The 52,397-nt window shown below is 64.6% G+C and carries 56 protein-coding genes; 24 read left to right on the top strand and 32 right to left on the bottom strand.

Going from position 1 to position 52,397, the window contains the following annotated elements:
- Nucleotides 1-261 precede the first annotated feature (261 nt).
- From rpsI to DKT70_RS14400, 12 genes are all read right to left on the bottom strand, one after another.
- Nucleotides 262-750, bottom strand: a complete 489-nt coding sequence (gene rpsI / locus DKT70_RS14455; RefSeq protein WP_072298517.1) for a 30S ribosomal protein S9 — start codon at nucleotides 748-750, stop codon at nucleotides 262-264.
- Nucleotides 751-752: 2 nt separating this feature from the next.
- Complete coding sequence (gene rplM, locus DKT70_RS14450; RefSeq protein ID WP_072298516.1) at nucleotides 753-1,217, bottom strand: 50S ribosomal protein L13; 465 nt, start codon at nucleotides 1,215-1,217, stop codon at nucleotides 753-755.
- Between the two features lie 147 nt (nucleotides 1,218-1,364).
- A complete protein-coding gene (locus tag DKT70_RS14445; RefSeq protein WP_111559800.1) occupies nucleotides 1,365-1,790 on the bottom strand; it encodes a PaaI family thioesterase in 426 nt (141 codons plus the stop codon).
- Between the two features lie 144 nt (nucleotides 1,791-1,934).
- Nucleotides 1,935-3,338, bottom strand: a complete 1,404-nt coding sequence (murD, locus tag DKT70_RS14440; RefSeq protein WP_111559799.1) for a UDP-N-acetylmuramoyl-L-alanine--D-glutamate ligase — start codon at nucleotides 3,336-3,338, stop codon at nucleotides 1,935-1,937.
- Between the two features lie 32 nt (nucleotides 3,339-3,370).
- A complete protein-coding gene (gene mraY, locus DKT70_RS14435) occupies nucleotides 3,371-4,453 on the bottom strand; it encodes a phospho-N-acetylmuramoyl-pentapeptide-transferase (RefSeq protein ID WP_111559798.1) in 1,083 nt (360 codons plus the stop codon).
- Between the two features lie 4 nt (nucleotides 4,454-4,457).
- Nucleotides 4,458-5,828: a UDP-N-acetylmuramoyl-tripeptide--D-alanyl-D-alanine ligase gene (locus DKT70_RS14430; RefSeq protein ID WP_111559797.1), complete on the bottom strand. Its 1,371-nt coding sequence runs from the start codon at nucleotides 5,826-5,828 to the stop codon at nucleotides 4,458-4,460.
- Nucleotides 5,825-7,324 carry a UDP-N-acetylmuramoyl-L-alanyl-D-glutamate--2,6-diaminopimelate ligase gene (locus DKT70_RS14425; protein WP_199559613.1) on the bottom strand — a complete coding sequence of 500 codons (1,500 nt, stop codon included), beginning with the start codon at nucleotides 7,322-7,324 and terminating at the stop codon, nucleotides 5,825-5,827. Before DKT70_RS14425 ends, DKT70_RS14430 begins: the two co-directional genes overlap by 4 nt.
- Nucleotides 7,321-9,153 (bottom strand): peptidoglycan D,D-transpeptidase FtsI family protein, encoded by a 1,833-nt coding sequence (locus DKT70_RS14420; RefSeq protein ID WP_111559795.1) that lies wholly within the window; start codon nucleotides 9,151-9,153, stop codon nucleotides 7,321-7,323. Before DKT70_RS14420 ends, DKT70_RS14425 begins: the two co-directional genes overlap by 4 nt.
- Entirely contained in the window at nucleotides 9,150-9,500 is a 351-nt protein-coding gene (gene ftsL, locus DKT70_RS14415; protein ID WP_111559794.1) for a cell division protein FtsL, read from the bottom strand. Before ftsL ends, DKT70_RS14420 begins: the two co-directional genes overlap by 4 nt.
- Nucleotides 9,500-10,468, bottom strand: coding sequence for a 16S rRNA (cytosine(1402)-N(4))-methyltransferase RsmH (rsmH, locus tag DKT70_RS14410; protein WP_111559793.1), 969 nt, complete (start codon nucleotides 10,466-10,468; stop codon nucleotides 9,500-9,502). The genes ftsL and rsmH overlap by 1 nt, the downstream gene beginning before the upstream one ends.
- Before the next feature lie 4 nt (nucleotides 10,469-10,472).
- Nucleotides 10,473-10,985, bottom strand: a complete 513-nt coding sequence (locus tag DKT70_RS14405) for a division/cell wall cluster transcriptional repressor MraZ (RefSeq protein ID WP_158530064.1) — start codon at nucleotides 10,983-10,985, stop codon at nucleotides 10,473-10,475.
- Nucleotides 10,986-11,600: 615 nt separating this feature from the next.
- A complete protein-coding gene (locus DKT70_RS14400; RefSeq protein ID WP_111559791.1) occupies nucleotides 11,601-12,686 on the bottom strand; it encodes an Mrp/NBP35 family ATP-binding protein in 1,086 nt (361 codons plus the stop codon).
- A 337-nt stretch (nucleotides 12,687-13,023) separates the two neighbouring features.
- Here DKT70_RS14400 and DKT70_RS14395 point away from each other — a divergent pair, with 337 nt between their 5' ends.
- The 8 genes from DKT70_RS14395 (at nucleotide 13,024) to DKT70_RS14360 (ending at nucleotide 19,518) form a co-directional block, all read left to right on the top strand.
- The gene (locus DKT70_RS14395) at nucleotides 13,024-13,251 is read left to right on the top strand and encodes a DUF1127 domain-containing protein (protein ID WP_199559612.1); all 228 of its coding nucleotides are present in this window, start codon (nucleotides 13,024-13,026) and stop codon (nucleotides 13,249-13,251) included.
- 607 nt (nucleotides 13,252-13,858) lie between these two features.
- Nucleotides 13,859-14,074, top strand: a complete 216-nt coding sequence (locus tag DKT70_RS14390) for a hypervirulence associated TUDOR domain-containing protein (protein WP_111559790.1) — start codon at nucleotides 13,859-13,861, stop codon at nucleotides 14,072-14,074.
- A gap of 39 nt (nucleotides 14,075-14,113) precedes the next feature.
- Entirely contained in the window at nucleotides 14,114-14,893 is a 780-nt protein-coding gene (locus DKT70_RS14385) for a 23S rRNA (adenine(2030)-N(6))-methyltransferase RlmJ (RefSeq protein WP_111559789.1), read from the top strand.
- Nucleotides 14,894-14,965: 72 nt separating this feature from the next.
- Nucleotides 14,966-15,259, top strand: a complete 294-nt coding sequence (locus DKT70_RS14380) for an FtsB family cell division protein (protein ID WP_072298504.1) — start codon at nucleotides 14,966-14,968, stop codon at nucleotides 15,257-15,259.
- 106 nt (nucleotides 15,260-15,365) lie between these two features.
- The gene (gene pdhA, locus DKT70_RS14375) at nucleotides 15,366-16,400 is read left to right on the top strand and encodes a pyruvate dehydrogenase (acetyl-transferring) E1 component subunit alpha (protein WP_072298503.1); all 1,035 of its coding nucleotides are present in this window, start codon (nucleotides 15,366-15,368) and stop codon (nucleotides 16,398-16,400) included.
- 14 nt (nucleotides 16,401-16,414) lie between these two features.
- Nucleotides 16,415-17,782 carry a pyruvate dehydrogenase complex E1 component subunit beta gene (locus tag DKT70_RS14370; protein ID WP_111559788.1) on the top strand — a complete coding sequence of 456 codons (1,368 nt, stop codon included), beginning with the start codon at nucleotides 16,415-16,417 and terminating at the stop codon, nucleotides 17,780-17,782.
- 13 nt (nucleotides 17,783-17,795) lie between these two features.
- Nucleotides 17,796-19,133 (top strand): pyruvate dehydrogenase complex dihydrolipoamide acetyltransferase, encoded by a 1,338-nt coding sequence (locus DKT70_RS14365; RefSeq protein ID WP_111559787.1) that lies wholly within the window; start codon nucleotides 17,796-17,798, stop codon nucleotides 19,131-19,133.
- Between the two features lie 154 nt (nucleotides 19,134-19,287).
- Nucleotides 19,288-19,518, top strand: a complete 231-nt coding sequence (locus DKT70_RS14360) for a hypothetical protein (RefSeq protein WP_233490595.1) — start codon at nucleotides 19,288-19,290, stop codon at nucleotides 19,516-19,518.
- An 82-nt stretch (nucleotides 19,519-19,600) separates the two neighbouring features.
- Here the strand turns inward: DKT70_RS14360 and DKT70_RS14355 are convergent, their stop codons facing one another.
- From DKT70_RS14355 to DKT70_RS14335, 5 genes are all read right to left on the bottom strand, one after another.
- Complete coding sequence (locus DKT70_RS14355) at nucleotides 19,601-20,119, bottom strand: type 1 glutamine amidotransferase domain-containing protein (protein ID WP_111559786.1); 519 nt, start codon at nucleotides 20,117-20,119, stop codon at nucleotides 19,601-19,603.
- A gap of 62 nt (nucleotides 20,120-20,181) precedes the next feature.
- Nucleotides 20,182-20,952 (bottom strand): division plane positioning ATPase MipZ, encoded by a 771-nt coding sequence (locus DKT70_RS14350; protein WP_111559785.1) that lies wholly within the window; start codon nucleotides 20,950-20,952, stop codon nucleotides 20,182-20,184.
- Between the two features lie 109 nt (nucleotides 20,953-21,061).
- The gene (locus DKT70_RS14345; protein ID WP_233490594.1) at nucleotides 21,062-21,994 is read right to left on the bottom strand and encodes a DMT family transporter; all 933 of its coding nucleotides are present in this window, start codon (nucleotides 21,992-21,994) and stop codon (nucleotides 21,062-21,064) included.
- Complete coding sequence (locus tag DKT70_RS14340; RefSeq protein WP_111559784.1) at nucleotides 21,991-22,563, bottom strand: peroxidase-related enzyme; 573 nt, start codon at nucleotides 22,561-22,563, stop codon at nucleotides 21,991-21,993. The genes DKT70_RS14345 and DKT70_RS14340 overlap by 4 nt, the downstream gene beginning before the upstream one ends.
- 54 nt (nucleotides 22,564-22,617) lie before the next feature.
- Nucleotides 22,618-23,466, bottom strand: coding sequence for a LysR family transcriptional regulator (locus DKT70_RS14335; protein ID WP_111559783.1), 849 nt, complete (start codon nucleotides 23,464-23,466; stop codon nucleotides 22,618-22,620).
- A gap of 100 nt (nucleotides 23,467-23,566) precedes the next feature.
- Between DKT70_RS14335 and DKT70_RS14330 the strand changes: the two genes are divergently transcribed.
- The 8 genes from DKT70_RS14330 to rpmE all read left to right on the top strand — a co-directional run bounded on the left by DKT70_RS14330 (nucleotide 23,567) and on the right by rpmE (nucleotide 28,565).
- Nucleotides 23,567-24,154, top strand: a complete 588-nt coding sequence (locus DKT70_RS14330) for an FMN-dependent NADH-azoreductase (RefSeq protein WP_111559782.1) — start codon at nucleotides 23,567-23,569, stop codon at nucleotides 24,152-24,154.
- Nucleotides 24,155-24,331: 177 nt separating this feature from the next.
- Complete coding sequence (ffh, locus tag DKT70_RS14325; protein WP_072298496.1) at nucleotides 24,332-25,828, top strand: signal recognition particle protein; 1,497 nt, start codon at nucleotides 24,332-24,334, stop codon at nucleotides 25,826-25,828.
- Nucleotides 25,829-25,830: 2 nt separating this feature from the next.
- The gene (locus DKT70_RS14320) at nucleotides 25,831-26,136 is read left to right on the top strand and encodes a chorismate mutase (protein ID WP_072298495.1); all 306 of its coding nucleotides are present in this window, start codon (nucleotides 25,831-25,833) and stop codon (nucleotides 26,134-26,136) included.
- 34 nt (nucleotides 26,137-26,170) lie between these two features.
- Entirely contained in the window at nucleotides 26,171-26,527 is a 357-nt protein-coding gene (rpsP, locus tag DKT70_RS14315; RefSeq protein WP_072298494.1) for a 30S ribosomal protein S16, read from the top strand.
- A 49-nt stretch (nucleotides 26,528-26,576) separates the two neighbouring features.
- Nucleotides 26,577-27,077, top strand: coding sequence for a ribosome maturation factor RimM (gene rimM, locus DKT70_RS14310; protein ID WP_111559781.1), 501 nt, complete (start codon nucleotides 26,577-26,579; stop codon nucleotides 27,075-27,077).
- Complete coding sequence (trmD, locus tag DKT70_RS14305; protein WP_111559780.1) at nucleotides 27,074-27,949, top strand: tRNA (guanosine(37)-N1)-methyltransferase TrmD; 876 nt, start codon at nucleotides 27,074-27,076, stop codon at nucleotides 27,947-27,949. Before rimM ends, trmD begins: the two co-directional genes overlap by 4 nt.
- Nucleotides 27,946-28,329 carry a 50S ribosomal protein L19 gene (gene rplS, locus DKT70_RS14300; protein ID WP_108503348.1) on the top strand — a complete coding sequence of 128 codons (384 nt, stop codon included), beginning with the start codon at nucleotides 27,946-27,948 and terminating at the stop codon, nucleotides 28,327-28,329. Before trmD ends, rplS begins: the two co-directional genes overlap by 4 nt.
- Nucleotides 28,330-28,343: 14 nt before the next feature.
- Nucleotides 28,344-28,565 (top strand): 50S ribosomal protein L31, encoded by a 222-nt coding sequence (gene rpmE, locus DKT70_RS14295; RefSeq protein WP_072298490.1) that lies wholly within the window; start codon nucleotides 28,344-28,346, stop codon nucleotides 28,563-28,565.
- Between the two features lie 106 nt (nucleotides 28,566-28,671).
- Here rpmE and DKT70_RS14290 read toward each other — a convergent pair whose 3' ends face one another.
- Nucleotides 28,672-30,630 carry a protein meaA gene (locus DKT70_RS14290; protein ID WP_111559779.1) on the bottom strand — a complete coding sequence of 653 codons (1,959 nt, stop codon included), beginning with the start codon at nucleotides 30,628-30,630 and terminating at the stop codon, nucleotides 28,672-28,674.
- A 209-nt stretch (nucleotides 30,631-30,839) separates the two neighbouring features.
- Here DKT70_RS14290 and ccrA point away from each other — a divergent pair, with 209 nt between their 5' ends.
- Complete coding sequence (ccrA, locus tag DKT70_RS14285) at nucleotides 30,840-32,129, top strand: crotonyl-CoA carboxylase/reductase (protein ID WP_111559778.1); 1,290 nt, start codon at nucleotides 30,840-30,842, stop codon at nucleotides 32,127-32,129.
- Between the two features lie 39 nt (nucleotides 32,130-32,168).
- Here ccrA and DKT70_RS14280 read toward each other — a convergent pair whose 3' ends face one another.
- Together DKT70_RS14280 and DKT70_RS14275 are read right to left on the bottom strand one after the other, a co-directional pair.
- On the bottom strand, nucleotides 32,169-32,375 hold the full coding sequence (locus DKT70_RS14280) for a hypothetical protein (protein WP_111559777.1): 207 nt from the start codon (nucleotides 32,373-32,375) through the stop codon (nucleotides 32,169-32,171).
- Nucleotides 32,376-32,533: 158 nt separating this feature from the next.
- Complete coding sequence (locus DKT70_RS14275) at nucleotides 32,534-32,740, bottom strand: hypothetical protein (protein ID WP_111559776.1); 207 nt, start codon at nucleotides 32,738-32,740, stop codon at nucleotides 32,534-32,536.
- A 96-nt stretch (nucleotides 32,741-32,836) separates the two neighbouring features.
- Between DKT70_RS14275 and DKT70_RS14270 the strand changes: the two genes are divergently transcribed.
- Nucleotides 32,837-34,369, top strand: a complete 1,533-nt coding sequence (locus tag DKT70_RS14270; RefSeq protein ID WP_111559775.1) for an ATP-dependent DNA helicase — start codon at nucleotides 32,837-32,839, stop codon at nucleotides 34,367-34,369.
- Here DKT70_RS14270 and DKT70_RS14265 read toward each other — a convergent pair whose 3' ends face one another.
- Together DKT70_RS14265 and DKT70_RS14260 are read right to left on the bottom strand one after the other, a co-directional pair.
- Nucleotides 34,370-35,146 carry an EcsC family protein gene (locus DKT70_RS14265; protein ID WP_111559774.1) on the bottom strand — a complete coding sequence of 259 codons (777 nt, stop codon included), beginning with the start codon at nucleotides 35,144-35,146 and terminating at the stop codon, nucleotides 34,370-34,372.
- Nucleotides 35,106-35,702, bottom strand: coding sequence for a GNAT family N-acetyltransferase (locus DKT70_RS14260; RefSeq protein WP_111559773.1), 597 nt, complete (start codon nucleotides 35,700-35,702; stop codon nucleotides 35,106-35,108). Before DKT70_RS14260 ends, DKT70_RS14265 begins: the two co-directional genes overlap by 41 nt.
- Before the next feature lie 111 nt (nucleotides 35,703-35,813).
- On the opposite strand from DKT70_RS14260, the gene DKT70_RS14255 reads away from it, so the two are divergent.
- Together DKT70_RS14255 and DKT70_RS14250 are read left to right on the top strand one after the other, a co-directional pair.
- Nucleotides 35,814-36,416: a flavin reductase family protein gene (locus DKT70_RS14255; RefSeq protein ID WP_111559772.1), complete on the top strand. Its 603-nt coding sequence runs from the start codon at nucleotides 35,814-35,816 to the stop codon at nucleotides 36,414-36,416.
- Nucleotides 36,413-36,946: an adenine phosphoribosyltransferase gene (locus tag DKT70_RS14250; RefSeq protein WP_072298482.1), complete on the top strand. Its 534-nt coding sequence runs from the start codon at nucleotides 36,413-36,415 to the stop codon at nucleotides 36,944-36,946. The genes DKT70_RS14255 and DKT70_RS14250 overlap by 4 nt, the downstream gene beginning before the upstream one ends.
- On the opposite strand, the gene DKT70_RS14245 is transcribed toward DKT70_RS14250, so the two are convergent.
- The 10 genes from DKT70_RS14245 to coxB all read right to left on the bottom strand — a co-directional run bounded on the left by DKT70_RS14245 (nucleotide 36,943) and on the right by coxB (nucleotide 45,863).
- Nucleotides 36,943-38,340, bottom strand: coding sequence for an FAD-binding oxidoreductase (locus DKT70_RS14245; protein WP_111559771.1), 1,398 nt, complete (start codon nucleotides 38,338-38,340; stop codon nucleotides 36,943-36,945). The genes DKT70_RS14250 and DKT70_RS14245 overlap by 4 nt on opposite strands.
- A gap of 12 nt (nucleotides 38,341-38,352) precedes the next feature.
- Nucleotides 38,353-38,934: a GNAT family N-acetyltransferase gene (locus DKT70_RS14240; protein WP_111559804.1), complete on the bottom strand. Its 582-nt coding sequence runs from the start codon at nucleotides 38,932-38,934 to the stop codon at nucleotides 38,353-38,355.
- Complete coding sequence (locus tag DKT70_RS14235) at nucleotides 38,934-40,142, bottom strand: M16 family metallopeptidase (protein WP_111559803.1); 1,209 nt, start codon at nucleotides 40,140-40,142, stop codon at nucleotides 38,934-38,936. The genes DKT70_RS14240 and DKT70_RS14235 overlap by 1 nt, the downstream gene beginning before the upstream one ends.
- A gap of 62 nt (nucleotides 40,143-40,204) precedes the next feature.
- Nucleotides 40,205-41,581, bottom strand: a complete 1,377-nt coding sequence (gene thrC, locus DKT70_RS14230; protein ID WP_111559770.1) for a threonine synthase — start codon at nucleotides 41,579-41,581, stop codon at nucleotides 40,205-40,207.
- A gap of 10 nt (nucleotides 41,582-41,591) precedes the next feature.
- Nucleotides 41,592-42,263 (bottom strand): SURF1 family protein, encoded by a 672-nt coding sequence (locus DKT70_RS14225; RefSeq protein ID WP_111559769.1) that lies wholly within the window; start codon nucleotides 42,261-42,263, stop codon nucleotides 41,592-41,594.
- A gap of 76 nt (nucleotides 42,264-42,339) precedes the next feature.
- Nucleotides 42,340-43,167 (bottom strand): cytochrome c oxidase subunit 3, encoded by an 828-nt coding sequence (locus DKT70_RS14220; RefSeq protein ID WP_111559768.1) that lies wholly within the window; start codon nucleotides 43,165-43,167, stop codon nucleotides 42,340-42,342.
- 30 nt (nucleotides 43,168-43,197) lie between these two features.
- On the bottom strand, nucleotides 43,198-43,770 hold the full coding sequence (locus DKT70_RS14215) for a cytochrome c oxidase assembly protein (RefSeq protein ID WP_111559767.1): 573 nt from the start codon (nucleotides 43,768-43,770) through the stop codon (nucleotides 43,198-43,200).
- Nucleotides 43,767-43,973 (bottom strand): hypothetical protein, encoded by a 207-nt coding sequence (locus DKT70_RS14210; RefSeq protein ID WP_111559766.1) that lies wholly within the window; start codon nucleotides 43,971-43,973, stop codon nucleotides 43,767-43,769. The genes DKT70_RS14215 and DKT70_RS14210 overlap by 4 nt, the downstream gene beginning before the upstream one ends.
- A complete protein-coding gene (gene cyoE, locus DKT70_RS14205) occupies nucleotides 43,973-44,890 on the bottom strand; it encodes a heme o synthase (protein WP_111559802.1) in 918 nt (305 codons plus the stop codon). Before cyoE ends, DKT70_RS14210 begins: the two co-directional genes overlap by 1 nt.
- 70 nt (nucleotides 44,891-44,960) lie before the next feature.
- The gene (gene coxB, locus DKT70_RS14200; RefSeq protein WP_111559765.1) at nucleotides 44,961-45,863 is read right to left on the bottom strand and encodes a cytochrome c oxidase subunit II; all 903 of its coding nucleotides are present in this window, start codon (nucleotides 45,861-45,863) and stop codon (nucleotides 44,961-44,963) included.
- Nucleotides 45,864-46,065: 202 nt separating this feature from the next.
- Here coxB and tldD point away from each other — a divergent pair, with 202 nt between their 5' ends.
- The 4 genes from tldD (at nucleotide 46,066) to DKT70_RS14180 (ending at nucleotide 52,327) form a co-directional block, all read left to right on the top strand.
- Nucleotides 46,066-47,490: a metalloprotease TldD gene (tldD, locus tag DKT70_RS14195; RefSeq protein ID WP_111559764.1), complete on the top strand. Its 1,425-nt coding sequence runs from the start codon at nucleotides 46,066-46,068 to the stop codon at nucleotides 47,488-47,490.
- Between the two features lie 63 nt (nucleotides 47,491-47,553).
- Complete coding sequence (gene dprA, locus DKT70_RS14190; RefSeq protein ID WP_111559763.1) at nucleotides 47,554-48,681, top strand: DNA-processing protein DprA; 1,128 nt, start codon at nucleotides 47,554-47,556, stop codon at nucleotides 48,679-48,681.
- An 82-nt stretch (nucleotides 48,682-48,763) separates the two neighbouring features.
- Nucleotides 48,764-51,487 (top strand): type I DNA topoisomerase, encoded by a 2,724-nt coding sequence (topA, locus tag DKT70_RS14185; protein ID WP_111559801.1) that lies wholly within the window; start codon nucleotides 48,764-48,766, stop codon nucleotides 51,485-51,487.
- 135 nt (nucleotides 51,488-51,622) lie between these two features.
- Nucleotides 51,623-52,327 (top strand): CoA transferase subunit A, encoded by a 705-nt coding sequence (locus DKT70_RS14180; protein ID WP_111559762.1) that lies wholly within the window; start codon nucleotides 51,623-51,625, stop codon nucleotides 52,325-52,327.
- Nucleotides 52,328-52,397: the final 70 nt, after the last annotated feature.

Below are 52,397 nucleotides of genomic sequence, written 5' to 3'. Positions count from 1 at the left end.
CGGCCCCTCCAACGTTCCCGCCTTCGGTGAAGCGGTGTTTAGGCAAACCAACAAACAGACGCAAGCACAAAATTCACCGTTGTTACATCTTTTCTGAGAAAAACGCCAAAACGCCAGCAAACAACGTTATTTCAGGCATTCGAAAAACTCGGCCTTCCTCCCTACAGACGTGATCAAATGGGAATCCGATCAACCGAAACGCAAAAAGCGCGACCCGAACAGGCCGCGCTTTCGCAAAACACATCAAAGATCGTTGAAGAATCAGCGCTTCGAGAACTGGAAGCTGCGGCGTGCCTTGGCACGGCCATACTTCTTACGCTCGACCACGCGGCTGTCGCGGGTCAGGAAGCCTGCTGCCTTCAGCGCTGCGCGCAGGGCGGGCTGGTGCAGCTGCAGTGCCTGGCTGATGCCGTGCTTGACGGCACCGGCTTGGCCCGACAGACCGCCGCCCTTGACGGTTGCGGTCACGTCGTACTGCCCGGCAACGCCTGCGACGTCGAAGGGCTGACGCAGGATCATCTGCAGAACGGGACGCGCGAAATAAGCGTTGATGTCCTTGCCGTTCACGGTGACCTTGCCGGAGCCCGGCTTGACCCAGACCCGAGCAACTGCGTCTTTACGCTTGCCGGTCGCATAGGAACGACCAAGGTCGTCGATCTGCGCTTCGTGGACAACGGCGGTGGCTGCATCAGCCGAGGTGCCGGTGACGGCCGACTTCAGGTCGTCCAAGGTTTTGATGTCTTCGGCCATGCTCATGCGCTCCGGGTGTTTTTGGGGTTCAGGACCTTGACGTCCAGAACTTCGGGCTGCTGTGCTTCGTGACCATGCTCGGCGCCGGCATAGACACGCAGATGGGTCATCTGCTGCTTGCCCAGCTTGTTGCGGCTGATCATACGCTCGACGGCCTTGATCACCACGCGCTCGGGGTGGGCGCCTTCCAGGATCTGGCGTGCGGTGCGGTGCTTGATGCCGCCCGGGTGGCCGGTGTGCCAGAAGTATTTCTTGTCGTCACGCTTCTTGCCGGTCATCTGCACCTTGTCGGCGTTGATGATGATGACATTGTCGCCCATATCCATGTGCGGCGTGTAGCTGGGCTTGTGCTTGCCCCGCAGGCGGTTGGCGACGATCGTAGCAAGACGGCCCAGAACGACGCCTTCGGCGTCGATCAGGATCCACTTCTTCTCGATATCCGCCGGTTTTGCGGTAAAGGTTTTCATCTGTCGTCCCTTCAGGGTCGTAATCATTCGAGATGGGGGTGTATCGAAGATTGCGCCCCTTCCGTCAAGCCCGACATGCGCCAATATTTCCATCAAAAACAGTGACTTGAAATATAGGTAACAAAATACCCCACTTCGCATGCCCGGTCATCGCTGTTTCGGCGGAATCGAATAGGTCATCGAACAACGCGCCGCAGGCTCGGTCATGCCTTCCGATCGGATCAGGACATCGGCCACCGCCAGAACGCGCCCCAGTTTCAGGATGCGGCATTCCGCCAGCATATCGACCCCGGCCACGGGCTTGCGCATGAAATCGATCGAGGCATTCGTCGTCACCGCCAACCCCACCGGCCCGATCCGCGACAGAATCGCGCAATAGACCGCCAGATCCGCCAGCGCGAACATCGACGGACCGCTGACCGTTCCGCCCGGACGCAGATGGCCCTGCCCTACGCGCAGCCGCGCCACCAGACCATCCTCGCTCAGCGCATCGACAATATAATCCCCCGCCACTTGGGGAAATTCTGTTTCCAGAAAAGCGTTCAGTGCCGCCGCATCCATGACAATCGTCATGCTTCCCCCTCACATCCTTGCACCCACGCTGTCGTCAATCAGTAAGGGAATGCAAGACGGTCTGGTCGCCAAGGCAGTCCATGACCGTTCCCCTGCCCATACGGGATCCCAGGCATGAACTGATCCCCTTGGCCTGTTCGGGTCTCAGGAGTCCTGCAGGGCCAGGACCAGCTGGACGAAATCCTCGCCGCGTTTCTCGAAATTGGGGTACTGGTCAAAGCTGGCAGCCGCAGGGGCCAGCAGGACGGTGTCCCCAGCCTCTGCCTCGGCGGAGGCACGGGCCACGGCCTGTGCCATCGTCTCGCAGATCTCATGCGGGGTCTTGCCGATCTCCAGCGCGAAATCGCGGGCCGAATGACCGATCAGATAGGCCTTGGCGACATTGCCAAGATGGGGCGCCAACGCGCTGATGCCCCCTTCCTTGCCCAGACCCCCGGCGATCCAGCGGATCTGGCTGAAGGCCTGCAACGCCTTTGCCGCCGCATCGACATTTGTGGCCTTGCTGTCATTGACGTAACGCACGCCGTTGATCTCGGCGACGGTCTGGCTGCGATGGGGCAGCCCGGTAAAGCTGTGCAGCGCCGCCTCGATCTGGCGCGGCGCCAGCCCCACGGCACGACAGGCGGCATAGGCGGCACAGGCATTCTGATGGTTATGAGCGCCGGGCAACCCCTGGATCTGGCGCAGGTCAATCGAGGCCGCCTGCCGTCCCTTGCGGTATTCCGACAGGAACCCCTTGCGCGCAAAGACCGTCCAAGCCCCCTGCTCCAGCTTCTGCCCCGAAGAAATGCGGATCACCCGGTCATCGGTCGGCCCGACGGCCAGCTGCCCCGCCAGGTAAAGCCCCTCGGGCTCATCGACGCCGATCACGGCCCGATCCGGCCCGCCTTCGGCGAACAGCCGGCGCTTGGCCGCGAAATAGCCGCCATGACCGCTGTGCCGATCCAGGTGATCCGGCGACAGGTTGGTGAAGACCGCCACATCCGGCGTCAGCGCCCGCGCCAGGTCGGTCTGATAGCTGGACAGTTCCAGCACCACGACCTCTCCATCCGTTGCAGGCTCCAACGACAGGACGCCCGTCCCGATATTGCCGCCCATCTGGGTGGGCCGCCCGCATTCCTGCAGGATATGATGGATCAGCGCGGTGGTTGTCGACTTGCCGTTCGATCCGGTCACCGCGATCACGCGTGGCGCGCGATCGAAACTGTCCCAATCGGCGGTGGCATAGCTGCGAAAGAACAGCCCGATATCATTGTCCACCGGGATGCCAAGGCGATAGGCCTTTTCGATCACCGGATGCGGCGCGGGGTAAAGATGCGGGATCCCGGGACTGACGATCAGTGCGGTCACGCCGTGCCAGCTGTCGTCGCGCGTCAGATCCAGGATCCGCAAACCCGCATCCTGCGCGGCCTGGCGGGTATCGACCCCGTCATCCCATGCGACGACCTGCGCACCGCCGGCCGCAAGGGCCGCAGCCGTCGCCTTGCCGGAGCGGCCCAGGCCCAACACCGCGATGGTCTGGCCTTCAACGTCTTCAACGGGAATCATGCTGTCTTACCTGTACCGCAAATTGTCGCAACCTAGCGCAGCTTAAGCGTCGCCAGACCGATCAGCGCAAGGATCAAAGAGATGATCCAGAAACGGATGACGATCTGCGCCTCGCCCCACCCCTTCTTTTCGAAGTGGTGGTGGATGGGGGCCATCAGGAAGACGCGCTTGCCGGTCTTCTTGAAATAGAGGACCTGAATGATGACGCTCAGCGCCTCGACGACGAACAGGCCGCCGACGATGGCCAGGACGATCTCGTGCTTGGTGACGACAGCGATGGCACCAAGGGCGCCGCCCAAGGCAAGACTACCCGTGTCGCCCATGAAGACCGCCGCCGGGGGGGCGTTGTACCACAGAAAGCCTAGTCCTCCGCCGATGAGGGCAGCGACGAAGATCAGGATCTCGCCCGATCCGGGGACGTGGTGGACGCCAAGATATTCGGTGAAGTCGACACGCCCGACCGTATAGGCGATGACACCAAGCGTTCCGGCAGCAATCATCACTGGCATGATGGCCAGACCGTCCAGCCCGTCCGTCAGATTGACCGCATTGGCCGATCCCACGATCACGATCATCGCGAAGGGGATGAACAGGAAAGACATGTTGATCAGAACGTCCTTGAAGATCGGCAGGGCCAGCTGGTTGGACAGCTCGGCCGGGTGCAGCCAGCTGGCTGCGGCGGCGGCGAGCGCGGCGATCAGCAGGCCCAGCCCCATGCGGACCCGCGAACTGACGCCCTTGGTGTTGTGCTTCGAGACCTTGGCATAGTCGTCGGCAAAGCCGATCCCGGCAAAGCCCGCCGTCACCAGCAGCACGATCCAGACATAGCCGTTGTCCAGCCGTGCCCAAAGCAGCGTGGTGAACATCAGCGCCGACAGGATCAGCAGCCCGCCCATCGTGGGGGTGCCGGCCTTCGACAGATGGCTTTCGGGACCGTCGTCGCGGATCGGCTGGCCCTTCTTCTGGACACGTCGCAGATAGCTGATCAGGGGCTTGCCGAAGATGAAACCGAAGATCAGCGCGGTAAAGAACGCGGCCCCGGCCCGGAAGGTGATATAGCGGAAGAGGTTGAAGAAATCCCCCCCCTCGGACAGGTTGCTGAGCCAATACAGCATGGCGTTATTCCTTTTCTTGGGCGGCACGCGCGCGCAGCGCGTCGACCACCGTCGAGATCCGCGAGGATTTCGATCCCTTGACCAGCACCACATCCCCGGCTTGCACCAGCTGCGGCAGCATTTCGGCCAATTCAGTTGCGTTTTGCGCCCAGAGGCCGCGCTTGGCCACGGGCAATTCGTCGTGCAGATGCCGCATCAGCGGCCCTGCGCAATGCACCAGGTCAACCTGCGCCATGGCCGGATCGCCGGCCACGTCGCGATGCATGGCAATCTCGTCCGCACCCAGCTCCAGCATGTCGCCCAGGATGGCGACGCGTCGCTGGCCCGTCAGTCCCGCCAGCGTGGCCAGACCCGCTGCCAGTGATGCCGGATTGGCGTTGAAGGCATCGTCGATCAGCCGGATACCATCCAGATCCTCGACCGCGCCACGTCCCTTGGGGGGCTGCCAATCGGCCATCGCCTTGGCAGCCGCCTTGACGTCGGCCCCCGCAGCCGCCAGCGCAGCCAGAACCCCTACCGCATTCATGGCGAAATGCCTGCCGGTCGTAGGCAGCGCAAAGATCACGGTTTCGCCCTGGATACGGGCATGACAGTTCAGCTTGCCATCCACGATCTGCGCCCGCATCAGCTTGGCAGCACCCTGTTCGCCAAAGCCCACCAGGATCGCCCCCGCCTCGTCGGCGCAATCCCGCAGGATCTGGGTAACCGCCAGATCTTCGGGGATAATGGCGGTGCCGACAGCCTGAAGCCCTTGGAAGATGGCCCCCTTTTCGCGGGCGATGCCTTCGATCGCGCCGAAGGCCTGCAGATGCGCGGGCGCGACGGTGGTGATCATCGCCACATGGGGGCGGGCCATGCGCGACAGGGGCGCGATTTCGCCGGGATTGCTCATCCCGATCTCGATGATGGCGAAATCGGTGTCGGCGGGCATGCGCGCCAAGGTCAGCGGCACCCCCCAATGGTTGTTATAGCTGGCCTCGGCGGCATGAATGCGCCCCTGTCCCGCCAAGGCAACCCGTGCCATGTCCTTGGTCGAGGTCTTGCCGACCGATCCGGTGATCGCGATCACCTTTGCCCGGCTGCGGGCGCGTCCGGCGCGACCCAGATCCTCCAGCGCGGCCAGCACGTCCGGCACAATCAGCAGCGGCGCGTCCGGCGCGACGCCTTCGGGCCGATGGGTGACCATCGCGGCCCCGGCACCCTTGTCCAAGGCCTGCGCCACGAAATCATGCCCGTCGCGCGCCGCCTGCAAGGCCACGAACAGATCGCCCTTGGCGATAGTACGGGTGTCGATGGACACACCGTCCACCGACCAATCCCCCTGCGCCCGCCCGCCTGTGGCGGCGGCGGCTTCTGCCGCTGTCCAGAGGCTCATATCCGGCCGTCCAACGCGGCAACCGCGACCGAAGCCTGTTCGGCATCATCGAAGGGATAGACGTCGTGACCGACGATCTGGCCGGTCTCGTGTCCCTTGCCCGCGATCAGCAGTGCATCACCCGGCTGCAGCGCATCGACGCCGCGCAGGATCGCCTCGGCCCGGTCGGGAACCTCGGTGGCCTCGGGGCCGGCACCGGCCATCACGGCGGCGCGGATCAGCGCCGGATCCTCGGTCCGGGGATTGTCGTCGGTCACGATGACCACATCGGCATGGTCGCGTGCGGCCTGCCCCATCAGGGGCCGCTTGCCGGTGTCGCGATCGCCGCCCGCCCCCATCACCACGACGATGCGACCCATCACATGCGGGCGCAGCGATTGCAGCGCCGCGATCAGCGCACCGGGCTTGTGGGCGTAATCGACAAAGACCGCCGCGCCGTTTTCACGCTGCGCGGCCAGTTGCATCCGCCCCCGCACGGTCGCCAGATGCGGCAGCGTCGCGATGATCGCGTCCGCCGCATCGCCCGTGGCCAGGCACAGGCCCATCGCCGCCAGCACGTTTTCCGCCTGAAAGCCGCCGATCAGGCCCAACCGCACCATATGCGTCTGGCCCATCACCGAAAAACGCAGGTCCTGCCCGGTCGCGTCATAGCGCTGGCCCAGGATGCGCAGCATGGCGTCCGAATGGGTGCCGACCGTCGTGACCGCCAGACCGCGATCCGTGGCGATGTCCAGCATCTGGCGGCCGCGCGGGCTGTCGATATTGATGACCGCAGCCGCGCCGTCCTGCAGGATGTGATTGAACAACAATGCCTTGGCCGCGAAATATTCGTCAAAGCCCGCGTGGTAATCCAGATGATCCTGGCTGAAATTCGTGAAGGCCCCGGCCTGCACGCGAACCCCGTCCAGACGACGCTGGTCAAGACCGTGGCTGGATGCCTCCATCGCAGCATGGGTGACGCCTGCGCGGGTGGCTTCGGCCAGCACGCGGTGCAGGGTCAGCGGATCGGGCGTGGTATGGGCCAGCTTGGCGCTGTAATCGCCTTCGACCCCCATGGTGCCCAGGCTGATCGCGCCATGGCCCAGCATCTGCCAGATCTGGCGGGTAAAGCTGGCGACGCTGGTCTTGCCCGACGTGCCGGTCACCGCGACCAGATGTTCGGGCTGCCAGCGGAACCACAGCGACGCGGCGCTGGCCAGGGCCGCGCGCGGGTCCTCGGCCACGACCAATGCGCCATCCCAATCGGCCAGCAGGTCCGCCGCGATGCTTGCGCCCTCGCGGTCGGTCAGGATGGCGGCGGCCTCCATGCGCAGGGCGTATTGGATGAATTCGCCGCCGTGGACCGCCGATCCGGGCAGCGCCGCGAACAGGTGCCCCGGCTTGATCGTGCGGCTGTCGATCGACAGTCCGGTGATTTCGGGATCGCGCCCATCGCGTGCGCGCAACCCCAGTTGCGAAAGCGTCACTCTGTCCTGGCTCACAGTCCCACCCGTCATTGATTTGCGACGAGCTTTATCCCACTCGGTTCCTCGGGTTCAACACGGGGTTCGAACCGGGCACGGATCGTCGGCAGATTTTCGTCACCCTTGGGCGACAGACCCAGAAGCGGGCCGATGCGACGGATCAGCTCGGCCGCGACGGGAACGGTAGTGTTGCCCGCCGTGCGGCTTTCGCTGCCATAGGTAGTTTCGACGCTCGGTTCATCCAAGGACACGATCAGGACGTATTTCGGATCGCTGGCCGGGAAGGTCGAGGCAAAGGTCGCCATCACCTTGTTCTTGTAATATCCGCCACTGGGTCGCGGCTTGTCCGCGGTGCCGGTCTTGCCTGCGACCTCATAGCCCGGGACATCCGCCTGTCGGGCGGTCCCGCGGGTCACGACCTGGCGCAGCATGTCGATGGACATGGCAGCTGAACGCGGCGCCAGAATCTGTTCGCCCTCGGGGCGCTTGCGGCCATGAACCAGCGTCGGCGTCACGCGACGCCCGTTATTGGCGATGGTGGCATAGGCGCTGGCCAGATGAAGTGGGCTGGCGGCTAGGCCGTGGCCAAAACTGACGGTGGCTGCGGTCACGGCGGGCCAGCGCTTTGGCACCAGTGGCTGGCCGGTCGATGCTTCGACCAGCTCGATCGGGGTCGCATCGAACAGACCCAGCTTCTGCAGGAAATCCTTCTGTCGGTCGACGCCGATCATCTGCGCGACCCGCACCGTTCCCACGTTCGAGGATTTCACGATGATGTCCGTCGCGCTCAGAACGTCGCCGTAATTGTGGAAGTCGTTGATGCGAAACTTGCCGATTTGAATCGGCGTCTTGCCGCTGATCCCGGTCGAGGGATTGATCAGCCCCAGGTCCAGCGCCTGCGCGATCGGGAAGATCTTGAAGGTCGACCCCAGTTCGTACTGGCCCTGGACCACGCGGTTGAACAGCGGGCTGTCCGAGGGGTCCCCCGTCAGCAAGGGGCGCGGGCGGTCGTTGGGATCGAAATCGGGCAGGCTGACCATGGCCAGGACTTCGCCGGTGGCCACCTCCATCAGCACCCCTGCGGCGCCCTTGGCGTTCATCACGTCCATGCCCGAGGCCAGCACCTCCTCCATCGCCTGCTGCAGGGTCAGGTCGATGGAAAGCGACAGCGGCGCGCCGGAATTGGCCGGGTCGCGCAGCCACGCATCGAAGGCCTTCTCGACGCCGGCGATGCCGATCACTTCGGCGCTGTTCACGCCTTCGTTGCCAAAGCCCGATCCGCCCAGGATGTGACCCGCAACATCGCCATTGGGATAGATGCGCATCTCGCGCGGGCCGAACAGCAGTCCGGGTTCGCCGATATCATGGACCGCCTGCATCTGTTCGGGACTGATCTTGCGCTTGATCCACATGAACTTGCGGTTACCGGTGAAATCCTCCTTCAGCTGCTCCAGCTTCAGATCGGGAAAGATCCGGGCCAGTCCTTCGGCCGCCGCGATCGGATCGACCATCTGATGGGGATGGGCATAGATCGAATGCGTCAGCAGGTTCGTCGCCAGAATGCGCCCACGCCGGTCGGTGATGTCGGCGCGCTGCGACATGATCTGCGATGACAGCACCTGGGCGCGCGGCTCGGACGGCTGGCTGGAAGCCAAGGCCCCCATCCGCACGCCCACCGTTCCGAAGGCCAGCAGGAAACATCCCGCCATCAGCATCAGCCGCCCCTCGGCGCGGCGGCGGGCACGGTCCTGCAGGGCCTCGTGGCGCAGGCGCCTGTTCTCGGCCTCGATATCGTCGGGGTCCTCGCCACGTTCGCGCGCGCGCAGGATGCGGGCCAAGGGACGCAAGGGAGTGCGGATCATGGCTGAACCTCGGGGGTTGCAATGCCTTCCAGAACGACCAGCGGATCGACCGGAGGAGGCGGTTTGGGATAATCGATATTGTCGAGCGAGATGAACTGCCCCGTCTCGACCGGGATCAGTTGCAGGCGGTCAAAGTTCAGATCGACCAGCTGGCGCAGGCGCTCAGGACGGTTCAGATAGGCCCATTCGGCGCGCAGGACGCCCAGTTCCTCGCGCAGGGATGCGATCTGGCGCTGGACCTGCGCCATCTCTCCGATGGCGGCCTGAGTGGCATAGTTTTCGCGATAGGCCCAGAAGGCCAGACCCATCACCACCAATATCCCGGCGAAATAGGTGATCGAACGCATCAGCCCTTCCCCTTGCCCGGCAGGCGCGGCATGGCCAGCGCCTTGGCATCGACATCGCCCGCCGGGGCATCAGTGCGCACGCCCACCCGCAACAGCGCCGAGCGCGCACGCGGGTTCACGTCCAGTTCCTCGGGGTCGGGACCGATGGCGCGGCGGAAGGGCATGGTGAAGGCTGGCGTCACCAGCTCGGTCACCGGCGCATAGCGGTTCCCCGCCCCGCCGGCATCGGACCGCGCCTGCAGGAAGCGCTTGACGATCCGGTCCTCCAGCGAATGGAAGCTGACGACCGCCAGCTGCCCGCCGGGCTTCAGCGCGCGTTCGGCCGCGGAAAGCCCCGCGACCAGCTGGCCGAATTCGTCATTCACCCAGATGCGGATCGCCTGAAAGCTGCGCGTCGCGGGATGGCTCTGCCCGAATTTCGGGCGCGGCAGGCAGGATGCGACCACTTCGGCCAATTGCGCGGTGCGGGTCAGCGGACGTGCCGCGACGATCGCCTTGGCGATGCGGCGCGAGGCGCGTTCCTCTCCGTAATGATAAAGGACATCGGCGATCACGCTTTCTTCAGCGGTGTTCAGCAGATCGGCGGCCGAAGGCACATCGCCCCCCATCCGCATGTCCAGCGGTCCGTCGCGCATGAAGGAAAAGCCGCGATCGGCCTGATCCAGCTGCATCGAGCTGACGCCCAGATCCAGGACCACCCCGTCCAGCTTTTCGCCGGCCAGCCGGTCCATGTCGGAAAACGTGCCCTCGACCAGCTGCAGTCGGTCGCCATGATCGCCGCGCCATCCCTCGGCCATCGCAAAGACGGAAGGGTCGCGGTCAACGCCGATGACCTTGTCGGCCCCGGCGGCCAGCAGACCGCGGGCATAGCCCCCCGCGCCAAAGGTGCCGTCCAGCCAGACGCCGCCGACCGGCGCGACAGCGCGCAGCAGCGGGTTCAGAAGAACGGGGATATGCGGATCGGCCATGGGCTTACCCCTGTTCGGATTGATGCAGGAATGCACGGGGGTCAAAGCCCGCTCCGTGCTGTGCGGTGAATTCTTCAAGCGCCTCGACATCCTTGGGTCGGGAATCGGGCGCATAGACCTGGACGTAATCCCCGCGCGATTCGAAGATCGTTTCCGACCCTTCGGAAAAGCCCAGCTTTTCGCGAAGCTTCGCAGGCAGCACCAGGCGGCCTTCGCGGTCGATCTCAAGGTCGGTGGATTGTCCGTTCATCAACAGCTCCAGCCAGCGGCGTTCCTGGCTGCCGCGGGTCAGTCGGTCGATCTGTTCGTCGATCTCTTCGATGGCCTCGATGCTGTAGAGTTCCAGCCAGTTCCACCAATCGGGGCCATAGACGGCGACCAGCTGGGTGCGGCCGTTCGCAGCGGATGCGAAACCGGGATCACCGGCGTCGAAGACGCGTCTGAGGCGCGCGGGAATCGACATGCGACCCTTGCTGTCAACCTTGACGGTTTCGGTGCCTCTGAACTTACGCGCCACCTTTGCGTCCGCCCTCACTGTCCTGCCCCTTTCGGACCTCCGAAAGAGAAAGGGCGGACCGAGCTGCTGCCACTGCCCGATCCGCCGCCCTCGTTCCCGTTACCCGGGCCCCTTTGCGGGGTTGGTCGCCTGCCCTGTCGCGCGCCACCTTGGGGTTGGTGCTGCTCGCACGCGCGGGCCGGTCTATTTGGAAAACGGATGCCTGTATGAAGTCTGCTTCGCCTTCACGGGGTCTTTGGTGCCCCGTTTCTCTGCCCGTTTTCGTGATCTGGTTGTGGCATGGGAATTCATGGGAAGCAACGGTATTATTGGGCCATGCATCGCATTCCGCCGATGCAAAAACCTGCATATACGGCATCGAATCGCCACAATTCCAAAATTTTGCACAACTTATGGTATAGTTGCATTTGGACAACACCAAATATGGAAATTTATTGAGCGGGGCGTTTTTTGGCGAACTGCGGCAGCTTCAGCACAGTTTAAAGTTGATCAAGCGCGAACTGCGGAAATTTTCGACGAAATCTCCTCGACTGCTCACGGGACATCACGAAAAAGGGAGGCCGCATGTCGCGACCTCCCGTGAATTCCCGACCGTCCCGTCCCCTCCCGTGGGAATCAGGCGATACCACCCTCGATCAGCCGCTCGGCAAGCCGGGCATAGGCTTCGGCCACCTTTCCCTCGCCCAAGGCGACCGGACGCCCCGAGTCGCCCGCCAGGCGCACCTCCAGCTCCAGCGGCAGCTCGCCCAGGAAGGGCAGCCCCAACGTCTCCGCCTCGGTGGCGACACCACCATGGCCGAACAGATGCGCCTCGTGACCGCAACTGGGACATATGTAAGAAGACATGTTCTCGATCAGACCCAGCACGGGCGTCTTCAGCTTGCCGAACATGTCGATGGCGCGGCGCGCATCCAACAGTGCCACGTCCTGCGGCGTCGACACGATGATCGCCCCCGTGACGGGCGCCTTCTGACACAGGCTCAGCTGCACATCCCCCGTGCCCGGCGGCAGGTCGATCAGCAGGACATCCAGCTCGCCCCAGTTCACCTGCTGCAGCAACTGCTGCAAAGCACCCATCAGCATGGGGCCGCGCCAGACCAGCGCCTCGCCCTCCTTCAACATCAGACCGATGGACATAACCGTGACGCCATGGGCATGCAGCGGTTCGATCCGCTGGCCGTCGGGACTGGCGGGGCGACCGGACAACCCCATCATCCGCGGCTGCGACGGACCATAGATGTCTGCATCCAGCAGTCCGACCTTGCGACCTGCGCGGGCCAAGGCCACGGCAAGGTTCGAGGTGACAGTCGATTTGCCAACACCGCCCTTGCCCGAACCGATGGCGATGATGTTGCGAACGCCGGGAATCGCCTGAGGTCCCGCCTGCGGCTTGGGATGGCCGCCGATCTTCAGCGAAGGCGCATCGCCCGACACGGCCTTCGGGGGCGCGGGCTTGGCGGGGGCGGTCATGACGATCTGGACGGCCGTCACCTCGGGCAGGGCGGCGACGCGGGCCTTGGCCTCGACCTCGACGGGTTCATAGGCCTTGGCGGTGGCGGCATTTTCGACCTCGAGGACGAATCGCACCGTCCCCGCATCGATGGAAATGGCCCTGACAATATCGGCCGCACCCAGCGTTCCCCCCTGTGGAAGGGGAATATCCGAGATTGCCGTAAGGATCGCTTCGCGGGAAACGGGCATGTGAAAAACCTGTGTCTTGTTTGCTGGACACCATGAAGCACAGAAGCCAGCGCCTCAACACCCCCTGCGACAAACTGGTCCCGCTATGCACTAACCGCTTTCAATTGCTGCGATTTTGCAGTCGCAGCGTGACCGCTAACGAATGTATTGTTTCAATTTTATGACGTCATATCATCGACAAGGCAGCTGATAGGTCAGGAATAGTCATGCGTTTGCTGCATGGCAGCATTCGCAAACCGTGCGTTGTGCATCGCGGCGCCAAGGTCCATCTTCATCCCAACGAAACGCCGTACCAATCCGGGTCCGGCAGACGAGATGAACCGAAAGGATACCCACCATGGCTGTTTTCGCCCAAGCACAGAACGTCACCGTTGACACCGGTCTTCGTGGCCGTTTTCTGACCGCGATCCAGCGTATGCAGGAAAACCGCGCCCGCCGCGCCGTTTACCGCCAGACCGTGCGTGAACTGAATGCGCTGACGACCCGCGATCTGGATGATCTGGGCATCAACCGCACCATGATCACCCGCCTGGCACGCGAAGCCGCATACGGCTCGGCCCAGTAAGAATTCGAATTCCTGGCCACCTCCTCCTCCCTGTGGTCAGGACTGGCGACATCCCTTTCTCCTCCTCCCTGAGGGATGTCGCCCAAAGTTACGCAGGAACCCGATCCTCCTCCCCGGGTTTCACGCGGAAGGCGGCGACCTCCTCCTCCCCCCTGAGGTCGCCGCACCAGACATAGCCGCCCCATTCGCGGCAACCAAATACGCCGGGTCTCCTCCTCCTCCCTGAGACCCCGGTGTTCGCGGTGAAGGCCCTCCTCCTCCCTGGCCAACACCGCACCCCAAACGCGGCCCCTCCTCCTCCCTGGGCCAGCGTTGCGCGGCGACCCCCTCCTCCTCCCTGGGGTCGCCGCATCAGACATAGCCGCCCCATTCGCGGCAATCAGATACGCCGGGTCTCCTCCTCCTCCTCCCTGAGGCCCCGGTGTTCGCGGTGAAGGCCCTCCTCCTCCCTGGCCAACACCGCACCCCAAACGCGGCCCCTCCTCCTCCCTGGGCCAGCGTTGCGCGGCGACCCCCTCCTCCTCCCTGGGGTCGCCGCATTTTCATTTCAGCGGAACCCTGCACCTGATCGCGCATTTCCATCTGGAACATGCGAACCGGAGGCATCATGATTCTGCGCAAGGGCACCAAGGTCGAATGGGACTGGTCCGGCCACACTGCGACCGGCAAGATCACCGAAATCTTCCAAGATGACGTCAGCCGCCAGATCAAGGGCAGCACCGTCACCCGCAAGGCCAGCAAGGATGATCCCGCCTATCTGATCGAACAGGATGACGGTGACCGCGTGCTGAAAAGCCGGTCCGAATTGAAACGCGCAGATTGACGTCTTTTCGCGCCCGCAGAAGGGCGCTAAGCGTGGCTGATGCTCAGTTATCAACACGCCTATCACGCAGGGAATCTGGCCGATTTGCACAAGCACGCGCTGCTTGCGGTGGCCATGGAATACCTGGCCCGCAAGGACAAGCCGCTGTCCTATCTGGAAACCCATGCCGGCCGAGGCCTCTATGACCTGACCGGGGCCGAAGCTTTGAAGACCGGAGAGGCCAAAGCGGGCATAACCCGCGCCACCGCCGATGGCTGGTTGCCCGACGACCATCCGCTGATGGATGCCTTGGCCGCAATTCGGCGGTCGCGCGGTGCCCATGTCTATCCCGGTTCACCTCTGGTTGCCGCCCATTTCATCCGTCCCGACGACCGCATTCATCTGGCCGAACTGCACCCCGCGGAACATCAGGCCCTGCGCGCGGTGGCAGGTTTTGCTACCCTGCATGCCCGTGACGGGTTCGAGATGGCGCAGGCGCAATGCCCGCCGACCCCCCGGCGCGGCATGATGCTGATCGACCCCAGCTATGAGATCAAGGCCGAGTATGACATCGTCCCCCGCCAGATCGGCCTCTTGGCGCGCAAGTGGAATGTCGGCGTCATCGCCCTATGGTATCCGATCCTGACGGATCACCGGCATCTTGCGATGACAGCGCAGCTGACCAGCCAGTTCCCCGACGCCCTGCTGTCCGAGGTCGGCTTTCCGCCCGCGCGTCCGGGCCATTCCATGATCGGGTCCGGCATGTTCGTGATCAACCCGCCTTGGGGCCTGACCGAGGAAGCCCGCAGGCTGGAAGCGGTCTTCCGCAGCCGCGCCTGACAAGATGCATCACGGGGATTCCCCCGCCGGTTGCGCTGTGGCATGATCCGCAGTGCCAAAAGGAACAACCCCATGCCTCAACGCCTGTCGATCGGCGCGACCGTCTATCTTGTCGTCATCTGCGCGCTTGGTCTCTATTTCGCCTTCGCGGCCGTGCAGGGGCCCTCGGGCATCCTGCGCCGCATCCAGATCGAAGCCGAGACCGCGGAACTGGAAAGCCAGCGTGACGCCCTGCGGGCCGAGGTCGAGCAGATCCAGAACCTGACCCACCGCCTGTCGGACGATTATCTGGATATCGACCTGCTGGACGAACGTGCCCGCGAGGTGCTGGGACTGCTGCGTTCGGATGAAATCATCCTGCGCTAAGCTGCGTCGCGGGCGATTTTGACCGGCATTGCACGGCTGCAACCGATGGGTTACGGATTAGTTTAACGCTGAACTATCCCTACCACGCTCCAGGAGGATACGCCGCATGGCCAGGAAACCCAGCCCCCAGACGGAGGCGCCTTCGAACATATCGAAGGACGAGCTGCTGCAATATTATCGGGACATGCTGTTGATCCGCCGATTCGAGGAAAAGGCCGGACAGCTTTACGGCATGGGCCTGATCGGTGGGTTCTGCCACCTCTATATCGGTCAGGAGGCCGTGGTCGTGGGACTGGAAGCCTGCGCCAAGGAAGGCGACAAGCGGATCACCAGCTATCGCGACCATGGGCACATGCTGGCCTGCGGCATGGAAGCCCGCGGCGTCATGGCCGAGCTGACCGGCCGCGAGGGCGGCTATTCCAAGGGCAAGGGCGGCAGCATGCACATGTTCAGCCGCGAAAAGCATTTCTATGGCGGCCACGGTATCGTCGCGGCCCAGGTGCCGCTTGGGGCGGGCCTGGCATTCGCTGACAAGTATCTGGGCAATGACAACGTCACCTTCACCTATTTCGGTGACGGGGCCGCGAACCAGGGCCAGGTCTACGAGACCTACAACATGGCCGCCCAGTGGGACCTGCCGGTCATCTTCGTGATCGAGAACAACCAGTATGCCATGGGCACCAGCGTCAAGCGCTCGACCAAGTCGACGACGCTGTTCGGCCGAGGCCAGGCTTTCGGGATCGAGGGTGAGCAGGTCGACGGCATGGACGTGATGGCGGTGAAGGCAGCCGGCGAAAAGGCCGTGGCCCACTGCCGTGCGGGCAAGGGCCCCTATATCCTGGAAGTGATGACCTATCGCTATCGCGGACACTCGATGTCCGACCCGGCCAAGTACCGGACCCGCGAGGAAGTCCAGAAGATGCGCGACGAACGCGATCCGATCGAGAACATCCGCGAACTGCTGCTGCAGGGCAAGCATGCCTCCGAGGAAGAGCTGAAGGCGCTGGACAAGGAAATCAAGGACGTCGTCAACGACTCCGCCGAGTTCGCCAAGGAAAGCCCCGAGCCCGCCCTGGATGAGCTCTGGACCGACATCTATGCCACCGAACTGCCGCAGGGCAGTGCCGAAGAAAACGCCTGAGGGGGTGACGTAACATGGCTACCGAAATCCTGATGCCTGCCCTGTCCCCCACGATGGAGGAAGGCACGCTTGCGAAATGGCTGAAGAAGGAAGGCGACGAGGTCAAATCCGGCGACATCCTGGCCGAGATCGAGACCGACAAGGCCACGATGGAGTTCGAGGCTGTCGATGAAGGCATCCTGGGCAAGATCCTTGTCCAGGAAGGCGAACAGGGCGTCAAGGTCAACACGCCCATCGCCGTCCTGATCGAGGAAGGCGAAAGCGCCGACGACATCGAGGCCCCGGCCGAAGCCGAAGCCCCCGCCGAAGCCGCGCCTGCCGAAAAGCCCACTACCTCGGCCGTGGAAGAGGTCAAGACCCCTGCCCCCGACACCAGCCCCGACTGGCCCGAGGGCACCAAGATGAAGACCATGACCGTGCGCGAGGCGCTGCGCGAGGCCATGGCGGAGGAAATGGAACGCGACGAGACCGTCTTCCTGATGGGCGAAGAGGTCGGCGAATACCAGGGTGCCTACAAGATCAGTCAGGGCCTGCTGGACAAGTTCGGTCCGCGCCGGGTCGTCGATACCCCGATCAGCGAAATCGGCTTTGCCGGCATCGGCACGGGGGCGGCGCTGGCCGGCCTGCGCCCGATCGTGGAATTCATGACCTTCAACTTCGCCATGCAGGCGATGGACCACATCATCAACTCGGCTGCAAAGACGCTTTACATGTCGGGCGGTCAGATGGGTGCGCCGATGGTCTTCCGCGGCCCGAACGGCGCCGCCGCCCGCGTGGGTGCCCAGCACAGCCAGGATTACGCCGCATGGTTCGCCGCCATTCCCGGCCTGAAGGTCGTGATGCCCTATTCGGCAGCCGACGCCAAAGGTCTGATGAAGCAGGCGATCCGCGATCCGAACCCGGTGATCTTCCTGGAAAACGAGATCCTCTATGGCCGCAGCTTCGAGGTCCCGGACCTTGAGGACTTCACCATCCCCTTCGGCAAGGCCCGCATCGCCCGCAAGGGTGACGATGTGACCATCGTCAGCTTTGGCATTGGCATGGCCCACGCACTGGAAGCCGCCGACAAGCTGGCCGAAGAGGGCATCGAGGCCGAGGTCATCGACCTGCGGACCCTGCGCCCGCTGGATTACGGCTCGATCCTGGAATCGGTCAAGAAGACCAACCGCTGCGTCACCGTCGAGGAAGGCTTCCCCGTCGGGTCGATCGGCAACCACATCTCGGCGTGGCTGATGGAGAACGCGTTCGACTATCTGGACGCGCCGGTCATCAACTGCACCGGCAAGGACGTGCCGATGCCCTATGCCGCAAACCTGGAAAAACACGCGCTGATCACGCCCTCCGAGGTCGTCGAAGCCGTGAAAAAAGTCACCTACAAGTAAGGGAGGCAACGCGATGCCCACGGAAATCCTGATGCCCGCGCTGTCCCCCACGATGGAGGAAGGCACTCTGGCCAAATGGCTGGTGAAAGAGGGCGACGAGGTCAAATCCGGCGACATCCTCGCCGAGATCGAGACCGACAAGGCCACGATGGAGTTCGAGGCCGTCGACGAAGGCAAGATCGGCAAGATCCTGATCGCCGAAGGCACCTCGGGCGTGGCGGTCAACACCGCCATTGCCGTGCTGCTGGAGGACGGCGAATCCGCCGATGACATCTCGGCCCCGAAAGCGGATGCCAAGTCGGATGTCAAGGCCGACAGCGCCCCCGCCGAAGCCCCGCGCGAAGTGCAGGGCGAGGCGGATCGCGACATCTCGCCCGCGAAGGCCGCGGCGCCTGCGCCCAAGGCCGAAGACGGCGGCCGCATCTTCGCCTCGCCCCTGGCGCGGCGGATTGCGGCCAATAAGGGGCTGGACCTTTCGGCCATCAAGGGCTCGGGCCCGCGCGGTCGGATCGTGAAGGCCGATGTGGAGAACGCCAAGCCGGGCGCAGCCCCTGCCAAGGCCGATGCCACACCTGCCGCAGCCCAAGCCCCCGCGGCGGCAGCCCCCGCACAGGCCCCCAAGGGTCTGTCCACCGATGCCGTCATCAAGATGTATGCCGACCGCGAGACGACCGAGGTTCAGCTGGACGGCATGCGCCGCACCATCGCCGCACGTCTGACGGAGGCCAAGCAGACCATCCCGCATTTCTATCTGCGCCGCTCGGCCAAGCTGGATGCGCTGATGGAGTTCCGCGCCACTCTGAACAAGCAACTGGAGGGTCGCGGCGTCAAGCTGTCGGTCAACGACTTCATCATCAAGGCATCGGCCTTGGCCCTGCAGCAGGTTCCGGATGCGAATGCGGTCTGGGCGGGCGACCGCATCCTGAAACTGACGCCTTCGGACGTGGCCGTCGCCGTGGCCATCGATGGCGGTCTGTTCACCCCGGTCCTGAAGGACGCGCATCAAAAGACGCTGTCCACCCTCTCGGCCGAGATGAAGGATCTGGCAGGACGCGCCAAGTCCAAGAAGCTGGCCCCGCATGAATACCAGGGCGGCAGCTTTGCAATCAGCAACCTGGGCATGTTCGGGATCGAAAATTTCGATGCCGTCATCAACCCGCCGCATGGCGCGATCCTGGCTGTTGGCGCGGGCGTCAAGACCCCCGTGGTCGAAGGCGACCAAGTCGTCATCCGCAACGTGATGTCGATGACGCTGTCGGTCGACCACCGCGTGATCGACGGAGCGATGGGGGCCCAGCTGCTGGAGGCGATCGTCGCCCATCTGGAAAACCCGATCGGCATGCTGGCCTGACGACCCATCCGGATAGCCGGTTCTCTATACCGATGCACTGATCGACACAGGCGGTACGGCAACCTAGCCTACCGCCTGTGTCATTTGTTTGCCCGCCCACGCAGGCTGGCAGGTTTCAGTCAATGGTATCGGTATCCGACAAAGGAGGATCGTGATGATCCGGAAACCCGTTTTTGCCCTGATCGCAATTGCAGCGTTGGCTGCCTGTACGCCCCGAAATTTCGAATCCCCGCCTGTGATGGTGGACACACCCCAAGGGCCGGTGACCTGCCAGCTTTACACGTCCGGGCTGACCGATTGGGATCGGGCGACGGATTCCCCGGCAGGCATGTCGATGGCGGAGGCCGACGCATATTGCAAGCGCGAAGGCGTGGCCCGCCAGTAGGGCCCCACTTCGCTTTGCCAAAAAAGAAGGGCCGCGCTTGGCGATCAAGCGCGGCCCCTTTCATGTCATCAGGACTATCGTATCAGGACACGGCCTTGACGATCGCCTTGACAAAGTTATCCAGATCATCGGGATTGCGGCTGGTGATGACGCCGCGATCCTCGATCACGGATTGATCGACGACCTCGGCCCCGGCATTGCGGATGTCGCTGCGGATCGAGGTGAAGCTGGTCATCTTGCGACCCTTGACCAGGCCCGCTTCGACCAGCAACCAAGGTGCGTGGCAGATGGCCGCGACCGGCTTTCCGGCTTCGGCAAAGGCCTTGATCAGGCCAACGGCCTTGTCATCAACGCGCAATGTGTCGGGGTTGATGACGCCGCCCGGCAGGACCAATGCGTCGAAACCTTCGGGGGTCTGGTCCGCGATGGCCAGGTCGGCATCGACGGTCTTGCCCCAATCGTCCTTGTCCCAAGCCTTGATCGGGCCGACCTTGGGTGCGGCGATATGGACCTCGTGGCCGGCGGATTTTAATTGCTCCAGCGGAACGAACAGTTCGGATTGCTCGAACCCGTCGGATGCCATGATCAGAATATTGGCCATGTTCGGTCTCCTTTGCCTCATGCCTTGTTGGGCAGTCAATGCGAAGGGGCGGGCCACAGTTCCTAGAAGGTGATCGTGACGCCAGGCAGTCTCAGCTCGGTGATCAGGTCGCGCAATTCCTGACGCGCCGCGATATGGGACATGGACAGGGTTTCGGTCCCGACATCCTTCAGGTCCAGCAGGGTCAGCCCGCGCGGGAACAGTTCGCGAAAGATGACGCGTTCGGAAAAACCCGGTGCGACCCGAAATCCGATGCGCTTGGAGAGGGATGCCAGCGCCCCCCCGACCTTGCGCTTGTTGTGCATCTGCTGCGTCCCAAGGCGATTGCGCAGGACCAGCCAGTCGATGGGTCCGGCCCCCGCCTGCCCCCGCATCTGGCGCGCGTTCCAGACCATCTCGGCATAGATCGACGGGCCCAAGACCTCTCCGTCGGGCGACATCCGGGCCAGCAGGTCGAAATCGACAAAGCTGTCGTTCAACGGCGTGATCAGCGTATCCGCGACCGTATGCGCCATCTGGCTGAGCCTGGTATGCGAACCCGGACAGTCCAACAGAATGAAATCGCATTGCTTTTCCAGCAGCTCCAGCGCGGGGGTCAGCGGGTCCGACCCCTCGCCCAGCTGCGCCAAGACGGGCATGGGCAGGTCGATGCCTTCGCGGGCGCGGAAGGCGCTGCGGTTTTCCAGATAGCGCCCAAAGCTGCGCTGGCGCACGTCCAAGTCAAGGCCGCCGACGGTATGGCCCATGCGCGCCAATGCCGTGGCCACATGCATGGAGGTGGTCGATTTTCCCGACCCGCCCTTTTCGTTTCCGACCACGATGATATGCGCCACTGGTCGCCTCTTGTCCTGTCCCTTGTCGCGAACCTAACTGTCGGACGGGGCGAAGGAAAGTCACCGCGCACAACCGCATCACGAATGGTTGCGCAACGTCGTGATACGGTCACGCGGGCGGGGCGGCCCGCGCGCTCAGGCGCCCGTCGATCATCGCCAGCCCCAGCCCGATGACAGCCATGCCCAGCACCTGAACGGCCCCCAGGCTTTCCCCCAGGAACAACCAGGCCAGCAGAATTGCCGAGACCGGCACCAGAAAGGTGACCAACGAAATGTTCGTGGCCCCTGCCCGGCCCAGGATGCGGAAGAACAGCACATAGGCCAGCCCGGTACACAGCGCCCCAAGGATCAGCACCGACAGCCAGACCCGCCCCGGCACATCAGTGGGCGGCATGCCGTCCACCATCAGCGCCAGAGGCAACAGCACAACGCTGGACCCAGTAACCATCCCCGCTGCCGTGACCACCGGATCGATCCCGCGCCTGCGGAACTGCCTGCCAAAGGCCGCAGCGCAGGCATAGCTGATCGCCGCCCCCAGCATCGCGACCTGCGGCAGGATGCCGTGATCCATTCCCGACGCGCGGTCCAGCCCGATCATCACGGCGACGCCCCCCAGACCCGTGGCGACCCCCGCCAGCCGCATCAGGCTGGCGCGCTCATCGCTCAGCACCAAGGTCGAGACCAGCACGGTGAACAACGGCGTCGTCGCGTTCAGGATCGAGGCCAGCCCCGCCGGGATCGAGGCCTGCGCCCAGACGATCAGCCCGAAGGGGATCGCGTTGTTCAGCACACCCATCACCAGAAACGCCCCCCACAGTCCGGTGTCGCGCGGCACGTGACGCCCCGTGGCCAGCACGATCGCCCACAGGACCAAGGCCGCCACCGCCACACGGATGGCCACGATGCTCAGCACCGGCAGATGTCCGACGATCACCCCGATCAGGAAAAAGGACCCGCCCCAGATCAGCGACAGCAGCAGAAGCTGGCCCCAATCGGCAGCACCCATGCGGGCGCTGATGGCATGCGGGGCGGCGACGTTCATGCCTGTCGGCCTAGCATGTAGAATTCGTCATTGGGGCGGATGTCGCCCGCATTCACCAGCCGGTTCGACATGCCGAAGAAGGCGGCGATGGCGCCGATGTCCCAGACCTCGTCGGCGGTGAAACCCGCCTGCGCCAGCGCCTGATGGTCGGCATCCTCGATCTCCTGCGCGGCAAGCGCGACCTTCTCGGCATAGCGCAGCATGGCCCGCTGCCGGTCGGTCAGGTCGGCCTTGCGCCAGTTCACGGCCACCTGATCCGCGATTAGCGGGTTTTTGGCCCTGATGCGCAGAATGGCCCCATGCGCCACGACGCAATACTGGCACCGGTTCAGGCCGCTGGTCGCCACCACGATCATTTCGCGTTCGGCCTTGGTCAGGCCGTCATCCTTGTCCATCAGCGCATCGTGATAGGCAAAGAAGGCCCGGAATTCCGCCGGGCGATGCGCCAGGGCCAGAAAGACATTGGGCACGAAGCCCGATTTTTCCGACACCTTTGCAATGGTGTCGCGGATGTCCTGGGGAAGGCTGTTCAGATCAGGGACGGCAAAGCGGCTGATGGGATGGGTCATGGGATTCTCCTCGGGCCGCAGCCTGCCCCAGCGGGTGCGCGAACGAAAGTCCCCTCAGGCGGGACGGCGCAGGACCGTCAACGCCGCCTGAACCTTGGGCGTGCGGTGCAAGTCCACATGGCTGACGATCCACAGGGTGCTGTCCCATTCCGGCAGCGACATCGCCTCGACCAGGCCCTCGGCGCGATCGGGGGCCAACGGACCGATCGCCAGCCCCTGGCGGATCACCATTTCACGGGCCATCGGATCATTGGCGGTCAGCAGGATATTGCGCGGTTCCAGCCGCGCCTCCAGCCAGCGCATCAGGGGGGCGTTCCGCGCCTCGGGGCCCGGCAGGGCAAAGCGGTGGTCGCGCAGCTGGGTCAGGGGGCCGTGCCGGTCAAGATAGCCTTGCGTGGCGAAAAGCGCGTGGTGGATGCGGCCCATCGGCACGACGACATAATCGGGCTGGGTGGGCTTCGAGCCAGCGCGGATCGCGACATGCGCTTCTCCGGTGGCCAGGCGGAACAGACGCGCATCGGTCAGATAGGTCAAGCGCAGGTCGGGATGGCGGGTCGTCAGATCGGCCAGCCGCGGGATCACCATGCTGGCCATCTCGGGCAGGACGGTGACGATCAGCTCACCCTCGATGCGTTGCGCGCTGCCGGCGATCTGGGCGGCCATCTGCGCAAAGCGCTGGTCGGTCACGTCGGCGGTCGCCAACAGGGTGCGCCCGGCCTCGGTCAGGGCATAGCCGCGCGGGTGGCGCTGGAACAGGCGGGCCTGCAGCGCCGCCTCCAGCGCGTCGATGCGGCGGATGACGGTGGCGTGGTGCACGCCCAGATCGGCCGCCGCCCCGCTGACGGTGCCGGTCCGCGCCACGGCCAGCGCCACGCGGATATCGTCCCAACTTTCGATGGTCATGTGCGCTCCTGCACAGGTGATGCGCGATTATGGGCCTTTCGTTCGCAGGTGCATAGCCATAGATCCAAGGCAACAGAAAATCGTCTTGAAGGAGCCGACCATGCATATCCTCCATATCGACAGCGCCGTGACCGGTTCGGATTCGGTGACGCGCCAGCTGACCGCCGACATCGCAGATCGCCTGAAGCAGGCCAATCCCGATGCCACCGTCACCTATCGCGACCTGAACAAGGGCGTTCCGGCCATCGACAACACCTGGTACGAATCCGTGCGCAAGGGCGTGGACGAACCGACCGCCGCCCAGAAGGACCGGATCTCGGACAGCGACAGCCTGCTGGGCGAGGTGCAGGAGGCCGACACGCTGATCATCGGCCTGCCGATCTACAACTTCACCCTGCCCGCACCGCTGAAGAGCTGGCTGGACCAGATCGCGCGCGCCGGGGTCAGCTTCCGCTACACCGAAAACGGCCCCGAGGGTCTGTTGAAGAACAAGCGCGCCATCGTGGCCTATGCCTCGGGCGGGACGCCCTTCGGGTCGGAGATGGACTTCGCCTCGGACTACATGCGCCACATGCTGGGCTTTCTGGGCATCACGGACGTGTCCTTCGTGGCCGCCGACCGCCTGATGATGGACCGCGATGCGTCCCTGGCCCGCGCCAAGGAAGACATGGACAAGATCGCCGCCTGATCGGCGCGGATATCGGAGACGGCCCCCAAGGTTGACTTGGGGGCCGTTTCTCTGTAACAGACCCAAGATTCCCGGAAGGATAGCCTTCCGGTCCCCGTCAGATGCGGGGATCGCCCCCCGTCAGCGCGTCGCGCCCACGGGGGCAAAACCGTATTTGGACCGCAGGAGGCCCGGCCTATGTTCGAGAACCTTTCCGACCGTTTGGGCGGCGTCTTCGACCGGCTGACCAAGCAGGGTGCCTTGACCGAAGACGACGTCGCCGCCGCCATGCGCGAGGTGCGCGTCGCGCTGCTGGAGGCCGACGTGTCCCTGCAGGTCGCGCGCAGCTTCGTGAAATCGGTCACCGCCAAGGCGACCGGCGCGTCTGTCACGAAATCGGTTAGCCCCGGCCAGCAGGTGGTCAAGATCGTCCATGACGAACTGATCAAGGTGCTGCAGGGCGAAGGCGAACCCGACGCGCTGCGCATCGACAACCCGCCCGCCCCGATCCTGATGGTCGGTCTGCAGGGTTCGGGCAAGACGACGACGACTGCCAAGCTGGCCCTGCGCCTGAAGGACCGCGAGAAGAAGCGCGTGCTGATGGCGTCTCTGGACACCAACCGCCCCGCGGCGATGGAGCAGCTGGCCATCCTGGGCCAGCAGATCGGCGTCGACACGCTTCCCATCGTCAAGGGCGAGACCGCCCCCCAGATCGCCAAGCGCGCCAAGACGCAGGCATCCCTGGGCGGCTATGATGTCTTCCTGCTGGATACTGCCGGTCGTCTGCATATCGACGAAGTGTTGATGGATGAAGTCCAGGCCGTACGCGATATCGCCCAGCCCCGCGAAACGATCCTCGTCGTCGATGGCCTGACCGGCCAGGACGCGGTGAACGTCGCGACCGAATTCGACGGCAAGGTCGGCATCAGCGGCGTCGTCCTGACCCGCATGGACGGCGACGGTCGCGGCGGCGCGGCCCTGTCGATGCGTGCCGTGACCGGCAAGCCGATCCGCTTCGTGGGCCTTGGCGAAAAGATGGACGCGCTGGAAACCTTCGACGCCGAACGCGTCGCGGGTCGTATCCTCGGCATGGGCGACATCGTGGCCCTGGTCGAAAAAGCGCAACAGGTGCTGGAGGTCGAACAGGCCGAACGCATGATGAAGCGCTTCCAGAAGGGCCTGTTCAACATGAACGACCTGCGCGGCCAGCTGGAGCAGATGCAGAAGATGGGCGGCATGCAGTCGGTCATGTCGATGATGCCGGGCATGGCCAAGATGGCCAAGCAGGCCGAGGCCGCCGGTTTCGACGACAAGGTGGTCCGCCATCAACTGGCGCTGATCAGTTCGATGACCAAGAAGGAACGGGCCAATCCGGACCTTCTGCAGGCCAGCCGCAAGAAGCGCATCGCCGCCGGTGCGGGCCTTGAAGTGTCCGAGCTGAACAAGCTGCTGAAGATGCAGAAGCAGATGGCCGACACGATGAAGAAGCTGGGCAAGATGGGCAAGGGCGGCATGATGAAGCAAGCCATGCGCGCCATGACCGGCAAGGGCGGCGGCCTGCCCGACATGGACAACATGGACCCCGCCAAGATGGCCGAGGCCCAGAAGATGCTGCAGGACCCCAAGGGTCTTGGCGGTCAGCTGGGCCGCGCCGGCCTGCCCAGTGGCCTTGGCGGCCTTTTCGGCAAGAAATGACCATGACCGATACCCCCGAACAGGCCCTGCGTGCCGCCGAGATCCTGGCCGAACATCGCGCCAGCATCGACCGCCTGGACGCCATTCTGGTCTATACGCTTGCCGAAAGGTTCAAGCACACCCAGTCCGTCGGCAAACTGAAAGCCGAACACGACCTTCCTCCCTCGGATCCGACGCGCGAAGCGCAGCAGATCGAGCGGCTGGAACGCCTCGCGCGCGAGGCCGATCTGAACCCGGAATTCGCGCGCAAATTCCTGAATTTCGTGATCGCCGAAGTCATTCGGCACCATGAACGACTGCAACCCTGACGCATCGCGTCACGACTTTCCAAGGAGACTACCCATGTCCATGAAGATCCGCCTTGCCCGTGGTGGCAGCAAAAAGCGCCCTCACTATGCCATCGTCGCTTCCGATTCGCGCATGCCGCGCGACGGTCGCTTCCTGGAAAAGCTGGGCACCTATAACCCGCTTCTGGCCAAAGACAGCGAAGACCGCGTCAAGATGGATATCGAGCGTATCCAGTACTGGCTGGGCCAGGGCGCACAGCCGACCGACCGCGTCGCACGCTTCCTGGAAGCGGCAGGCGTCAAGGAGAAGGCCGAGCGCAAGAACATGAAGAAGGCCGTCCCCGGCAAGAAAGCCACGCAGCGCGCCGAAGAGCGTGCCGCCAAGGCTGCTGCCCCGGCCGAAGCCGAGTGATCTCTGCTGGCGGGGGCAACCCCGCCAGACACCAACCAGGAGGCTGAGAATGGCTGACGACCGCATCTGTGTCGGCGCGATCGCCGGGGCCTTCGGGGTCCATGGCGAAGTCCGGCTGAAAAGCTTCTGCGCCGAACCGTCCGACATTGCCAATTACGCGCCGCTGACATCCGAGGATGGCACGCGCAGCTTCGCCGTATCGCTGACCCGTCCGGTCACCGGCGGCATCGGCGCCCGCGTTTCGGGCATCGCCACCCGCGAAGAGGCCGAGGCCCTGAAGGGCATGACGCTCTGGGCACCGCGCGCGGCCCTGCCCTCGCTTCCCGATGACGAATTCTATCACGCCGACCTGATCGGGCTGGATGTCGTGGATACCGGCGGCCAATCCTTGGGCCGCGTCCGTGCCATCTATGACCATGGTGCCGGCGATATTCTGGAGATCGTGGGCGGCAAGGACATCCTGATGCTGCCCTTCACCAAGGCCATCGTCCCCACGATCGACCTTGCCGCGCGCCGCATCGTGGCCGACCCGCCCGGCGCCGACGAATGACCAAACCGCCAAAGTCGCATGGGCGTCTGTCGATCAACGCCACCATGCGTCCGCGCGAACTGATGGCCGAACCGCAGGTGCGTGGTGCTTGGACCGCGCGTGTCATCACACTCTTCCCCGAGGCGTTCCCCGGCATCCTGGGCCTGTCGCTGACCGGCAAGGCGCTGTCGCAGGGCCTGTGGAACATCCAGACCCTTCCCCTGCGCGATTTCGGCGTCGGCAAGCACCGCAACGTCGATGACACCCCTGCGGGCGGCGGCGCCGGCATGGTGATCCGAGCCGATGTGATGGATGCGGCGCTGCGCGAGGCCGCGCGCGGAACGCGCCTGCCCGTCATCTACATGTCGCCCCGCGGCAAACCCCTGACCCAGGCCCGCGCCCGCGAATTGGCCCAAGGCCCCGGTGTCACGCTGATCTGCGGCCGTTTCGAAGGCGTCGACCAACGTGTCCTGGACGCCCACGACGTCGAGGAGATCAGCATCGGCGATTATGTCCTGACCGGAGGAGAGATCGCCGCTCAGGTCTTGATCGACACGACGGTCCGGCTTATACCGCGCGTGCTGGGGAATCAGGATTCGCTGGCCGAGGAATCCTTTTCCGTCGGCAACCGGGGTCTTCTGGAACACCCTCAGTACACGAAGCCCGCCCTTTGGGAAAACCGCCAGATCCCCGACATCCTGTTGTCGGGAAATCATGCGGCCATTGCCGACTGGCGCGCCCGTGAGGCCGAACGGCTGACCAAGGAACGCCGCCCCGATCTGTGGCGGGCATATGCGGAAACGCATGTGGACCCGGCAAAGGACCGACAGCGCTCGGGCGCATCAGACCAATCGCGGAACCACCGCGAGCATGATAAGGATCAACAGCGATGAATCTGATCGCAGAACTCGAAGCCGAGCAAATCGCAGAGCTCGGCAAGAACATTCCCGACTTCAAGGCCGGCGACACCGTCCGCGTCGGCTACAAGGTGACCGAGGGCACCCGCTCGCGCGTCCAGAACTACGAAGGCGTCTGCATCTCGCGCAAAGGCGGCAGCACCATCGCCGCCAGCTTCACCGTGCGCAAGATCAGCTTCGGCGAAGGCGTGGAACGCGTGTTCCCGCTCTACTCGACCAACATCGATTCGATCGAGGTCGTTCGTCGCGGTAAGGTCCGTCGCGCCAAGCTGTATTACCTGCGCGACCGTCGTGGTAAATCGGCACGTATTGTCGAGAAGACCAACTACCGCCCCAAATCCGACGCGAAAGCCTGAACCGAGGTCACGAGATGAAAAACGATATCCATCCCGATTATCACATGATCGAGGTCAAGATGACCGACGGGACCACCTACCAGACCCGTTCGACCTGGGGCTCGGAAGGCGATTCGATGACGCTGGACATCGACCCGACCTCGCACCCCGCCTGGAACGGTGGCTCCACCCGCCTCATGGATGCCGGTGGCCGCGTCACCAAGTTCAAATCCAAATATGCAGGTCTCGGCTTCTGATCGCCCCGACCATTGCAGACACGCAGACGCCGCCCCTTGGGGCGGCGTTTCGCATTTCTCCGTTGCCGAAATACCCTACGGGGGTCCGGGGGGCGCGGGACGCAGATCAGGCGACTGCCTCGGCGGGTTCGACCAGCGTCACGATATCCCGCATGATGCTGTTCAACTGGAAATCCTTCGGGGTATAGACCCGCGCCACGCCCATCTCGGACAAGGCCCGTGCATCCTCATCCGGGATGATGCCCCCGACGATCACCGGCATATGCGTCAATCCCGCCGCTGACAGGCGCTGCATCACGTCGCGGATCAGCGGCAAGTGGCTTCCGGACAAGATCGACAGCCCGATGACATGCGCTTCCTCTTCGGCCGCCCGGGCGACGATCTGTTCGGGCGTCAGGCGGATGCCCTCATAGGTGATATCCATGCCGCAATCGCGGGCGCGAAAGGCGATCTGTTCCGCGCCGTTGGAATGGCCGTCCAGGCCGGGTTTGCCCACCAGGAATTTCAGGCGCCGCCCCAATCGGTGGCTGACGGCATCCACCGCCTCGCGGATCTCCTCCAACCCCTCGGTCCGGTTCGAGGGGTTCGCTGAAACGCCCGTCGGCCCCCGATATTCGCCATGAACCTGTCGCATGACGCCTGCCCATTCGCCGGTCGTCACCCCCGCACGCGCCGCGGCGATGGAGGCAGGCATCACGTTCCGCCCCGCCGCCGCATCTGCACGCAGCGCATCCAGCGCCGCAGCGACTGCCTCGGCGTCCCGACCGGCCCGCCACGCATCCAGCCGCGCGATCTGATCCTGCTCGACCGCCGGATCGACCACCATGATCCCACCATCCCCCGCCGTCAGAGGCGACGGCTCGGCCTGCTGCCAGCGGTTCACGCCCACCACGATGGTCTCGTTCGTCTCGATCCGCCCAAGCCGGGCGGCATTCGATTCGACCAGCCGCGACTTCATATAGTCGATCGCGGCAATCGCCCCGCCCATCCGGTCCAGCAGGTCCAGCTCGGCGCGTGCGCCCGCTTTCAGTTCCTCGACCTTGGCCTCGATCACCGGGTTGCCGTCGAACAGATCGCCGAACTCCAGCAGGTCGGTCTCATAGGCCAGAATTTGCTGCATCCGCAGCGACCATTGCTGGTCCCAGGGGCGCGGCAGGCCCAAGGCCTCGTTCCATGCGGGCAGTTGCACCGCCCGAGCCCGCGCGTTCTTCGACAGCGTCACCGCCAGCGTCTCCAGCAGGATGCGATAGACGTTGTTTTCCGGCTGCTGCTCGGTCAGCCCAAGGCTGTTGACCTGCACACCATAGCGAAAGCGGCGGAACTTCTCCTCCTCGATGCCATAGCGGTCGCGGGTGATCTCGTCCCACAGCTCGGTGAAGGCGCGCATCTTGCACAGTTCGGTGACAAACCGGATGCCCGCGTTGACGAAGAAGCTGATCCGTCCGACCATGGCAGGAAAATCGTCCGCAGGCACCTTGCCCTTCAGATCGTCCAGAACCGCGACGGCGGTCGCCAGCGCATAAGCCAGTTCCTGTTCGGGCGTCGCCCCGGCCTCTTGCAGGTGATAGGAACAGACGTTCATTGGGTTCCACTTGGGCAGATGTTCGCGCGTATAGGCCGCCACATCCGTGATCATCGCCAGCGACGGCGCAGGCGGGCAGATATAAGTGCCCCGCGACAGGTATTCCTTGATCAGATCATTCTGCACCGTGCCCTGCAGCGCCCTGATATCGGCCCCCTGTTCCTGCGCGGCAGCAATATAGAGCGACAACAGCCACGGCGCCGTCGCATTGATCGTCATCGAGGTATTCATCTGTTCCAGCGGGATCTGGTCGAACAGGGCGCGCATGTCGCCAAGGTGGCAGACCGGCACGCCCACCTTGCCGACCTCGCCCCGTGCCAGCACGTGGTCGCTGTCATAGCCCGTCTGGGTGGGCAGATCGAAGGCCACCGACAGGCCGGTCTGACCCTTGGACAGGTTCATCCGATAAAGTTCGTTCGACTTGGCAGCCGTGGAATGGCCCGCATAGGTGCGGAACAGCCAAGGTTTGTCCTTCTGGGCCATCACTTAACCTCGCAATAATGTGTCGCTTTAAGTATCGATACAGAAACAATGATACTACGTCAATTCGCCGCACCGCGGCGCATTCCGTTCCGTAACGACACAATATTGCTTATATAAAGTCTTGATTGTTGCTTTATTGCGTTTCATATCATAGCAAGATGGAAATCGGCCCGGCGATTCTGCGCTGCGGCACATGACAGGAGAGTACGATGGCCCTCGACGCACCGACCCCGATTGCCCCCTATGACGCACCGGTCAAGGATCTCTATGCCGTGGGTGAGATGCCGCCGCTTGGCCATGTCCCGGCCCGCATGCACGCATGGACCATCCGCCGCGAACGCCAAGGCGAACCCGATCAGGCCATGCAGCCAGAGGTCGTGGAAACGCCCGCCATCGACAGCAACGAGGTCCTGGTCATGGTCATGGCCGCAGGCGTCAACTACAACGGCATCTGGGCCGGTCTGGGCCAGCCGATCAGCATGTTCGACGTGCACAAGCAGCCTTATCATATCGCGGGGTCGGATGCGTCGGGGATCGTTTGGGCGGTGGGCGACAAGGTGAAGCGTTGGAAGGTCGGAGACGAGGTCGTCATCCATTGCAACCAGGACGATGGCGACGACGAGGAATGCAACGGCGGCGACCCGATGTTTTCCACCACGCAGCGCATCTGGGGCTATGAGACCCCCGACGGCAGCTTCGCCCAGTTCACCCGCGTCCAGTCCCAGCAGTTGATGCCCCGCCCCAAGCACCTGACATGGGAGGAATCGGCGTGTTATACCCTGACACTTGCCACCGCCTATCGCATGCTGTTCGGCCATGAACCGCATGAGCTGAAGCCCGGCATGAACGTGCTGGTCTGGGGCGCGTCGGGGGGGCTTGGTTCCTATGCGATCCAGCTGATCAACGCGGCGGGCGGCAATGCCATCGGCGTCATCAGCGAAGAGGACAAGCGCGATTTCGTCATGGGGCTCGGGGCCAAGGGCGTCATCAACCGCAAGGACTTCAAATGCTGGGGCCAGCTGCCCAAGGTGAACACCCCCGAATACAAGGAGTGGTTCACCGAGGCGCGCAAGTTCGGCGCTGCCATCTGGAACTTCACCGGCAAGGGCAACAATGTCGACATCGTCTTCGAACATCCCGGCGAGGCGACCTTCCCGGTCAGCACGCTGGTTTGCAAGAAGGGCGGCATGGTCGTCATCTGCGCGGGCACGACGGGCTTCAACTGCACCTTCGACGTGCGTTACCTGTGGATGCATCAGAAGCGCATCCAGGGCAGCCATTTCGCGCATCTGAAACAGGCCAGCGCCGCCAACAAGCTGATGCTGGAACGCCGGCTGGACCCATGCATGTCCGAGGTCTTCCCCTGGGCCGACATCCCGGCCGCGCATATGAAGATGTACCGCAACGAACACAAGCCCGGCAACATGTCGGTTCTGGTCCAGTCACCCCGCACAGGCCTGCGCACCTTCGAGGACGCGCTGGAACCCGGTCACGGCTGACCCATCGGCCGGGCCGTCCCCTGCGGGCAGCCCGTGGCCTCAGGCGGCGCGCCCGTCCACACCAGCCATCCGGCATTTCCAGCCGCTGATCGACTGGCCGGGATTGGACTGCGCCCATTTCGCCAACTGGGCCTGTGCGCCCATCATGCAGCCCATCAGGCCGATATCATCCGTGAAGATCATGCTGCGGTCGCGGCAGCTTTGGGGTTCGCCCGACAGGCAGGCGACGAAAAGCAATTCGATCATGGGCAAGTTCCTTGCGTTGCCCTCCCATGACGACAGAATGCCGCTTGGGGTGATTCCCGCAAAGCCGACAAGGCGCATCCCTCGCCCCGCACCGCAAAAGCGCGTGTTTTGCAGGCGTCGCGCCATCGCATTGCCGACGGTTCAGGCAGTTTCGGGCGTCAGGCCTTGCGATCCGTTTCGCCGGCATAGCGGCATTTCCACTCGCGGACCTGTTCCTGGGGATGGGTCTCGATCCAGCGCGCCAGCTCGTTCTGGCTTTGCAGCATGCAGGTGAACAAACCGTTCTGCTCCTCGAACAGAAGGCTGTGATCCAGGCAGCGGTCGGGGTCCGACAGCAGGCAGGTGACGAAAAACAGCTCGATCATCGCGACACGTCCTTTCGATGGTCCAAGACACGCCTGGACGTCATGAAAAGTTGCGCGGCGCTTCGCTTTTGCGAAAAGGCAGGCTAAGGGAAGGGCATGAATATCCCCGCCTCAGCCCCGACTCTTTCGCCCGATCAGGCCGACGCATGGGATGCGCTGGCCGAAACCTTCGGCGCGGCCGGCATCGACATCATCGCAGAAGAGATCCACCCCCCGCAATCGGGCAAAGGTCGCGTCATGGCGGTCATTGGCAAGGCGGGGTCCGGCAAGACGCTGATGCTGTCGCAGATCACCAAGGCGCTGCTGGAGGCCGGGGTCGAACTGATCAGCCCTGATTACGAAGGCCGCCGCCGCAAGGACCGGCGCAGTGTCGCGATTCTGGCCCCGACGAACAAGGCAGCCTTCGTCCTGCGGATGCGCGGGGTGCCCGCGACGACGATACACCGCATCCTCTATACGCCGGTCTATGACCCGGAATATGAAAAGATCGCCGAATGGCTGACCGGCACTGGCGAACGCCCGGTGATCGAGGAGCTGTCGGATGCGGCCCTGGACAAGGCCAAGGCCTTTTACGACATCCACACGTCCATTCCCGGCGCGTTGGCGACGGCGGGATTGCGCGGGTCGGATTTCATCCGGGGCTGGAAGCGGCGCGAAGATGGGCTGGATGTCGGGCTGATCGACGAAGCCTCGATGCTGGACGAAAAGCAGTTCGAGGACCTGCGCGAGATCTTTCCAACGCTGATTCTGTTCGGCGACCCCGCGCAGCTGGCCCCCGTCGGCCAATCGGGCGAGATGGTCTTCGACCGCTTGGCCGCCCCGCAGCGTCTGTACCTGAACCGCATCCACCGGCAGGCGGATGACAGCCCCATCCTGGACCTGGCCCATGCGCTTGCCGACGATCAGCTGAACTTCGAGGATTTCGAGAGCCTGATCCGCAGCGCCGCCCGCAAGGACGACCGCGTGGTCTGGGCCGAGCGCGTCGAAAGCGACCTGATGGCCCGCAGCCCCGTGCTGGTCTGGCGCAACGCCACCCGCATCCGGTTGATCCATGCCTTCCGCACCGCCTTCGGTGCGCCGGGCGACGCCCTGCTGCCGGGCGAGCCGCTGATCTGCGACGGGCTGGAACTGCCGCTGAAGCACCGCAAGAAGCGTATCGACCTGGAGGCGCGCGGCCTGATCAAGGGCGCGCAGGTCGTCTATCTGGGGCCGGGCCGAAAGCCGGGCTTTTCCCGCCTGCACGTGATCGGCGCCGAGGACCCGCGCCTGTCCGCCGCATCCATCGTCAAGATCGAGATGCCCGACCAAGAGGAACCCTTTATCCCCTATGCCGCGCGCATGGGGGCGGCCTTTCTGCACGGGGCGGCGGTCACGGTTCACAAGGCGCAGGGCAGCCAATGGCCGCAGGTGCAGGTCTTTGGCCCCGACATCAGCGCCGCCGCGTGGTCGAACCGGACCGAGGCTGGCGTGCCCCTGTGGAAGCGTCTGACCTATGTGGCGATCACGCGGGCGCAGGAACGTCTGTACTGGGTGACCAAGGCGCGGCTGGCCCGCCCCGAAGGCCCCCTGTCGACCGACGACCTGTTGGCCAAGGTGGCGCCCTTGTCGCTGGACGCGCAGGAAGACTGATCAGCGTGCCTGGCGCGCCTCGATGGACAGGCGCAGCGCTTCGGTCAGGGCTTCGGGCGGCAGGCCGGTTTCCTGCTCCAACCGCATCAGCCCGAAATGCACGCGGGCCAGTTCCTGATAATAGCGCGCGAAGATGAAGTTGATGGACGCCCCCGCCACCGCGCCGAACACAGGCGCCGCTTGCGCCGCCATCTTCTGGCCAAGTGACACCGACAAACGCGGCGCGACCTTGCTGACGAGGCTTTGGACCGTCTGCCCGGTGACCGAAAGCCGCGCCGCCAGCAACCCCAGATCCGTCTGGTCGTCGGTCGTCATCGGGCCTGCGGCCGCAAAGATGCGCAGGCATTCCAAACGCACCTCCTCGCTGTCCGGGTCAAGGCCATGTTCGGCGGCAATGTCCAGCATCGCCCGCAGCAGCAGCGTGACGGTGAACGGCAGTTCGACCAAGGCACCGGCGAAACCGGCCGCACCACCCGCCGCGCCGCTGGCGGTGGACAGCATCCGGTTGAACAGATCGCCCCGGTCGCGCAGCACCCGCCGGCTGCCCGAGGCGGCAGTGAAGGCCCGCGTCAGCGCCGCCCGAGTGGCCCCGTCCAGACGGTTGCGCACGAAGGATGGCAGCCGCTGGATCAGTCCCTCGGCGCCGTTGCCAAGACGCGCCATCATCTGCATCGCCAACCCTTGGGCCTTCACGTATCGCAGCGCCAGACGGTCGATCTGGGCATGAACGGTGGGATCAGAGATCGGCGGAAGAACCTGAGGCGTTTGCGGCGTCATCTTTGTCTTCTTTCGGATGCGCGATCACGACACAATCGTCGCGATCGGGAACGGGCGGCAATGAGGATGGTTGTTCGGGCGCGCGTTCGACATCGCCCGTCACCCCAACCCAGGCCCCCGGTCGAAGTTCCAACCCCAGAACCCGATCGGGGTTGGTGGGGGGCGGCATCATGACATCGTCCAGCCGCTGAAAGCCGAAACGCGAATAATAGGGTGCATCCCCGACCAGCAGGACGCGTTCGAAACCCATCTTCGTCGCGCGCGTCAGGCTGTCGCGCATCAACAGCCCACCCAATCCCTCGCCCTGGGCGGTTGGATGGACAGCGATCGGTCCAAGCAACAGCACCGGGTAATCCCCGATGCGCACTGGCCAGAACCGAATCGCTGCCGTCAGGACGGCGTCGCTGCGCAGCACCAGGCACAGATCGGCCACCCGCGGCACCCCGTCGCGCAGCCGATAGGAGGACAGGGCCGTGCGACCCGGCGCGAAACACAGATCATAGAGGGCTTCGACCTCGGGCGTATCTGCCGGGGTCTCGGGGCAGATCTCGTACATCGCGCCTCCTTCTGCGTTTGCGGCCCTTTAGCACGTCGCTTTGTCGGGCGGAACATTGCGAACCGGGAAAAGCGGTGGCAGGTTGGGCGCGCAAACCAACAGGAGGCCGACATGTTCTATCGCCCCGAAGCCGGACACGGCCTACCCCACAATCCCTTCAACGCGATCATCGCGCCCCGGCCCATCGGCTGGATCTCGACCCGCGGATCGCAGGGTGACAATCTGGCGCCCTATTCCTTCTTCAACGCCGTCGCCTATACCCCGCCGCAGGTGATGTTCGCCTCGACCGGCGCCAAGGCTGATCGCAAGGGCACCAAGGACAGCGTCGCCCAGATCATCGAAACCGGCGTCTTCTGCGTCAATATCGCCACCGGCGATCTGCGCGACGCGGTCAATGCCAGTTCCGCCCCCCTGCCCGCCGGCACCAGCGAATTCCAGGCCGCCGGCATCGAATCGTCGGAATGCACCACGATCGACTGCCTGCGCGCGACCCATGCCGCCGCGAACCTGGAATGCCGCATGACGCAGATCGTGCCCTTGGCTGGCGAACACAACTTCGCCGTCTTCGGCGTCGTCACCGGCGTGCACATGCGCGACGATTGCGTGGTCGAGGGCCGTTTCGATCCGCGTGCCGCAGGGGGATGGATTGCGCGTCTCGGCTACAAGGATTACGCCGCCGTGCACGATCTTTTCGAAATGGACCGCCCTGCATGAACCGCACCGTCAAGGACTATGTCCGCTCCATCCACGACTTTCCGCATGAAGGCATCATCTTCCGCGACGTGACCACGCTGTTTGCCGATGCGCGCGGCTTTCGCATGGCGGTCGATCAATTGCTGCACGCCTATGCGGGCACGCGGATCGACAAGGTCGTGGGCCTTGAGGCGCGCGGCTTCATCCTTGGCGGCGCGGTGGCGCACCAGCTGTCCACGGGCTTCGTCCCGATCCGCAAGAAGGGCAAGCTGCCCGGCGCGGTCATCTCCGAGGCCTATCAGCTGGAATATGGCGAAGCGATCATGGAGATCCATGACGACGCGCTGAAGCCCGGTGAAAAGGTGCTGATCGTCGATGACCTTCTGGCCACCGGTGGCACCGCCGAAGCCGCGATCAAGCTGTGCCGCCGCCTTGGCGCCGAGGTCGTCGGCTGCGCCTTCGTCATCGACTTGCCGGAACTGGGCGGACGCGCGCTGCTGGAAAGCCTGGAAATGCCGGTACACGCGCTGTGTGAATTCGAAGGCGCCTAGGCCAGCACCGCACCGGGGTTCATGATGCCTGCCGGGTCCAGCGCCGCCTTGATGGCGCGCATGACCTGCAGGCGGACCGGATCGCCCCAATGGGCCAGATCGGCGGCCTTCAGGCGACCCACCCCATGTTCGGCCGAAAACGACCCGCCGCGTTCCACGACCATCTGGTGGATGCGGCGGGACATGTCCTTGCGGATATCGTCATAATCCTCGCGCACGCGACCCAGGGCGGGGAACAGGTTGTAATGCAGGTTGCCGTCCCCCAGATGCCCGAAGCAGTTGATCCGCATGTCGCCCTCTGCGGCGATCATGGCGCTGGCGTCGCGGATGAAATGGGTGATTTCGGTCAAGGGCAGGCTGATGTCATGGCTGGCGATCGCGCCGACATGACGGTTGGCCAAGGGGATATGTTCGCGCAGGGCCCACAGGTCGGCGGCCTGCTGACCTGACCGGGCGATCACCCCGTCGCTGGCCAGACCGGCCTCGGATGCGGCGATGAACAGGCCCTCCAGCGCGGCGTCGGCAGACAGCCCCGCGGGCGGGCCGACCTCGGTCAGGACCAGCCAGTCGGGGCGCGTGTCGAAGGGTTGGCGCATATCCGGAAAGGCCGCGTCCAGGAACCGCAACCCCTGCCCCGAGATCAGCTCGAACGCGGTGACGCCGCCCGCCATGCGCGCCTGCGCCAAGGACAGCAGCGACAGCGCCGCGGCGGGACTTTCCACCACCATCAGCGCCACCCCGGTTTCGGCGGGCTTCGGGGCCAGCACCAGCGATGCCGCCGTGATGATTCCCAACGTCCCTTCCGCCCCAATCATCAGGTCGCGGATGTCATAGCCGGTATTGTCCTTCCGCAGCCGCTTGAGGTCGCGCAGGATGCTGCCGTCCGGCATCACGGCCTCGACCCCCAGGCACAGGGCGCGGGCATTGCCATATCGCAGCACGTTGACGCCGCCCGCATTGGTCGACAGGACGCCGCCGATCTGGGCGCTGCCCTGCGATGCGAGCGACAACGGGAACTGCCGCCCCGCCGCATCCGCCGCATCGCGCGCAGCCTGCAGGGTCACGCCGGATTCCGCGATCATCACGCCTTCCTCGGGGAAGACGTCGCGGATGGCGGTCATGCGTTCCATCGACAGGATCAGGGGTGCGGGGCCGTCCGACATGATCTGACCGCCGACCAGGCCTGTCCCGCCGCCACGCGGCACGACAGGAACGCGGGCGGCAGCACAGGCGCGGATGATGGCAGCGGTTTCTTCAACGTCATGTGGCGCAGCGATCAGGCCGGCCTGCCCGTGATACCGGCCGCGCGGTTCTTCGGTGTAATGGGGGGCGGGATCGCGCAGCACGCCTTGGGGCAGTCGGGCGGCAAGGGCCTTGTCGGCGGCGTTCAGCATGATGGTTCCCCCTCAGCGGATGTCGGTCTTGCCGCGCCGGTCGCCGCGCAGGTTGGCAAACAGCACGTGGTTGCGCCAGCGTCCGTTGATCTGCAGATAGCTTTGCGCAACGCCTTCGTATTTGAAGCCGGATTTTTCCAGCACACCCCGGGATGCGGCGTTTTCGGGCAGGCAGGCTGCCTCGATCCGGGACAGATCCAGCGTGGTGAAAGCGTGATGGACCAGGATGCCGATCGCCTCGCGCATATAGCCGTTGCGCGCATGGCGCTGGCCGATCCAATAGCCGATGGTGGCGGATTGCGCCGGGCCGCGGCGGATGTTGTCCATGGTGATCGCGCCCAGCAACACGCCGTCGCGACGGACCAGGAACAGCGGAAAGGCCGTGCCCGCCTTGCTGGTGCGCGCGGCCCAATAGACGCGGTTGGTAAAGCTTTTCCGCGACAGGTGGTCGGGCGACCAGACCGGTTCCCATGGCACCAGGAAATCGCGGCTCTCCGATCTCAGCGCCGTCCAGGCGCCGAAATCGGAATGGGATGGCAGACGCAGCACGATCCGTTCGGCTTCCAGCCGAAATGGACGGCGGCGTCCCAGCATCATGCGGCCAACCGCGCAGCCAAGGCGTCAAGCGTGGGCGCATCGGCCACCGGACCGTAAAGCGCCAGCGCCGGGCGGGCCCGTGACAGCAACCCTTCGGCATGGGCACGCACATCTGCGGCGGTGACCGAGGCGATCTTTTCGGCGACCTCGGCCGGGTCCGGTACGCGGCCCCAGATGGCCAGCGTGCGGGCCATGCGCTCCGCCTGCGCCGAGGGACTTTCCAGCCCCATCAGCAGCCCCGCGCGCAGCTGCGCCTTGGCGCGGGCGATCTCTGCCTCGGACATATCCTCGGCGGCGCGCTTCATCTCGTCGATGGTCAGGTTGGTCAGATCGGCCAGATCGTCACCACCCGTCCCGGCATAGATGGTCAGCATGCCGGTATCGTCGTGAAAGCCAGATTGCGCAAAGATGGTATAGCACAGCCCGCGCTCCTCGCGGATCTTCTGGAACAGCCGCGACGACATCCCCCCGCCAAGCGCCGAGGAGAAGATCTGCGCCGCATAGAAATCGGGCGCCATGTAGCCCGGCCCTTCCAGCGCCAGCGCGAAATGCGCCTGTTCCAGCTGCTTGACCTGACGCGTTTCCCGGCCCTGCCAGGTGGCTGCCTCGCGCGGGGCCTGCTGGATGGGCTTCATGTGGCCCAGAACCTTTTCGGCCAGCCGCACGATCCGGTCATGATCGACCGCACCAGCGGCCGCGACAACCATCTGGCCGGGGCCATAGTTTTCGGCGACGAACCCCGCCAGATCGGCGCGGCCAAAGCTGCCGACACGTTCGGCGGGGCCCAAAATGGTGCGCCCCATGGCCTGATCGGGATAGGCTGCCTCTTGCAGCCAGTCGAAGATGATGTCGTCGGGCGTGTCCATGGACTGCCCGATCTCTTGCAGGATGACGCCACGCTCGACCTCAATCTCTCGCTGATCGAAGGCGGGGTTCAGGACGATGTCGCTGATCACGTCGAAGGCCAGATCAACGTCGTCCTCCAGCACGCGAACATAATAGGCCGTCGCATCGCGCGAGGTATAGGCGTTGATGTAACCGCCCACATCCTCGATCGCCTCGGCGATCTGCAGGGCGCTGCGCTTGGCCGTGCCCTTGAACGCCATGTGCTCTAGGAAATGGGCGATGCCGTTCTGTTCGGCGCGTTCGTTGCGGCCACCCGCACTGACCCAGATGCCAAGCGCTGCCGAATGCAGGCCGGGCATCTGGCGCGTCACGATGGACAGGCCGTTGGGAAGGGTCGTCAGTCGGGGGGTGGGGTCTTGGGTCAATTGGTTCTCCGCTCGAGGATCAGCGATTTAAGCGCCTCGACGTCATTTTCAACCCGGGTTACGCGCTCGGGCAGGTCGAACAGCCCGGCCATGTGCGGCGGCAGGCCCGGACGGACCCCGATGGCACGTTCGACGGCATCGGGGAATTTTGCGGGATGGGCGGTGGCCAGCGTCACCATGGGCACGCCGGGTTCCAGGTGGCGGTTGGCGACGGCAACACCGACGGCGCTGTGCGGGCAAAGGATTTCGCCTGTGGCCTCGCGCATGGCGCGGATCGTGTCCAGCGTCTCCTCCTCGGACACGCGGCCCGACAGGTATTGGTCGCGCAGGGTCTGCAGTGCGCCCTGGCTGATGGCAAAGCCACCGGTCTTCAATTCGTCCATCAGTTGGCTGACGGCCCCGGCATCGCCGCCATAGGCCAGATACAGCGCCCGTTCGAAATTCGAGCTGACCTGGATATCCATCGACGGGCTGATCGACGGCTCGACCTCGCCCACGCGATATTCACCTTGGCTGAGGGCGCGGTGCAGGATGTCGTTCTGGTTGGTGGCCACGATCAGGCGGCGGATCGGCAGGCCCATCGACCGCGCGATGCTGCCCGCGAAGATGTCGCCGAAATTGCCGGTCGGCACGCAGAAATCGGTGGGGCGCATGCCCAGGCTGGCCGTCGCCGTGAAGTAATAGACGATCTGCGCCACGACCCGCGCCCAATTGATGCTGTTCACGCCCGCCAGCCCCACGTCGTCGCGGAAGGCATGATCGTTGAACAGATCCTTGAGCCGCGCCTGGCAGTCGTCGAAGTGACCCGTCAGGGCCAGCGCATGGATGTTTTCGGCGGCAGGCGTCGTCATCTGGCGGCGCTGGACCTCGCTAACGCGGCCATGCGGGTACATGATGAAGACGTCGACATTCTCGATGCCGCTGAAGGCCTCTATGGCGGCGCTGCCGGTATCGCCCGAGGTCGCGCCCACGATGGTGATCTTCTGGCCCGACCGCTTCAACGCGATGCGGAACAGCTGCGCGATCAGCTGCATCGCGAAATCCTTGAAGGCCAGCGTCGGCCCGTGGAACAGCTCCAGCAGGTGATGGCCGGGGGCCAGCTGCACCAGGGGCGCGCGGGCGGCATGGCTGATGCGCGCATAGGCCCGGTCGATGGCACCGCGCAGCTCATCCTCGGAAAAGCTGCCGGTCGTGAATGGACGCACGACGCGGAAGGCGACCTCCTCGTAGGACAGGCCGTCCAGATCGGACAGACCCTCGAATGTCGGAATGGTCTCCGGCAGATACAGCCCCCCGTCCCGAGCCAGCCCGGACAGCATGGCCTGTTCAAAGTTCAGAACCGGGGCCTGACCCCGCGTCGAGACGTAACGCATCGGAAATCCTTCAATAGCTGCGCTGTCTGATACGCCAGATCAGCGCCAGTGTCATCACCGCCCAGACCGCAGCGATCATGAACCACTGGACGGCATAGGAGAGGTGGTTGTTGGGAATACCCTCGATGGCGATGGGCATGGGGATGACGCCTTGGGCCTCGCCTTCGACAAAGCTGGCCACGACCAGGACCGGCTGGGTGTCCAGGTGTTTGGCCATCGCGTCCACATCCCGCGCGAACCAGATGTTTTCGTCCAGATTGGGCGCCGGGGTCGAGCTGCCGGTATCGGCGGGCCAATGCAGGTTGCCCGTGACGCGCAGCCGGGTCGGCCCGCGTTCCAGATGCCGCGCCTCCTGCGGGATGAAACCGCGGTCCAGCAGGATCGCGCGCCCGTCATCGGTGACAAAGCGCGACACGACCTGATATCCCGCGCCCTGATCGCGCATCTGCGACAGCACCTCGATCTCCTGCCCCGTGGTGGTCCCCGTCACGGTGACCGGCAGGTATTTCATCGACGGGTCGACCTGATCCGGCAGCGGCACGGGATCGGCCTGAATGCCATCGGTGATCTGGTCCAGCAGGCCCTGCTTCCATGCCATGCGGTCCAGCTGCCACAGGCCTAGCTGGATCAGGATGGTGCAACCGACGATGCCAAGGATCAGCGGGAATAGATAGCGGCGCATGGACGGGCTCCGGATGGGGCAACGAAAAACGCGCGGAGGCTGCCCCCCGCGCGTTCCGGATGTCAGGGTCGGCGTATCAGCTGCCCCAGATATAGATCACGGCGAACAGCACCAGCCAGATCACGTCGACGAAGTGCCAGTACCAGGCAGCGGCTTCGAAACCCAAATGCTGGTTCTGGGTCATCTGGCCACGCATCAGGCGGATCAGGCAGACAAACAGGAAGATCGTCCCGATGATCACGTGCAGACCGTGGAAGCCGGTGGCGATGTAGAAGGCCGAGGCATAGGAGGTGTCGGCCAGACCAAACGCGGCATGGCTGTATTCATAGGCCTGAAGGGCCGTGAACAGAAGACCCAGCACGACGGCCACGATCAGGCCGTTGATGGTCGTCTTGCGGTCGCCCTCATGGACCAGCGCGTGATGCGCCCAGGTGACGGCCACACCCGACAGCAGCAGGATCAGCGTGTTGATGAAGGGCAGGTGCCAGGGATCGAAGGTCACGATGCCTTCGGGCGGCCAGACGCCATCGGTGATGGGGCTGTTTTCGCCCATTGGATACAGCGCGTTCTTGATGAAGTTCCAGAACAGCGTGACGAACAGCATCGCCTCGGACATGACGAACAGCAGGAAGCCGTATTGCAGACCGATGCGGACGACGGGGGTGTGATCGCCCTGCTCACCTTCGCGAACCATGTCCGCCCACCAGCCAAAGCTGACATAGCAGGTGCCGATGAAGCCGATGGCGAACATCCAGGGGCCGGTGATCTCGGCGCCCGCGATGGTGACCTGACCGGTCATCCAGGCGACGGCACCAAACAGCATGACGAAAACCGCCACCGCTGCCAGGAAGGGCCAGACCGAGGCCGGAAGAATATGGTAGTCGTGGTTCTTAGCATGCGCCATGTCGGATCCCCGTCGGCTCCCCTAGTTCGTCTAATTGATGTTTTCGGCAGGTGCCGTGTCAAGCGCCGCCGAGCGCGGCTCTGTCCGGTGGAAGGTATAGGACAGGGTGATGTCGCGCACGTAATCGGCATCCGGGTCGGTCACCAGCTCGGGATCGACATAGAAGCTGACCGGCATCTCGACGCGTTCGCCGGGCTGCAGCGTCTGTTCGGTAAAGCAGAAGCACTGCACCTTGATGAAGTAATACCCCGCCACGTCCGGCGCCACGTTATAGCTGGCGGTCCCCGTCAGAGGCTGGTCGGTGTTGTTCACCGCCTCGTAGAAGGCCAGGCCGTTCTCGCCGATCTTCAGGTCCATGCGGGTCTGCATGGGCTTGAAGGTCCAGCCCAGATCGCTGTCGGTATTGGCATCAAAGCGGACCCGGACGGTCTCGTCCAGAACCTCGTCCGAGACAGTTTCGGCGACCTGCGTCGTGCCGCCGAACCCCGTGACCTGGCAGAACCAGTTGTAGAAGGGCACGGCCGCCCATGCCAGCGCGCCCATGGTCACGACGACCCCGACCAGGGTGGCGGCAGTGCGTCCTTCGGGGCTGAGGCGTTTCATGGCGCGTCTCCCTTGGTTTCACCGTCGAGCGGCGTCAGCGAGACGCGCGGCTGGTGGTCATATCCTTCGATCAGCCCGCCCTGACGCACCTTGACGACCGTCAGGGCAAAGACCAGCGCGACGAAGCCGATCAACACAAGGCCAAGACCGACATTGCGCGACCTGCGCCGCCCATGAATTTCGTGTTCCGCCTGGATCGGCATCACCAGCCCCCCATCCAGCCCTGCACCAGCAGCGCCAGGAAATGAACGAACAGATAGACCAGCGACAGCTTGAAGACCCGCTTTTCCACGGCATAGCCATCGGCGATCGCCTGTTCTTCGCTACGCTGCAGGATCTTCCAGCCGCCATGGATGAACATCGCGTTCAGGACGACCGCCACCGCCATATAGAGCGGCCCGCCGACCGAGGTCAGGCCCAGCCAGATGGCGAAGGGCGCCAGCACCAGCGTGTAGGCGAAGATGTGGCGACGCGCGGAACGACGACCATGCGTCACCGTCAGCATCGGCACGCCCGCATTGTGATAGTCTTCCTTCATGAACAGCGCCAGCGCCCAGAAATGGGGCGGCGTCCAGAAGAAGATCAGCGCGAACATCAGCAGCGATTCAATGCTGATCCCGCCGGTCGCACAGGCCCACCCGATCATCGGGGGGAAGGCACCCGCGGCACCGCCGATGACGATGTTCTGCGGCGTCCAGCGCTTCAGCCAGACGGTATAGACCACGGCATAGAAGAAGATGGTGAAGGCCAGGAAAGCCGCCGCGAACCAGTTCGCGACCAGCCCCAGCATCATCACCGAAATCACCGACAGCACGATGCCGACGCCCAGGGCCTCGCCGGGTTCGACGCGTCCTGACGGGATCGGCCGGCTTTGCGTGCGGGTCATGATCGCGTCGATGTCGCGGTCGTACCACATGTTCAGCGCGCCCGATGCACCGCCGCCAAGGGCGATGAACAGCACGGCGCAGAAGCCGATGAAGGGATGCACCGGGCCAGGTGCCACCCACAGGCCGACGAATGCCGTGAACACGACAAGCGACATGACCCGCGGCTTCAGCAGCGCGACGTAATCGCCGAACTGGGCCTCGGGGGTGTGCTCATATGCGTTGATATCGGCCATCATGCCTGCAATCGGTTCGGAAATATCAGATCCGGCCGACATCATGCCGGCCGGATCGGGATCATTCGGATCAGTTGGCCTCGGCAACCTCGACGGCGGCGTCGGTGTCGACTGCTGCGGTCTGCGCCTCTTCCTCCAGCGTGCCGCCCTGTTCGGCAACCCAGGCCGCATAGACCTCGGGGCTGACGGCCTTCACGACGATCGGCATGTAGGCGTGGTTGATGCCGCAGAGTTCGCTGCACTGACCGAAATAGGTGCCTTCCTGTTCGACGTTGAACCAGGCTTGGGCGATGCGGCCCGGAACGGCGTCCTGCTTCACGGCGAAGGCCGGGATGGTCCAGGAATGGATCACGTCGCCCGACGTGACCTGCAGCAGGATGTTCTGGCCGGTCGGCACCACGACGGCGGTGTCGGTCGCCAGCAGGTATTCGTCCTCGCTGTAGCCCGCCTCGGCCAAGTCGCCCTTTTCCAGCATCAGCGAATCGAAGGCGACGCCGTTGTCGGGGTATTCATAGGACCAGTACCACTGATGCCCGGTGACCTTGACCACCACATCGGGGTCCGCCGGCATTTCCTGGCTGCGGAACAGGATCGGCAGAGAGAACGCGCCGATCGCCACCAGGATCAGCACAGGGACCAGCGTCCATGCCACTTCCAGCGGCGTGTTGTGCGTGAACTTGGCCGGCACGGGATTGGCGCGCGAATTGAAGCGCACGATCACGTACAGCAGCAGCGCGCAGACCACGATGGTCACGACCGTGATGATGATCAGCACGAAATGGTCCAGCCATTGCTGGTCGCGCGCCAGTTCCGTCGAGGCGGGTTGGAAGCCCATGCCCCCTGCCACCGGTTTGCCGATCGTGGGCAGTTCGCCCACGGCACTCTGCGCCATCGCAGCCCCGGCCAACACGCCCGCAGATGCGAACCCCGTAGCTGCCGCGACTGCACGGCGAATCATCGCTCTTGCCATCATTCCATCCCGTTGCGTTGGCCCGGCCAATATGGCCGCAAGGGCTGCCGTCAGGCTGCCCCTTTTCCTTTCACAGTGACCGCTCTATGACCATATCTAGCCCAATCGGGCAAGACATGACTACAGCATTTCCGGCCAAAGAGGGAACGCGACCCGCTGCCGCGCCCCGGCTTTGCCCCCTCCCCGCCCCTGCAAGGAGACCTGCATGAGCCGCCCGCCCTTCGATCCCTTCGCCGCCCAGCTTGACCGCGACACCGCCCTGAACATCCTGCGGCAAGCCGTGCATGGCGCCGATGATGGCGAGCTGTTCCTGGAACGCAGCCAGTCCGAAACGCTGCTCTTCGACGATGGCCGGCTGCGCAATTCCAGCTTCATGGCGGGCCAGGGCTTCGGGCTGCGCGCCGTGCGCGGCGAGGTGTCGGGATACGCCCACAGCAGCGAGATCACTGTGCCATCCTTGCAACGCGCAGCCGAAACCGCGCGGCTGGCGGTGGGTCAGGGCGGCGGCGTCATGGCGCCCGCACCGGCCATGACGCCGGTGGACCTCTATCGTCCGATCGACCCCGCGCAGGACATCACCATCGCGCGCCGCATCGACCTGCTTCGCCAGATCGACGCCTATGCCCGCCAGCTGGACCCGCGCGTCGTGCAGGTGACCGCCTCCATGGGCAGCAGCGTGCAGGAGGTCGCGATCCTGCGTCCCGAAGGTGGGCTGGCTACGGATATCCGCCCGATGACGCGACTGAATGTCGCAGTCATCGTGGAAAACAACGACCGCCGCGAAAGTGGCAATGCCGGGGGCGGCGGGCGTTTCGCCTTGGACGCCCTGATGGAGCCCGCCCATTGGCAGGGTCTGGTCGACGAGGCGCTGCGCATCGCGCTGGTGAACCTGCGCTCGGTTCCCGCGCCGGCGGGGGTGATGGACGTCGTCCTGGGCGCGGGCTGGCCCGGCATCCTGCTGCACGAGGCCGTCGGTCACGGGCTGGAGGGCGATTTCAACCGCAAGAAGGCCTCGGCCTTTGCCGGGCTGATGGGCCAGCGCGTGGCCGCCCCCGGCGTCACCGTGGTCGATGACGGCACCATTCCCGACCGCCGCGGCAGCATCAACATCGACGACGAGGGGACGCCCCCCGCCCGCAACGTGCTGATCGAGGACGGCATCCTGGTCGGCTATATGCAGGACCGCCAGAACGCGCGGCTGATGGGTGTCGACCCCACCGGGAACGGGCGGCGCGAAAGCTATGCCCATGTGCCGATGCCACGCATGACCAACACCTATATGCCCGGCGGCGATGCCGACCCGGCGGCGATCTTGGCCGATCTGAAGGACGGGATCTATGCGGTGGGCTTTGGCGGCGGCCAGGTGGACATCACCAATGGCAAGTTCGTCTTTTCCTGCACCGAAGCCTATCGCGTCAAGAACGGCGTCGTGGGCGACCCGATTCGCGGCGCGACCCTGATCGGCGACGGCGCGACCGCGCTGCAGCAGATCCGCGGCATCGGCAATGACATGGCGCTGGACCCCGGCATCGGCAATTGCGGCAAGCAAGGCCAATGGGTGCCGGTGGGCGTGGGACAGCCGACGCTGATGATCGGCGGGCTGACGGTGGGCGGATCGGCGGCGGGGTGATCCGCTAACTGCCTGTTAACCATTCGCGCGCTATTCCTGTCCGGGCACCGGGCCGGAGGCATCATGAACAGCAGCGTTTCGATCAGCGCCGATGACGATCTGTCGATCCTGCGGCTGATCCGGTCCCGCCGGGTCGGGCCCACCACCTTTCACCGGCTGATCGCGGAACATGGGTCCGCCCGCGCGGCGCTGACCGCCCTGCCCGATATCGCGGCGCAGTCCGGGGTCAGCGGTTATCAGGTCTGTCCCGAAGGTGTGGCCGCCACCGAACTGGCCGCCGGGCGACGGGCGGGCGCGCACTTGATCCGCTGCGATTCGCCCCTCTATCCCGCATCGCTGCGCGACATCGACGGCGCGCCGGCCATCCTGTGGGTGCGGGGCGATGCGCGGTTGCTGTCCGCATCCGTCGTCGCAGTCATCGGTGCACGCAACGCCTCTTCGCTAGGGCTGCGCATGGCGCGGGGCATGGCGGCGGGCCTGGGCGAACAGGGTTTGGTCGTTGCCGCCGGCCTGGCTCGCGGCATCGATGCCACGGCCCATGCGGCCAGCCTGGCGACCGGCACCATCGCCGTCATGGCGGGCGGCATCGACGTCATATACCCGGCAGAAAACGCCCCGCTTGCCGCCCAGATCGCTGAAGGCGGGGTACTGGTATCGGAACAGCCCCCCGGCACCGAACCGACCGCGCGCCATTTCCCGACCCGCAACCGCATCGTATCGGGCCTGTCCCGCGCTGTTGTCGTGATCGAGGCCGCGCAGCGCTCCGGCACGCTGATCACCGCCCGGAACGCGCTGGACCAGGGACGAGAGGTGATGGCCGTCCCCGGACACCCCATGGATGCCCGAGCGGCGGGCTGCAATGCGCTGATCCGCGACGGCGCGACGCTGGTGCGCAGCGCCGCCGACGTCGCCGAGGCGTTGGAACAGGCGCCTCAGCGCGAATTCGTGACCATGACCGCCCCTGCCCCGGTCAGACCAGTCGCGCCGCCCGCTGCCAGAATTCCACCGCCCGTGACCGCGATGCCGCTAGAGGATCGCATCCTGGGTCAGCTGACGCCTTCACCCACTGACGAAAACGACCTGATCCGCGACTTGGGCATGGCCGCCTCGGCGGTCAGTGCGGCGCTGTTGTCGTTGGAACTGCAGGGGCGCATCACGCGTCTGGCCGGGGGTCGGCTGGCCCTGTCCTGAGCCGGCCCCACGTCCGGCACCCGTTGACAGTGGGGCGACCTGCACCCATGTTGCCGCCCCATTGCAGCTGTCCGAGGTTCCCATGCCCGTTGTCGTCGTCGAATCCCCGGCCAAGGCCAAGACCATCGAAAAATACCTGGGCGGCGATTACCGCGTTCTGGCCAGTTTCGGCCATGTCCGCGACCTGCCCCCCAAGGATGGCAGCGTCGATCCCGACCATGATTTCGACATGAAATGGGAAGTCGCCGCGGACAGCAAGAAGCACCTGAAGGCCATCAAGGATGCGCTGAAGGATGATCCCAACCTGATCCTGGCCACCGACCCCGACCGCGAGGGCGAGGCGATCAGCTGGCACCTGCTGGAGGCGCTGCAGACATCGCTGAAGAAGACCAGCGAGGTCAGCCGCGTCACCTTCAACGCCATCACCAAATCCGCCGTCACCGAAGCCATGGCCAAGCCGCGCCAGATCGACCAGCCGCTGGTCGATGCCTATCTGGCGCGTCGTGCGCTGGATTATCTGGTGGGCTTCAAGCTGTCGCCGGTCCTGTGGCGCAAGCTGCCAGGCGCAAAATCGGCGGGCCGCGTGCAATCCGTCTGTCTGCGCCTGATCGTCGATCGGGAAATGGAGATCGAGGCCTTCAAGGCTCGCGAATACTGGTCCGTCCATGCCCGCCTGGCCACGCCCGGAGGTGACGAATACGACGCGACGCTGACAACCTTGGCCGGGTCCAAGCTGGACCGGTTTGACCTTGCGACCGCCGAACAGGCCGCGATGGCCGTCAGCGCCGTCACCAGCCGCGATCTGCGCGTCACGGGCGTCACTGCCAAACCCGCCAGCCGCAATCCTTGGCCGCCCTTCATGACCTCGACCCTGCAGCAGGAGGCCAGCCGCAAGATGGGCATGGGGGCCAAGGCCTGCATGTCGGCGGCGCAGCGTTTGTACGAGGCCGGGCTGATCACCTATATGCGGACCGACGGCATCGACATGGCGCCCGAGGCGGTGATGGCCGCCCGCGACGCGATCAAGGCCAAGTTCGGTGAAAACTACCTGCCCAAATCGCCACGCATGTACAAGAACAAGGCCAAGAACGCGCAGGAAGCCCACGAATGCATCCGGCCGACCGACATGATGATGTCGCCCGACAAGCTGAAGCTGAGCGCGGATGACCAGCGCAAGCTCTATGACCTGATCTGGAAGCGCACCATCGCCAGCCAGATGGAAGCGGCCCGGATGGAGCGCACGACGGTCGAAATCGCCAGCCCCGACGACCAGGTCGGGCTGCGCGCCACCGGCCAGGTGATGCTGTTCGACGGTTTCCTGCGCGTCTATGACCAGGGCCGGGACGACGATGAGGGCGAGGACAGCGCCCGCCTGCCCGCCATCACCGAAGGCGAGGCCGCGACGCTGGTCGCCAGCGGCTTCGACGCCGAATTCGCCAAGGCGAGCGACAAGACCGATCCCCTGCCCGACGCGCCCAAGGGCCAGCGTGCGGCCCCCGGCCTGCTGATGAACGACGCCGCGTCCACCGCCGCGCGCCAGCATTTCACCCAGCCCCCGCCCCGCTTTACCGAAGCCACGCTTGTCAAGCGCATGGAGGAACTGGGCATCGGCCGCCCCTCCACCTATGCCAGCATCGTCACCACGATCCAGGACCGCGACTATGTCCGCAAGGACAAGAACCGCCTGATCCCCGAAGACAAGGGCCGCTTGGTCACGACCTTCCTGATCAAGTATTTCCCGCGCTATGTCAGCCATGACTTCACCGCGAACCTGGAAAACGAACTGGATGAGATCAGCGCCGGCGACCGCCTGTGGCGCGAGGTTCTGGGCCGTTTCTGGAAGGATTTTTCCAAGGCGCTGGAGGGCACCTCGGAACTGCGCATTACCGAAGTGCTGGATGCCATCGACGAAGCCTTGGCGCCGCATCTCTATCCGCCGCGTGCGGATGGAGGTGACCCGCGCGTCTGCCCGCTTTGCAATGCGGGTCGCCTGAACCTCAAGACCGCGCGTTCGGGCGGGGCTTTCATCGGCTGCACGAATTATCCCGAATGCCGCTATACCCGCCCGCTTTCGGCGCCTGATGGCGAGGAACCGGTGGGCGACCGCGTCCTGGGCGAGGATGCGGGCGACCAGATTAGCCTGAAGACCGGCCGTTTCGGGCCCTATGTCCAGCGTGGAGAGGCTACCGAGGAGGTTCCCAAGCCGCCGCGGTCCTCCATCCCCAAGGGCTGGGACGCGGCCAAGCTGGACCTGGACCAGGCCGTGCAGCTGCTGTCCCTGCCCCGCCCCGTCGGCCCCCATCCCGAGGATGGCGTGCTGATCGAGGCCGGGATCGGTCGTTTCGGGCCCTATGTGAAGCATGGTTCGAAATACGCCAACATTCAGGACGTGGATGAGGTCTTTACCATCGGCATGAACCGTGCGGTCGAGGTTCTGGCCGCCAAGCAGACCCGTGGTCGCGGAGCCGCCGCCGCACCCCTGAAGGAACTGGGCGATCACCCCGATGGCGGCGCGATCCAGGTCATGAGCGGGCGCTATGGCCCCTATGTGAAATGGGAAAAGATCAACGCGACCTTGCCCCGCGATGTCGAACCGGCTGACCTGACCGTCGAACAGGCGCTGGAGCTGATCGCGGCCAAGGCGGCCAAATCGCCCAAGAAGGCGGCGAAGAAACCGGCAGCCAAGAAATCCGCCGCGAAAAAACCGGCGACCAAGAAAGCCACGGCTGCCAAGAAACCCGCAGCCAAGAAGCCTGCTGCGAAGAAGACGACCGCCAAGCCGGATGACGCCCCCACCGGGGAATGACGCCCAGGATCAGCTCCGTCCAAAGCGCCGCCGCACCCCAAGTGTGGCGGCGCTAACACATTCTGCCGCGATTGACACTTGCGGGGGCACGGGCGACAACCCCAGCAACGGCAGGAAACTTGGGAAGGAGGCCCGATGAAGAAGGTTTACGGGACGGCGTCGGAGGCGCTTGAGGGTGTCTTGCATGACGGGATGTTCATCGCGGCGGGGGGGTTCGGCCTTTGCGGCATTCCCGAGCTGCTGATCGCGGCGATCCGGGACGCGGGCACGAAGGATCTGACCGTCGCCAGCAACAATTGCGGCATCGACGATTTCGGGCTGGGGATCCTGTTGCAGACCCGCCAGATCCGCAAGATGATCAGCAGCTATGTCGGCGAAAACGCGGAATTCATGCGCCAGTACCTGTCGAAGGAGCTGGAGCTGGAGTTCAATCCCCAAGGCACGCTGGCCGAACGCATGCGCGCCGGCGGCAGCGGCATCGCGGGCTTCTATACCAAGACCGGCGTCGGCACGATGATCGCCGAAGGCAAAGAGCACAAGGATTTCGACGGCCAGACCCATATCCTTGAACGCGGCATCGTGGCGGATCTGTCGATCGTGAAGGCCTGGAAGGCCGATGACACCGGCAACCTGGTCTTCCGCAAGACCGCCCGCAACTTCAACCCGCCCGCCGCCATGTGCGGGCGCATCTGCGTGGCCGAGGTCGAGGAGATCGTCCCGCGCGGCAGCCTGGACCCCGACCAGATCCACCTGCCGGGCATCTATGTCCACCGCATCGTGCAGGGCCACCACGAAAAGCGCATCGAACAGCGCACCACCCGCAAGCAGGAGGTCGCGTGATGGCCGAGGCACCCAAGGGCTGGGACCGCAACCGCATGGCCGCCCGCGCGGCGCAGGAGCTGGAAGACGG

This window comes from Paracoccus sediminilitoris (assembly GCF_003259195.1).
Classification (GTDB): domain Bacteria; phylum Pseudomonadota; class Alphaproteobacteria; order Rhodobacterales; family Rhodobacteraceae; genus Paracoccus; species Paracoccus sediminilitoris.
This window is presented reverse-complemented; position numbering and strand designations above follow the sequence as displayed.

Coding starts and splice junctions, on each gene's coding strand:
- DKT70_RS14390 (WP_111559790.1), top strand. CDS start 13,859: ATGATTCTGCGCAAGGGCACCAAGGTCGAATGGGACTGGTCCGGCCAC.
- DKT70_RS14275 (WP_111559776.1), bottom strand. CDS start 32,740: ATGATCGAGCTGTTTTTCGTCACCTGCCTGCTGTCGGACCCCGACCGC.
- DKT70_RS14225 (WP_111559769.1), bottom strand. CDS start 42,263: ATGCGCCGCTATCTATTCCCGCTGATCCTTGGCATCGTCGGTTGCACC.
- DKT70_RS14395 (WP_199559612.1), top strand. CDS start 13,024: ATGGCTGTTTTCGCCCAAGCACAGAACGTCACCGTTGACACCGGTCTT.
- tldD (WP_111559764.1), top strand. CDS start 46,066: ATGAGCCGCCCGCCCTTCGATCCCTTCGCCGCCCAGCTTGACCGCGAC.
- ccrA (WP_111559778.1), top strand. CDS start 30,840: ATGGCCCTCGACGCACCGACCCCGATTGCCCCCTATGACGCACCGGTC.
- DKT70_RS14365 (WP_111559787.1), top strand. CDS start 17,796: ATGCCCACGGAAATCCTGATGCCCGCGCTGTCCCCCACGATGGAGGAA.
- DKT70_RS14360 (WP_233490595.1), top strand. CDS start 19,288: ATGATCCGGAAACCCGTTTTTGCCCTGATCGCAATTGCAGCGTTGGCT.
- topA (WP_111559801.1), top strand. CDS start 48,764: ATGCCCGTTGTCGTCGTCGAATCCCCGGCCAAGGCCAAGACCATCGAA.
- DKT70_RS14215 (WP_111559767.1), bottom strand. CDS start 43,770: ATGAAACGCCTCAGCCCCGAAGGACGCACTGCCGCCACCCTGGTCGGG.
- DKT70_RS14210 (WP_111559766.1), bottom strand. CDS start 43,973: ATGCCGATCCAGGCGGAACACGAAATTCATGGGCGGCGCAGGTCGCGC.
- DKT70_RS14240 (WP_111559804.1), bottom strand. CDS start 38,934: ATGCTGGGACGCCGCCGTCCATTTCGGCTGGAAGCCGAACGGATCGTG.
- rplM (WP_072298516.1), bottom strand. CDS start 1,217: ATGAAAACCTTTACCGCAAAACCGGCGGATATCGAGAAGAAGTGGATC.
- DKT70_RS14425 (WP_199559613.1), bottom strand. CDS start 7,324: ATGACGGGTGGGACTGTGAGCCAGGACAGAGTGACGCTTTCGCAACTG.
- DKT70_RS14345 (WP_233490594.1), bottom strand. CDS start 21,994: ATGAACGTCGCCGCCCCGCATGCCATCAGCGCCCGCATGGGTGCTGCC.
- DKT70_RS14250 (WP_072298482.1), top strand. CDS start 36,413: ATGAACCGCACCGTCAAGGACTATGTCCGCTCCATCCACGACTTTCCG.
- rpsP (WP_072298494.1), top strand. CDS start 26,171: ATGTCCATGAAGATCCGCCTTGCCCGTGGTGGCAGCAAAAAGCGCCCT.
- rpsI (WP_072298517.1), bottom strand. CDS start 750: ATGGCCGAAGACATCAAAACCTTGGACGACCTGAAGTCGGCCGTCACC.
- DKT70_RS14280 (WP_111559777.1), bottom strand. CDS start 32,375: ATGATCGAATTGCTTTTCGTCGCCTGCCTGTCGGGCGAACCCCAAAGC.
- DKT70_RS14260 (WP_111559773.1), bottom strand. CDS start 35,702: ATGTACGAGATCTGCCCCGAGACCCCGGCAGATACGCCCGAGGTCGAA.
- DKT70_RS14320 (WP_072298495.1), top strand. CDS start 25,831: ATGACCGATACCCCCGAACAGGCCCTGCGTGCCGCCGAGATCCTGGCC.
- DKT70_RS14355 (WP_111559786.1), bottom strand. CDS start 20,119: ATGGCCAATATTCTGATCATGGCATCCGACGGGTTCGAGCAATCCGAA.
- DKT70_RS14290 (WP_111559779.1), bottom strand. CDS start 30,630: ATGGCCCAGAAGGACAAACCTTGGCTGTTCCGCACCTATGCGGGCCAT.
- thrC (WP_111559770.1), bottom strand. CDS start 41,581: ATGCGTTACGTCTCGACGCGGGGTCAGGCCCCGGTTCTGAACTTTGAA.
- rsmH (WP_111559793.1), bottom strand. CDS start 10,468: ATGGCCGATCCGCATATCCCCGTTCTTCTGAACCCGCTGCTGCGCGCT.
- mraY (WP_111559798.1), bottom strand. CDS start 4,453: ATGCTGTATTGGCTCAGCAACCTGTCCGAGGGGGGGGATTTCTTCAAC.
- DKT70_RS14420 (WP_111559795.1), bottom strand. CDS start 9,153: ATGATCCGCACTCCCTTGCGTCCCTTGGCCCGCATCCTGCGCGCGCGC.
- DKT70_RS14245 (WP_111559771.1), bottom strand. CDS start 38,340: ATGCTGAACGCCGCCGACAAGGCCCTTGCCGCCCGACTGCCCCAAGGC.
- rimM (WP_111559781.1), top strand. CDS start 26,577: ATGGCTGACGACCGCATCTGTGTCGGCGCGATCGCCGGGGCCTTCGGG.
- DKT70_RS14335 (WP_111559783.1), bottom strand. CDS start 23,466: ATGACCATCGAAAGTTGGGACGATATCCGCGTGGCGCTGGCCGTGGCG.
- DKT70_RS14220 (WP_111559768.1), bottom strand. CDS start 43,167: ATGGCGCATGCTAAGAACCACGACTACCATATTCTTCCGGCCTCGGTC.
- DKT70_RS14380 (WP_072298504.1), top strand. CDS start 14,966: ATGCCTCAACGCCTGTCGATCGGCGCGACCGTCTATCTTGTCGTCATC.
- DKT70_RS14370 (WP_111559788.1), top strand. CDS start 16,415: ATGGCTACCGAAATCCTGATGCCTGCCCTGTCCCCCACGATGGAGGAA.
- rplS (WP_108503348.1), top strand. CDS start 27,946: ATGAATCTGATCGCAGAACTCGAAGCCGAGCAAATCGCAGAGCTCGGC.
- DKT70_RS14180 (WP_111559762.1), top strand. CDS start 51,623: ATGAAGAAGGTTTACGGGACGGCGTCGGAGGCGCTTGAGGGTGTCTTG.
- coxB (WP_111559765.1), bottom strand. CDS start 45,863: ATGATGGCAAGAGCGATGATTCGCCGTGCAGTCGCGGCAGCTACGGGG.
- trmD (WP_111559780.1), top strand. CDS start 27,074: ATGACCAAACCGCCAAAGTCGCATGGGCGTCTGTCGATCAACGCCACC.
- DKT70_RS14430 (WP_111559797.1), bottom strand. CDS start 5,828: ATGAGCCTCTGGACAGCGGCAGAAGCCGCCGCCGCCACAGGCGGGCGG.
- ffh (WP_072298496.1), top strand. CDS start 24,332: ATGTTCGAGAACCTTTCCGACCGTTTGGGCGGCGTCTTCGACCGGCTG.
- DKT70_RS14445 (WP_111559800.1), bottom strand. CDS start 1,790: ATGACGATTGTCATGGATGCGGCGGCACTGAACGCTTTTCTGGAAACA.
- DKT70_RS14235 (WP_111559803.1), bottom strand. CDS start 40,142: ATGCCCGGCCTGCATTCGGCAGCGCTTGGCATCTGGGTCAGTGCGGGT.
- pdhA (WP_072298503.1), top strand. CDS start 15,366: ATGGCCAGGAAACCCAGCCCCCAGACGGAGGCGCCTTCGAACATATCG.
- DKT70_RS14400 (WP_111559791.1), bottom strand. CDS start 12,686: ATGCCCGTTTCCCGCGAAGCGATCCTTACGGCAATCTCGGATATTCCC.
- ftsL (WP_111559794.1), bottom strand. CDS start 9,500: ATGCGTTCGATCACCTATTTCGCCGGGATATTGGTGGTGATGGGTCTG.
- cyoE (WP_111559802.1), bottom strand. CDS start 44,890: ATGGCCGATATCAACGCATATGAGCACACCCCCGAGGCCCAGTTCGGC.
- DKT70_RS14330 (WP_111559782.1), top strand. CDS start 23,567: ATGCATATCCTCCATATCGACAGCGCCGTGACCGGTTCGGATTCGGTG.
- DKT70_RS14265 (WP_111559774.1), bottom strand. CDS start 35,146: ATGACGCCGCAAACGCCTCAGGTTCTTCCGCCGATCTCTGATCCCACC.
- dprA (WP_111559763.1), top strand. CDS start 47,554: ATGAACAGCAGCGTTTCGATCAGCGCCGATGACGATCTGTCGATCCTG.
- DKT70_RS14270 (WP_111559775.1), top strand. CDS start 32,837: ATGAATATCCCCGCCTCAGCCCCGACTCTTTCGCCCGATCAGGCCGAC.
- murD (WP_111559799.1), bottom strand. CDS start 3,338: ATGATTCCCGTTGAAGACGTTGAAGGCCAGACCATCGCGGTGTTGGGC.
- DKT70_RS14255 (WP_111559772.1), top strand. CDS start 35,814: ATGTTCTATCGCCCCGAAGCCGGACACGGCCTACCCCACAATCCCTTC.
- DKT70_RS14340 (WP_111559784.1), bottom strand. CDS start 22,563: ATGACCCATCCCATCAGCCGCTTTGCCGTCCCTGATCTGAACAGCCTT.
- rpmE (WP_072298490.1), top strand. CDS start 28,344: ATGAAAAACGATATCCATCCCGATTATCACATGATCGAGGTCAAGATG.
- DKT70_RS14385 (WP_111559789.1), top strand. CDS start 14,114: ATGCTCAGTTATCAACACGCCTATCACGCAGGGAATCTGGCCGATTTG.